At 57.3% G+C, this 56,432-nt stretch carries 54 protein-coding genes, 4 tRNA genes, 2 rRNA genes and 4 pseudogenes (2 of these 64 running past the window's edge); 54 read left to right on the plus strand and 10 right to left on the minus strand.

Translation table 11 applies throughout. The annotated features are described in order from the left end of the window. The 49 genes and pseudogenes from JN403_RS07105 to bfr all read left to right on the plus strand — a co-directional run. Positions 1–1,514 (plus strand): 23S ribosomal RNA (locus JN403_RS07105) (it extends 1,377 nt beyond the left edge of the window). 146 nt (positions 1,515–1,660) lie between these two features. Next, positions 1,661–1,776, plus strand: a 5S ribosomal RNA gene (gene rrf / locus JN403_RS07110). Positions 1,777–1,963: 187 nt separating this feature from the next. Further along, on the plus strand, positions 1,964–2,935 hold the full coding sequence (gene birA, locus JN403_RS07115; protein ID WP_205486521.1) for a bifunctional biotin--[acetyl-CoA-carboxylase] ligase/biotin operon repressor BirA: 972 nt from the start codon (positions 1,964–1,966) through the stop codon (positions 2,933–2,935). Between the two features lie 43 nt (positions 2,936–2,978). Continuing rightward, on the plus strand, positions 2,979–3,410 hold the full coding sequence (locus JN403_RS07120; RefSeq protein ID WP_205487249.1) for a hypothetical protein: 432 nt from the start codon (positions 2,979–2,981) through the stop codon (positions 3,408–3,410). A 147-nt stretch (positions 3,411–3,557) separates the two neighbouring features. Next, a tRNA-Tyr gene (locus JN403_RS07125) sits at positions 3,558–3,642 on the plus strand. Between the two features lie 27 nt (positions 3,643–3,669). Further along, positions 3,670–3,743: transfer RNA gene (locus JN403_RS07130), tRNA-Gly, on the plus strand. A gap of 26 nt (positions 3,744–3,769) precedes the next feature. Next, a tRNA-Thr gene (locus JN403_RS07135) sits at positions 3,770–3,845 on the plus strand. 175 nt (positions 3,846–4,020) lie between these two features. Next, positions 4,021–4,096: transfer RNA gene (locus tag JN403_RS07140), tRNA-Trp, on the plus strand. 44 nt (positions 4,097–4,140) lie between these two features. Continuing rightward, positions 4,141–4,509: a preprotein translocase subunit SecE gene (gene secE, locus JN403_RS07145; protein WP_122536821.1), complete on the plus strand. Its 369-nt coding sequence runs from the start codon at positions 4,141–4,143 to the stop codon at positions 4,507–4,509. 9 nt (positions 4,510–4,518) lie between these two features. Beyond that, positions 4,519–5,052, plus strand: coding sequence for a transcription termination/antitermination protein NusG (gene nusG, locus JN403_RS07150; RefSeq protein WP_205486523.1), 534 nt, complete (start codon positions 4,519–4,521; stop codon positions 5,050–5,052). A gap of 119 nt (positions 5,053–5,171) precedes the next feature. Beyond that, positions 5,172–5,603 carry a 50S ribosomal protein L11 gene (rplK, locus tag JN403_RS07155; RefSeq protein WP_037017696.1) on the plus strand — a complete coding sequence of 144 codons (432 nt, stop codon included), beginning with the start codon at positions 5,172–5,174 and terminating at the stop codon, positions 5,601–5,603. Next, entirely contained in the window at positions 5,604–6,299 is a 696-nt protein-coding gene (gene rplA, locus JN403_RS07160) for a 50S ribosomal protein L1 (protein WP_122536823.1), read from the plus strand. 197 nt (positions 6,300–6,496) lie between these two features. Next, positions 6,497–6,997, plus strand: a complete 501-nt coding sequence (gene rplJ, locus JN403_RS07165; protein WP_065988463.1) for a 50S ribosomal protein L10 — start codon at positions 6,497–6,499, stop codon at positions 6,995–6,997. Positions 6,998–7,075: 78 nt separating this feature from the next. Further along, on the plus strand, positions 7,076–7,441 hold the full coding sequence (gene rplL / locus JN403_RS07170) for a 50S ribosomal protein L7/L12 (protein ID WP_019409897.1): 366 nt from the start codon (positions 7,076–7,078) through the stop codon (positions 7,439–7,441). A 221-nt stretch (positions 7,442–7,662) separates the two neighbouring features. Next, positions 7,663–11,734, plus strand: a pseudogene (rpoB, locus tag JN403_RS07175) (DNA-directed RNA polymerase subunit beta). A gap of 63 nt (positions 11,735–11,797) precedes the next feature. Further along, on the plus strand, positions 11,798–15,997 hold the full coding sequence (gene rpoC, locus JN403_RS07180; protein ID WP_108121483.1) for a DNA-directed RNA polymerase subunit beta': 4,200 nt from the start codon (positions 11,798–11,800) through the stop codon (positions 15,995–15,997). Between the two features lie 202 nt (positions 15,998–16,199). Next, complete coding sequence (rpsL, locus tag JN403_RS07185; RefSeq protein WP_002555494.1) at positions 16,200–16,571, plus strand: 30S ribosomal protein S12; 372 nt, start codon at positions 16,200–16,202, stop codon at positions 16,569–16,571. Positions 16,572–16,687: 116 nt separating this feature from the next. Next, a complete protein-coding gene (gene rpsG, locus JN403_RS07190) occupies positions 16,688–17,158 on the plus strand; it encodes a 30S ribosomal protein S7 (RefSeq protein ID WP_002555493.1) in 471 nt (156 codons plus the stop codon). 30 nt (positions 17,159–17,188) lie between these two features. Next, positions 17,189–19,292 (plus strand): annotated as a pseudogene (gene fusA / locus JN403_RS07195) (elongation factor G). Between the two features lie 31 nt (positions 19,293–19,323). Beyond that, the gene (gene tuf, locus JN403_RS07200; protein ID WP_024646116.1) at positions 19,324–20,517 is read left to right on the plus strand and encodes an elongation factor Tu; all 1,194 of its coding nucleotides are present in this window, start codon (positions 19,324–19,326) and stop codon (positions 20,515–20,517) included. A gap of 138 nt (positions 20,518–20,655) precedes the next feature. Further along, entirely contained in the window at positions 20,656–20,967 is a 312-nt protein-coding gene (gene rpsJ, locus JN403_RS07205) for a 30S ribosomal protein S10 (RefSeq protein WP_003186070.1), read from the plus strand. An 81-nt stretch (positions 20,968–21,048) separates the two neighbouring features. Continuing rightward, entirely contained in the window at positions 21,049–21,684 is a 636-nt protein-coding gene (rplC, locus tag JN403_RS07210; RefSeq protein ID WP_065988459.1) for a 50S ribosomal protein L3, read from the plus strand. A gap of 12 nt (positions 21,685–21,696) precedes the next feature. Then, positions 21,697–22,299: a 50S ribosomal protein L4 gene (rplD, locus tag JN403_RS07215; protein ID WP_037017717.1), complete on the plus strand. Its 603-nt coding sequence runs from the start codon at positions 21,697–21,699 to the stop codon at positions 22,297–22,299. Then, positions 22,296–22,595: a 50S ribosomal protein L23 gene (rplW, locus tag JN403_RS07220; protein ID WP_065988457.1), complete on the plus strand. Its 300-nt coding sequence runs from the start codon at positions 22,296–22,298 to the stop codon at positions 22,593–22,595. Before rplD ends, rplW begins: the two co-directional genes overlap by 4 nt. A 14-nt stretch (positions 22,596–22,609) precedes the next feature. Beyond that, positions 22,610–23,433 (plus strand): annotated as a pseudogene (rplB, locus tag JN403_RS07225) (50S ribosomal protein L2). Further along, positions 23,434–23,724, plus strand: a complete 291-nt coding sequence (gene rpsS / locus JN403_RS07230; protein ID WP_141123155.1) for a 30S ribosomal protein S19 — start codon at positions 23,434–23,436, stop codon at positions 23,722–23,724. Positions 23,725–23,737: 13 nt separating this feature from the next. Further along, on the plus strand, positions 23,738–24,070 hold the full coding sequence (gene rplV, locus JN403_RS07235) for a 50S ribosomal protein L22 (RefSeq protein ID WP_003210077.1): 333 nt from the start codon (positions 23,738–23,740) through the stop codon (positions 24,068–24,070). A gap of 13 nt (positions 24,071–24,083) precedes the next feature. Continuing rightward, positions 24,084–24,770, plus strand: a complete 687-nt coding sequence (gene rpsC, locus JN403_RS07240) for a 30S ribosomal protein S3 (protein ID WP_003176422.1) — start codon at positions 24,084–24,086, stop codon at positions 24,768–24,770. A gap of 12 nt (positions 24,771–24,782) precedes the next feature. Next, the gene (gene rplP / locus JN403_RS07245) at positions 24,783–25,196 is read left to right on the plus strand and encodes a 50S ribosomal protein L16 (RefSeq protein ID WP_003186052.1); all 414 of its coding nucleotides are present in this window, start codon (positions 24,783–24,785) and stop codon (positions 25,194–25,196) included. Beyond that, on the plus strand, positions 25,196–25,387 hold the full coding sequence (gene rpmC, locus JN403_RS07250; protein ID WP_002555481.1) for a 50S ribosomal protein L29: 192 nt from the start codon (positions 25,196–25,198) through the stop codon (positions 25,385–25,387). Before rplP ends, rpmC begins: the two co-directional genes overlap by 1 nt. Positions 25,388–25,389: 2 nt before the next feature. Further along, positions 25,390–25,656, plus strand: coding sequence for a 30S ribosomal protein S17 (rpsQ, locus tag JN403_RS07255; RefSeq protein ID WP_003194644.1), 267 nt, complete (start codon positions 25,390–25,392; stop codon positions 25,654–25,656). A 23-nt stretch (positions 25,657–25,679) separates the two neighbouring features. Next, on the plus strand, positions 25,680–26,048 hold the full coding sequence (gene rplN, locus JN403_RS07260; protein ID WP_002555479.1) for a 50S ribosomal protein L14: 369 nt from the start codon (positions 25,680–25,682) through the stop codon (positions 26,046–26,048). An 11-nt stretch (positions 26,049–26,059) separates the two neighbouring features. Then, complete coding sequence (rplX, locus tag JN403_RS07265; protein WP_002555478.1) at positions 26,060–26,374, plus strand: 50S ribosomal protein L24; 315 nt, start codon at positions 26,060–26,062, stop codon at positions 26,372–26,374. Positions 26,375–26,394: 20 nt separating this feature from the next. Then, positions 26,395–26,934: a 50S ribosomal protein L5 gene (rplE, locus tag JN403_RS07270; protein ID WP_172609875.1), complete on the plus strand. Its 540-nt coding sequence runs from the start codon at positions 26,395–26,397 to the stop codon at positions 26,932–26,934. Between the two features lie 13 nt (positions 26,935–26,947). Next, on the plus strand, positions 26,948–27,253 hold the full coding sequence (gene rpsN / locus JN403_RS07275; protein ID WP_003186042.1) for a 30S ribosomal protein S14: 306 nt from the start codon (positions 26,948–26,950) through the stop codon (positions 27,251–27,253). Positions 27,254–27,466: 213 nt separating this feature from the next. Beyond that, a complete protein-coding gene (rpsH, locus tag JN403_RS07280) occupies positions 27,467–27,859 on the plus strand; it encodes a 30S ribosomal protein S8 (RefSeq protein WP_037017722.1) in 393 nt (130 codons plus the stop codon). 11 nt (positions 27,860–27,870) lie between these two features. Next, the gene (gene rplF / locus JN403_RS07285) at positions 27,871–28,404 is read left to right on the plus strand and encodes a 50S ribosomal protein L6 (protein ID WP_122536825.1); all 534 of its coding nucleotides are present in this window, start codon (positions 27,871–27,873) and stop codon (positions 28,402–28,404) included. 10 nt (positions 28,405–28,414) lie between these two features. Next, positions 28,415–28,765: a 50S ribosomal protein L18 gene (gene rplR / locus JN403_RS07290; RefSeq protein WP_037017727.1), complete on the plus strand. Its 351-nt coding sequence runs from the start codon at positions 28,415–28,417 to the stop codon at positions 28,763–28,765. Positions 28,766–28,768: 3 nt separating this feature from the next. Continuing rightward, positions 28,769–29,269 carry a 30S ribosomal protein S5 gene (rpsE, locus tag JN403_RS07295; protein WP_037017729.1) on the plus strand — a complete coding sequence of 167 codons (501 nt, stop codon included), beginning with the start codon at positions 28,769–28,771 and terminating at the stop codon, positions 29,267–29,269. 2 nt (positions 29,270–29,271) lie between these two features. Then, positions 29,272–29,448, plus strand: a complete 177-nt coding sequence (gene rpmD / locus JN403_RS07300; protein WP_028621547.1) for a 50S ribosomal protein L30 — start codon at positions 29,272–29,274, stop codon at positions 29,446–29,448. A 3-nt stretch (positions 29,449–29,451) separates the two neighbouring features. Then, a complete protein-coding gene (rplO, locus tag JN403_RS07305; protein ID WP_037017733.1) occupies positions 29,452–29,883 on the plus strand; it encodes a 50S ribosomal protein L15 in 432 nt (143 codons plus the stop codon). Then, the gene (gene secY / locus JN403_RS07310; RefSeq protein WP_065988454.1) at positions 29,884–31,215 is read left to right on the plus strand and encodes a preprotein translocase subunit SecY; all 1,332 of its coding nucleotides are present in this window, start codon (positions 29,884–29,886) and stop codon (positions 31,213–31,215) included. Positions 31,216–31,243: 28 nt separating this feature from the next. Then, positions 31,244–31,360 (plus strand): 50S ribosomal protein L36, encoded by a 117-nt coding sequence (gene rpmJ, locus JN403_RS07315; RefSeq protein ID WP_002555468.1) that lies wholly within the window; start codon positions 31,244–31,246, stop codon positions 31,358–31,360. Positions 31,361–31,491: 131 nt separating this feature from the next. After that, on the plus strand, positions 31,492–31,848 hold the full coding sequence (rpsM, locus tag JN403_RS07320) for a 30S ribosomal protein S13 (RefSeq protein WP_037017739.1): 357 nt from the start codon (positions 31,492–31,494) through the stop codon (positions 31,846–31,848). A 30-nt stretch (positions 31,849–31,878) separates the two neighbouring features. Further along, positions 31,879–32,268 (plus strand): 30S ribosomal protein S11, encoded by a 390-nt coding sequence (gene rpsK / locus JN403_RS07325; protein ID WP_002555466.1) that lies wholly within the window; start codon positions 31,879–31,881, stop codon positions 32,266–32,268. Positions 32,269–32,286: 18 nt separating this feature from the next. Further along, positions 32,287–32,907 carry a 30S ribosomal protein S4 gene (rpsD, locus tag JN403_RS07330; protein WP_037017742.1) on the plus strand — a complete coding sequence of 207 codons (621 nt, stop codon included), beginning with the start codon at positions 32,287–32,289 and terminating at the stop codon, positions 32,905–32,907. A 22-nt stretch (positions 32,908–32,929) separates the two neighbouring features. Beyond that, positions 32,930–33,931, plus strand: a complete 1,002-nt coding sequence (rpoA, locus tag JN403_RS07335) for a DNA-directed RNA polymerase subunit alpha (RefSeq protein WP_007970428.1) — start codon at positions 32,930–32,932, stop codon at positions 33,929–33,931. Between the two features lie 42 nt (positions 33,932–33,973). Next, positions 33,974–34,360, plus strand: a complete 387-nt coding sequence (rplQ, locus tag JN403_RS07340; protein WP_074891753.1) for a 50S ribosomal protein L17 — start codon at positions 33,974–33,976, stop codon at positions 34,358–34,360. A 252-nt stretch (positions 34,361–34,612) separates the two neighbouring features. Next, a complete protein-coding gene (gene bfr / locus JN403_RS07345) occupies positions 34,613–35,077 on the plus strand; it encodes a bacterioferritin (protein WP_122623962.1) in 465 nt (154 codons plus the stop codon). Between the two features lie 72 nt (positions 35,078–35,149). Here bfr and uvrA read toward each other — a convergent pair whose 3' ends face one another. Beyond that, complete coding sequence (uvrA, locus tag JN403_RS07350; RefSeq protein ID WP_205486533.1) at positions 35,150–37,984, minus strand: excinuclease ABC subunit UvrA; 2,835 nt, start codon at positions 37,982–37,984, stop codon at positions 35,150–35,152. A gap of 189 nt (positions 37,985–38,173) precedes the next feature. On the opposite strand from uvrA, the gene JN403_RS07355 reads away from it, so the two are divergent. Next, positions 38,174–39,568 carry an MFS transporter gene (locus JN403_RS07355; RefSeq protein WP_205486536.1) on the plus strand — a complete coding sequence of 465 codons (1,395 nt, stop codon included), beginning with the start codon at positions 38,174–38,176 and terminating at the stop codon, positions 39,566–39,568. Positions 39,569–39,577: 9 nt separating this feature from the next. Next, on the plus strand, positions 39,578–40,108 hold the full coding sequence (locus JN403_RS07360) for a single-stranded DNA-binding protein (protein WP_172609872.1): 531 nt from the start codon (positions 39,578–39,580) through the stop codon (positions 40,106–40,108). A 91-nt stretch (positions 40,109–40,199) separates the two neighbouring features. On the opposite strand, the gene JN403_RS07365 is transcribed toward JN403_RS07360, so the two are convergent. The 3 genes from JN403_RS07365 to JN403_RS07375 are packed head-to-tail and all read right to left on the minus strand — an operon-like array spanning position 40,200 to position 43,718. Further along, entirely contained in the window at positions 40,200–40,679 is a 480-nt protein-coding gene (locus JN403_RS07365; RefSeq protein WP_205486538.1) for a nuclear transport factor 2 family protein, read from the minus strand. 48 nt (positions 40,680–40,727) lie between these two features. Then, a complete protein-coding gene (locus JN403_RS07370) occupies positions 40,728–41,306 on the minus strand; it encodes a TetR family transcriptional regulator (RefSeq protein WP_205487250.1) in 579 nt (192 codons plus the stop codon). Positions 41,307–41,363: 57 nt separating this feature from the next. Continuing rightward, complete coding sequence (locus tag JN403_RS07375; protein WP_205486546.1) at positions 41,364–43,718, minus strand: FdhF/YdeP family oxidoreductase; 2,355 nt, start codon at positions 43,716–43,718, stop codon at positions 41,364–41,366. Between the two features lie 217 nt (positions 43,719–43,935). Here JN403_RS07375 and JN403_RS07380 point away from each other — a divergent pair, with 217 nt between their 5' ends. Beyond that, positions 43,936–46,089, plus strand: coding sequence for a mechanosensitive ion channel family protein (locus tag JN403_RS07380; protein ID WP_205486548.1), 2,154 nt, complete (start codon positions 43,936–43,938; stop codon positions 46,087–46,089). 3 nt (positions 46,090–46,092) lie between these two features. On the opposite strand, the gene JN403_RS07385 is transcribed toward JN403_RS07380, so the two are convergent. Beyond that, positions 46,093–50,406 carry a DEAD/DEAH box helicase gene (locus JN403_RS07385; protein ID WP_205486551.1) on the minus strand — a complete coding sequence of 1,438 codons (4,314 nt, stop codon included), beginning with the start codon at positions 50,404–50,406 and terminating at the stop codon, positions 46,093–46,095. Positions 50,407–50,597: 191 nt separating this feature from the next. On the opposite strand from JN403_RS07385, the gene JN403_RS07390 reads away from it, so the two are divergent. Both JN403_RS07390 and JN403_RS07395 read left to right on the plus strand, forming a co-directional pair. After that, positions 50,598–51,482, plus strand: a complete 885-nt coding sequence (locus tag JN403_RS07390) for a sugar nucleotide-binding protein (RefSeq protein ID WP_122536834.1) — start codon at positions 50,598–50,600, stop codon at positions 51,480–51,482. Continuing rightward, positions 51,475–52,403: pseudogene (locus tag JN403_RS07395) on the plus strand (NAD-dependent epimerase/dehydratase family protein). The gene JN403_RS07390 and the pseudogene JN403_RS07395 overlap by 8 nt, the downstream one beginning before the upstream one ends. An 81-nt stretch (positions 52,404–52,484) precedes the next feature. Here the strand turns inward: JN403_RS07395 and JN403_RS07400 are convergent. The 5 genes from JN403_RS07400 to JN403_RS07420 all read right to left on the minus strand — a co-directional run. Beyond that, the gene (locus tag JN403_RS07400) at positions 52,485–53,171 is read right to left on the minus strand and encodes an OmpW family outer membrane protein (RefSeq protein ID WP_122536836.1); all 687 of its coding nucleotides are present in this window, start codon (positions 53,169–53,171) and stop codon (positions 52,485–52,487) included. Positions 53,172–53,282: 111 nt separating this feature from the next. Further along, complete coding sequence (locus JN403_RS07405; protein WP_205487251.1) at positions 53,283–53,807, minus strand: DUF3299 domain-containing protein; 525 nt, start codon at positions 53,805–53,807, stop codon at positions 53,283–53,285. Positions 53,808–53,817: 10 nt separating this feature from the next. After that, complete coding sequence (locus tag JN403_RS07410) at positions 53,818–55,083, minus strand: ABC transporter permease (RefSeq protein ID WP_108121501.1); 1,266 nt, start codon at positions 55,081–55,083, stop codon at positions 53,818–53,820. Between the two features lies 1 nt (position 55,084). Next, positions 55,085–55,795 (minus strand): ABC transporter ATP-binding protein, encoded by a 711-nt coding sequence (locus tag JN403_RS07415; RefSeq protein ID WP_205486553.1) that lies wholly within the window; start codon positions 55,793–55,795, stop codon positions 55,085–55,087. 63 nt (positions 55,796–55,858) lie between these two features. After that, positions 55,859–56,432, minus strand: the 3' portion of a protein-coding gene (locus JN403_RS07420) for a DUF2796 domain-containing protein (RefSeq protein ID WP_172609863.1). 5 nt of this gene lie beyond the right edge of the window; the window shows 574 of its 579 coding nt (coding positions 6–579); its start codon lies off the right edge, out of view; it ends in the stop codon at positions 55,859–55,861.

Raw genomic sequence — 56,432 nt, forward strand, 5'->3', positions numbered from 1 at the left:
TTAATATTCCTGTACTTCTGGTTATTGCGATGGAGGGACGGAGAAGGCTAGGCCAGCCTGGCGTTGGTTGTCCAGGTTTAAGGTGGTAGGCTGAAATCTTAGGTAAATCCGGGATTTCAAGGCCGAGAGCTGATGACGAGTGTTCTTTAGAACACGAAGTGGTTGATGCCATGCTTCCAAGAAAAGCTTCTAAGCTTCAGGTAACCAGGAACCGTACCCCAAACCGACACAGGTGGTTGGGTAGAGAATACCAAGGCGCTTGAGAGAACTCGGGTGAAGGAACTAGGCAAAATGGCACCGTAACTTCGGGAGAAGGTGCGCCGGTGAGGGTGAAGGACTTGCTCCGTAAGCTCATGCCGGTCGAAGATACCAGGCCGCTGCGACTGTTTATTAAAAACACAGCACTCTGCAAACACGAAAGTGGACGTATAGGGTGTGACGCCTGCCCGGTGCCGGAAGGTTAATTGATGGGGTTAGCTAACGCGAAGCTCTTGATCGAAGCCCCGGTAAACGGCGGCCGTAACTATAACGGTCCTAAGGTAGCGAAATTCCTTGTCGGGTAAGTTCCGACCTGCACGAATGGCGTAACGATGGCGGCGCTGTCTCCACCCGAGACTCAGTGAAATTGAAATCGCTGTGAAGATGCAGTGTATCCGCGGCTAGACGGAAAGACCCCGTGAACCTTTACTATAGCTTTGCACTGGACTTTGAATTTGCTTGTGTAGGATAGGTGGGAGGCTTTGAAGCGTGGACGCCAGTCTGCGTGGAGCCAACCTTGAAATACCACCCTGGCAACTTTGAGGTTCTAACTCAGGTCCGTTATCCGGATCGAGGACAGTGTATGGTGGGTAGTTTGACTGGGGCGGTCTCCTCCTAAAGAGTAACGGAGGAGTACGAAGGTGCGCTCAGACCGGTCGGAAATCGGTCGTAGAGTATAAAGGCAAAAGCGCGCTTGACTGCGAGACAGACACGTCGAGCAGGTACGAAAGTAGGTCTTAGTGATCCGGTGGTTCTGTATGGAAGGGCCATCGCTCAACGGATAAAAGGTACTCCGGGGATAACAGGCTGATACCGCCCAAGAGTTCATATCGACGGCGGTGTTTGGCACCTCGATGTCGGCTCATCACATCCTGGGGCTGAAGCCGGTCCCAAGGGTATGGCTGTTCGCCATTTAAAGTGGTACGCGAGCTGGGTTTAGAACGTCGTGAGACAGTTCGGTCCCTATCTGCCGTGGACGTTTGAGATTTGAGAGGGGCTGCTCCTAGTACGAGAGGACCGGAGTGGACGAACCTCTGGTGTTCCGGTTGTCACGCCAGTGGCATTGCCGGGTAGCTATGTTCGGAAAAGATAACCGCTGAAAGCATCTAAGCGGGAAACTTGCCTCAAGATGAGATCTCACTGGAACCTTGAGTTCCCTGAAGGGCCGTCGAAGACTACGACGTTGATAGGTTGGGTGTGTAAGCGCTGTGAGGCGTTGAGCTAACCAATACTAATTGCCCGTGAGGCTTGACCATATAACACCCAAGCAATCTGCAGAGAGACAGCAGGTTGCGGTGTGTGAAGACGCATGAAGACGAAAGTTTGCGAACACACAAGCTGCACCTTGATCACATACCCGATTTGCTGAAGCGTTCGAGAGAACGAATCAGTACCCGAATTTCTTGACGACCATAGAGCGTTGGAACCACCTGATCCCATCCCGAACTCAGCAGTGAAACGATGCATCGCCGATGGTAGTGTGGGGTTTCCCCATGTGAGAGTAGGTCATCGTCAAGATTAAATTCCGAAACCCCATTTGCGAAAGCAGATGGGGTTTTGTTTTTGCGCGCGAAAACTGTCAACCACCTCTCACAATTAATCAGTCTTCTAGGTGCCTTGCCGGCGGCTTGGACCTTGAAACTTACGCTTGCGTAGGTCAGCTGTATGGCTATCATGCGCGTCTTACTGCCAGGCACTCTGACTCATGCATACATTGCTAAAGCTACTTGAAGACGGGGCGTTTCACTCCGGTGAGGATCTGGGGCTTGCGCTGGGTGTCAGCCGGAGTGCCGTCTGGAAGAAGCTACAGCAGGTCCAGGCTGACCTGGGCATAGAGATTTACAAGGTGCGTGGTCGTGGCTACCGGTTGGCCTCGCCGCTGTCATTGTTGGATGATAAGGCTCTGCGTCGTGAGCATATGGGGTTGGGTTGGGCGTGCAGGATTCACGAAACGATCGACTCAACTAATGCTGAAGCCATGCGAGTGGCCAATTCAGACGCTGAACTTCCTTGCTTGGTTCTCGCAGAGCAACAGACGGCTGGTCGCGGCAGGCGTGGCCGTCATTGGGTAAGTCCTTTCGCTGAAAATCTCTACTACAGCCTCGCTTTGCGTATGGATGGCGGGACGCGCCGCCTGGATGGCCTGAGTCTTCTAGTAGGACTTGCTGTGGTAAATACGCTGAGAGAGCTCGGTATCGATACTGCGGGGCTGAAATGGCCCAATGATATTCTGGTCGGCGGTAAGAAACTTGCTGGAGTGCTGCTTGAGATAACCGGCGATCCTGCCAATGTATGTCATGTGATAATTGGTATTGGCATCAACGTCAATATGCGTGAATCCATTAACGTAGACCAGGCTTGGACTTCATTGGCGCTGGAGCTGGGGCTTGTCCATGACCGCAACAAGGTTGCTTGTGCGTTGAGTCGGAATCTCAGCGTATATCTTGCTGGTCATCAGGAAAAGGGCTTCGCGGCCTACCGCAGAGATTGGGAGGAGAAGCACTTATGGCACGGGCTTGTGGTAACTCTCACTGCAGGCGCAACGACCACTCAGGGCGTTGTCCTGGGAGTTGGTGATGACGGGGCGCTAAGGCTGGAGGTAGGCGGCCGTGAGGAGCACTTCAGCGGGGGAGGTAAGTCTGAGGCTTCAGCAGAATTAGGTAGAAATCAGGGTTAATAGGTAGGCATGCATCCGAATGCATATCGATTATGAGGTGGGTATGCCTTGGGCATTTTTGTTGTTGCTCATGTTGAACGGTCTTTATTTTGTCTGGCATCAGCAGGATGCGCCGCTGCGCCCCAAAGAAGTCGAGCCGCTGCTGACTCATCGAGCATATGGCCAGGATATTCGGCTGCTTAGCGAGTCGGGATTGGATCGTGCTAACGCGCGCATCGCCGCAGACCAAGAGAAATGCCTCTACCTGGGCGGCACCCCCAAGCAGGCTGAAATTACGCTTCTTGAGCAGCGCCTTGTTGCATTGGATATTGACACTCACTTGAGTGAGCGCCTGGATCATCAAGGCGGCGGGTATTGGCTGAAGATTGCGCCTGCGAGTAGGCGGCTGGTGAGCGATGTGCTAATCGCCGAGCTCCGCAGGGATTTTCCCACGCTAAAAAATGAAATAATGTCATGTGAGGCATTGCAACCGTAGATTAGTTTGAATAGAATGGCGCCCGCTTCGCAGTGCAGATCAATTGATAGGTACTGATGTGGCGAAGGTCAATGCTCGTAACCTCAAGTTTTTATTGAGAAAAAGATTGACAGAAGGGTGGCATGATATAGAATGCTGCCTCGCTTAGGAGGGGTTCCCGAGCGGCCAAAGGGATCAGACTGTAAATCTGACGTCTACGACTTCGAAGGTTCGAATCCTTCCCCCTCCACCATATTTTGAGCGTAAGCAGCAAAGCTCAGCGGGTATAGTTTAGTGGTAGAACCTCAGCCTTCCAAGCTGATGATGCGGGTTCGATTCCCGCTACCCGCTCCAGGTTTTCTGGTTGTGCAATGTGTTTTGCTCTTGTAGCTCAGTTGGTAGAGCACACCCTTGGTAAGGGTGAGGTCAGCGGTTCAAATCCGCTCAAGAGCTCCATTACTAAGGCAGATATGTGAGTATCTGCCTTTGTTTTAGGCGCTACGAATGCCATGGTTTTCAAGCTCTTGGTGAGGTAGTGCTGCAGTGAATCGGCCTGCACGATAGCAGTAGTCGAGTTGCTGTTGAAATCTTCCTGTCAGGTCCGCATAATGGTCGGCCTGATTTTGCTTTTAGGTCAGTAGCTCAATTGGCAGAGCGACGGTCTCCAAAACCGTAGGTTGGGGGTTCGATTCCCTCCTGACCTGCCAGATTCTCCAAAGTATCTGGCTTTCTTTTGACAGGATTTTAGTAGATGAATCCAAAGGCTGAAGCCCAAGACTCCCGTTTTGATCTCGTGAAGTGGCTTGTCGTAGTGCTTCTGGTGGTCGTGGGTGTCGTTGGAAATCAATACTACTCCGCGCAACCAATCCTGTATCGCGTTCTTGCCCTGCTTGTGATCGCCGCCGTGGCAGCCTATGTGGCTCTGCAGACGGGGAGGGGCAAGGCTTTCTTTGTTTTGGCCAAAGAAGCTCGCGCTGAGATTCGTAAAGTCGTGTGGCCTACGCGTCAAGAGACTACCCAGACCACTTTGATCGTGGTTGCAGTGGTTCTCGTCATGGCGCTGCTGTTGTGGGGTTTAGATTCCCTGCTCGGCTGGCTTGTTTCCTTGATTGTCGGCTAAGGGTGTCCCGTGGCTAAGCGTTGGTACGTAGTGCATGCCTACTCGGGTTACGAGAAGCATGTCATGCGCTCACTGGTTGAGCGTGTAAAGCTTGCAGGCATGGAAGATGGCTTCGGCGAAATTCTGGTCCCTACTGAAGAAATAGTGGAAATGCGTAACGGCCAGAAACGCAAAAGCGAACGCAAATTCTTCCCTGGCTATGTGCTTGTTCAGATGGACATGAACGAGGGTACCTGGCACTTGGTCAAGGACACTCCTCGTGTCATGGGTTTCATTGGTGGTACGGCAGACAAGCCGGCCCCTATTACCGATAAAGAAGCTGAGGCAATTCTGCGTCGTGTTGCCGATGGCAGCGACAAGCCGAAGCCAAAGACTCTGTTCGAGCCGGGCGAAGTCGTCCGTGTTACAGATGGTCCGTTTGCTGATTTCAACGGTACTGTCGAAGAAGTCAATTACGAGAAGAGCCGGATCCAAGTGGCGGTGCTCATTTTCGGACGCTCCACTCCGGTGGAGCTGGAGTTCAGTCAGGTCGAAAAGGCGTAACTGAGCTCAGAATCCCATACCCCGCAGCCTTGGGCTGTGGGGTTTTTTCGTCACCGGGATAAACGCGCAAGTAACCGGGGAGCCTTTCGAGGCGCTAGAACCCGTAATTGGAGTGCCTCATGGCCAAGAAGATTACCGCTTACATCAAGCTTCAAGTGAAAGCCGCTCAGGCTAACCCAAGCCCGCCTGTTGGTCCTGCACTGGGTCAGCACGGCGTGAATATCATGGAATTCTGCAAAGCGTTCAACGCCCGTACTCAGGGTATTGAGCCAGGTCTGCCAACTCCTGTGATCATCACTGTTTACAGTGACCGCAGCTTCACCTTTGAAACCAAAAGCACCCCGGCTTCGGTACTGCTGAAAAAAGCGGCTGGCTTGACCAGCGGCTCGGCTCGTCCGAACACCGTAAAAGTTGGCACTGTAACCCGTGCCCAGCTGGAAGAAATCGCCAAGGCAAAAAATGCCGACTTGACCGCTGCTGATATGGACGCCGCCGTGCGCACCATCGCCGGTTCTGCTCGTAGCATGGGCCTTAACGTGGAGGGTGTGTAAATGGCTAAGCTGACTAAGCGCCAAAAAGCCATCGCTTCGAAAGTCGAAGCTGGCAAATCTTATAACTTCAACGAAGCGGCTGCTCTGCTGGCTGAGTTGTCGACTGTAAAGTTCAGTGAGTCTGTAGACGTTGCTGTGAACCTCGGTGTTGATCCTCGTAAATCCGACCAGGTCGTACGTAGCGCTACCGTGCTGCCGCACGGGACTGGCAAGACCGTTCGTGTCGCAGTATTTACTCAAGGTCCAGCTGCTGAAGCCGCTCTGGCTGCCGGCGCTGATCGCGTTGGTATGGACGACTTGGCTGCTGAAATGAAGGGCGGCGATCTGAACTATGACGTCGTTATTGCATCCCCGGATGCCATGCGTGTTGTTGGTCAGTTGGGTCAGATCCTCGGCCCGCGCGGCCTGATGCCTAACCCTAAAGTCGGTACCGTTACTCCAGACGTAGCCACTGCCGTGAAAAACGCCAAGGCTGGTCAGGTTCGTTATCGCACCGACAAAAACGGCATTATCCACACCTCCGTTGGCAAGGTCGGCTTTGATGCAGACAAGCTGCGTGAGAACGTTGAAGCGCTGATCGCCGATCTGAAGCGTATCAAGCCTGCTTCTTCGAAAGGTATCTACGTTAAGCGCGTAACACTGAGCACCACTATGGGCCCAGGCTTGGTCATCGACCAGGGTTCGTTGGACGCGTAAGACTGGCATGGCGCGGGCAACCGTGCCATTGCGAAAATTGGGGTCCCTGCCTGGCGGGGGCTATCCAAGACCGTAGGCGGCGAAAGCCTTAAACCTCAAGCCTACGCAGATGGTGCTCCCGGTTCTTTACCGAATCAGACACCAAAACGACATCCGACTCAGGTCAGATGAAACGGTAACAAGCAGGAGTTAAACCCGTGGCAATTAAACTCGAAGACAAGAAGGCCATCGTCGCTGAAGTCAACGAGGCTGCCAAAAACGCTCTGTCTGCTGTTGTGGCTGATGCCCGCGGTGTGACAGTAGGCGCGATGACCGGACTCCGTAAAGAGGCTCGTGAAGCTGGCGTATACGTGCGTGTCGTACGTAACACTCTGCTCAAGCGCGCCGTTGCTGACACTGAGTACAGTGTCCTCAACGACGTGTTCACTGGCCCGACCTTGATCGCGTTCTCCAATGAACACCCAGGCGCTGCTGCCCGTTTGTTCAAAGAGTTCGCTAAAGGTCAGGATAAGTTCGAGATCAAGGCAGCTGCGTTCGAGGGCAAGTTCCTCGCACCTAATCAGATCGACGTACTGGCAACATTGCCGACCCGCAACGAAGCGATTTCGCAGCTGATGAGCGTGATTCAAGGCGCTACCAGCAAGCTCGCTCGTACTCTGGCGGCCATCCGCGAACAGAAAGAAGCCGCTGCAGCCTAAGGGCAGGCACTTCCTCTCGCGTATTTTTGTTTATTTCGATGGTCGCGTAGGCCGTCCCCCAATTCAGGAATTAGAGTCATGTCTATCTCTCAAGACGATATCCTCAACGCCGTAGCTGAAATGTCCGTTCTGCAGGTTGTAGAGCTGATCAAAGCATTCGAAGAAAAATTCGGTGTTAGCGCTGCCGCTGCTTCCGCTGGCCCAGCCGCTGCTGCTGCCGTTGTTGAAGAGCAAACCGAATTCAACGTCATGCTGCTGGAAGCTGGCGAGAAGAAAGTTAACGTCATTAAAGCAGTTCGTGAATTGACCGGTCTGGGCCTGAAAGAAGCCAAGGCAGTCGTTGACGGCGCTCCAGCAATGGTCCTGGAAGCAGTAGCTAAAGACGCTGCTGACAAAGCCAAGGCTACTCTGGAAGAAGCAGGCGCTAAAGTCGAGCTGAAGTAAGCATCGACTTTGCGTTTCCAGCCCAAGCGTTAAGCGAAAGGCTGATGGCTGGTGGCTTCTGCCACCGGCCTTTTTCCGTTGTTGGCAGCTGATTCGGTTAGCGCTGATTACGTGATCTACCCACCTTGAACGGTGGCGCGAACCATGGGGTTCGCAAGATTTTTCTGGCTGCTCCCGTCGGGAGGAGCCAAACAAGCAGGTGACCAAGCTGGGGAACGCTGATGGCTTACTCATATACTGAGAAAAAACGTATCCGCAAGGACTTTAGCAAGTTGCCGGACGTCATGGATGTGCCTTACCTCCTGGCCATCCAGCTGGATTCGTATCGTGAATTCTTGCAAGCGGGAGCGACTAAAGATCAGTTCCGCGACGTGGGCCTGCATGCGGCCTTCAAATCTGTTTTCCCGATCATCAGCTACTCCGGCAATGCTGCTTTGGAGTATGTGGGTTATCGTCTGGGCGAACCGGCTTTTGATGTCAAGGAATGCGTGCTCCGCGGTGTGACGTACGCCGTACCTTTGCGGGTAAAAGTACGCCTGATCATTTTCGACAAAGAATCGTCGAATAAAGCGATCAAGGACATCAAAGAGCAAGAAGTCTACATGGGTGAAATCCCCTGATGACTGAGAACGGTACCTTCGTTATCAACGGTACCGAACGAGTGATCGTTTCCCAGCTGCACCGTTCTCCGGGCGTGTTCTTTGACCACGACCGCGGCAAGACGCACAGTTCTGGCAAACTGTTGTACTCGGCTCGCATCATTCCTTACCGTGGTTCGTGGCTGGACTTCGAATTCGATCCGAAGGATTGTGTCTTCGTACGTATCGACCGTCGCCGCAAACTCCCTGCATCGGTTCTGCTCCGTGCGCTGGGTTACACCACAGAAGAAGTGCTGGATGCCTTCTACACCACCAACGTATTCCACGTTCAGGGCGAGAACCTGAATCTGGAGTTGGTGCCTCAGCGCCTGCGTGGCGAAATTGCCGTTCTGGACATTCTGGACGACAAGGGCAAGGTGATTGTTGAGCAAGGCCGTCGTATCACGGCTCGCCACATCAACCAGCTCGAAAAAGCGAACATCAAGACCCTTGAAGTTCCGCTCGACTACGTCATCGGTCGCACCAGCGCCAAAGCGATTGTGCATCCTGCGACCGGGGAAATCATTGCCGAGTGCAATACCGAGCTGAACACCGAGATCCTGGCAAAAATTGCCAAGGCTCAGGTTGTCCGTATCGAGACGCTGTACACGAACGACATCGACTGCGGTCCTTTCATCTCCGACACCCTGAAGATCGACTCGACCGGCAATCAGCTTGAAGCCCTGGTCGAAATCTATCGGATGATGCGTCCTGGCGAGCCACCTACCAAGGATGCCGCCGAGACCTTGTTCAACAACCTATTCTTCAGCCCAGAGCGCTACGATCTGTCGGCTGTAGGTCGGATGAAGTTCAACCGTCGTATCGGTCGTACCGAGATCGAAGGTTCGGGCGTCCTGCACAAAGACGACATCGTTGCAGTGCTGAAGACCCTGGTCGACATCCGTAATGGTAAAGGCATCGTCGATGACATCGATCACCTCGGTAACCGTCGCGTTCGTTGCGTAGGCGAGATGGCCGAGAACCAGTTCCGTGTAGGTCTGGTGCGTGTTGAGCGTGCGGTTAAAGAGCGTCTGTCGATGGCGGAAAGCGAAGGCCTGATGCCTCAGGACCTGATCAACGCCAAGCCGGTTGCGGCAGCGGTGAAAGAGTTCTTCGGCTCCAGCCAGCTTTCCCAGTTCATGGACCAGAACAACCCGCTGTCCGAGATCACTCACAAGCGTCGCGTCTCTGCACTCGGCCCTGGTGGTCTGACGCGTGAGCGTGCTGGCTTTGAAGTTCGTGACGTACACCCGACTCACTACGGTCGTGTATGCCCGATTGAAACGCCGGAAGGTCCGAACATCGGTCTGATCAACTCCTTGGCTGCTTATGCGCGCACCAACCAGTACGGCTTCCTCGAGAGCCCGTATCGTGTGGTTAAAGACGCTCTGGTAACTGACGAAATCGTTTTCCTCTCGGCTATTGAGGAAGCGGATCACGTCATTGCCCAGGCTTCTGCTGCAATGAACGACAAGAAGATCCTGGTTGACGAGCTGGTCGCTGTTCGTCACTTGAACGAGTTCACCGTCAAGGCGCCGGAAGACGTCACCCTGATGGATGTTTCGCCGAAGCAGGTTGTATCGGTTGCAGCATCGCTGATCCCGTTCCTTGAGCACGACGACGCCAACCGTGCGTTGATGGGTTCGAACATGCAGCGTCAGGCTGTACCAACGCTGCGCGCTGACAAGCCGCTGGTAGGTACCGGCATGGAGCGCAACGTTGCGCGTGACTCCGGCGTTTGCGTCGTAGCCCGTCGTGGCGGTGTGATCGACTCAGTAGATGCCAGCCGTATTGTGGTTCGTGTTGCAGATGACGAAGTCGAGACAGGCGAAGCCGGTGTCGACATCTACAACCTGACCAAGTACACACGTTCGAACCAGAACACCTGCATCAACCAGCGTCCGCTGGTGAGCAAGGGTGATCGCGTTCAGCGCAGTGACATCATGGCTGACGGCCCGTCCACCGATATGGGTGAGCTGGCGCTGGGCCAGAACATGCGCATCGCGTTCATGGCGTGGAACGGCTTCAACTTCGAAGACTCCATCTGCCTGTCCGAGCGTGTTGTTCAGGAAGACCGCTTCACCACGATCCACATTCAGGAACTGACCTGTGTGGCGCGTGATACCAAGCTCGGGCCTGAAGAGATCACTGCTGACATCCCTAACGTGGGTGAAGCGGCACTGAACAAGCTGGACGAAGCCGGTATCGTTTATGTTGGCGCGGAAGTAGGCGCTGGCGACATTCTGGTAGGTAAGGTCACTCCCAAGGGCGAGACCCAGCTCACTCCAGAAGAGAAGCTGCTGCGCGCAATCTTCGGTGAGAAAGCCAGCGACGTTAAAGACACCTCCTTGCGCGTACCTACTGGTACCAAAGGCACCGTCATTGATGTTCAGGTCTTCACTCGTGATGGCGTTGAGCGTGATGCTCGTGCGCTGTCCATCGAGAAGAGCCAGCTCGACGAGATCCGCAAGGATCTGAACGAAGAGTTCCGCATTGTTGAAGGCGCAACCTTCGAGCGTCTGCGTTCTGCGCTGGTAGGTCGTACCGCTGAAGGTGGTGCCGGCCTGAAAAAGGGCAGGAAATCACCAACGAAGTTCTGGACGGTCTGGAACACGGTCAGTGGTTCAAGCTGCGCATGGTCGAAGATGCGCTGAACGAGCAGCTCGAGAAAGCTCAGGCGTACATTGTTGATCGCCGCCGTCTGCTGGACGACAAGTTCGAAGACAAGAAGCGCAAGCTGCAGCAGGGCGATGACCTTGCTCCAGGCGTGCTGAAGATCGTCAAGGTCTACCTTGCGATCCGCCGCCGCATCCAGCCGGGCGACAAGATGGCCGGTCGTCACGGTAACAAAGGTGTGGTCTCCGTGATCATGCCGGTTGAAGACATGCCTCACGATGCCAACGGTACGCCGGTAGATATCGTCCTCAACCCGTTGGGTGTACCTTCGCGTATGAACGTTGGTCAGATTCTCGAAACCCACCTGGGCCTCGCGGCTAAAGGGTTGGGCGAGAAGATCAACCGCATGCTTGAAGAGCAGCGTAAAGTTGTTGAGCTGCGCAAGTTTCTGAACGAGATCTACAACGAGATTGGCGGCCGTCAGGAAAATCTTGAAGACCTCTCTGATCAGGAAATTCTGGATCTGGCGAAGAACCTGCGTGGCGGCGTTCCGATGGCTACCCCGGTATTCGACGGGGCCAAGGAATCCGAAATCAAGGCAATGCTCCGCCTGGCGGACATGCCGGACAGTGGCCAGATGCAGCTGTTCGACGGCCGTACCGGTAACAAGTTTGAGCGTCCGGTCACCGTCGGCTACATGTACATGCTGAAGCTGAACCACTTGGTGGACGACAAGATGCACGCGCGTTCCACTGGTTCGTACAGCCTGGTTACCCAGCAGCCGCTGGGTGGTAAGGCTCAGTTCGGTGGTCAGCGTTTCGGGGAGATGGAAGTCTGGGCGCTGGAAGCATATGGCGCGGCGTACACTCTGCAAGAAATGCTCACAGTGAAGTCGGACGACGTGAACGGCCGTACCAAGATGTACAAGAACATCGTGGACGGCGATCACCGTATGGAGCCGGGCATGCCCGAGTCCTTCAACGTGTTGATCAAAGAAATCCGTTCGCTCGGTATCGATATCGATCTGGAAACCGAATAACACGTGACGCGAATCGAGGGTGGGTCGGTATGACTGCCCTCTGCTCCGCCAGGAGGAAAGGCCTTGAAAGACCTACTGAATTTGCTGAAAAACCAGGGTCAAGTCGAAGAGTTCGACGCCATCCGCATCGGATTGGCATCGCCTGAGATGATCCGCTCGTGGTCGTTCGGTGAAGTTAAAAAACCGGAAACCATCAACTACCGTACGTTCAAACCCGAGCGTGACGGCCTGTTCTGCGCCAAAATCTTTGGCCCGGTCAAGGATTACGAGTGCCTGTGCGGTAAGTACAAGCGCTTGAAGCATCGTGGCGTCATCTGCGAGAAGTGTGGCGTTGAAGTCGCACTGGCCAAAGTCCGTCGTGAGCGCATGGCTCACATCGAACTGGCATCGCCGGTCGCTCACATCTGGTTCCTGAAGTCGCTGCCGTCCCGTATCGGCTTGCTGATGGACATGACCCTGCGTGATATCGAACGCGTTCTCTACTTCGAGAGCTATGTCGTTATCGATCCGGGCATGACCACGCTCGAAAAAGGGCAACTGCTGAACGACGAGCAGTACTTCGAAGCCCTCGAAGAGTTCGGTGATGACTTCGACGCCCGTATGGGTGCCGAGGCTGTCCGTGAGCTGCTGCACGCTATTGATCTGGAACACGAGATTGGCCGTCTGCGCGAAGAGATTCCGCAAACCAACTCCGAAACCAAAATCAAGAAGCTGTCCAAGCGCCTGAAGCTGATGGAAGCCTTCCAGGGTTCCGGCAACCTTCCAGAGTGGATGGTGTTGACCGTTCTGCCGGTTCTGCCGCCAGACCTGCGTCCACTGGTTCCACTGGACGGTGGTCGTTTTGCGACCTCTGACCTCAACGATCTCTATCGTCGGGTGATTAACCGTAACAACCGTTTGAAGCGCCTCCTTGATCTGTCTGCTCCTGACATCATCGTGCGTAACGAAAAGCGCATGCTGCAGGAAGCTGTCGATGCGCTGCTCGATAACGGTCGTCGCGGTCGTGCCATTACTGGTTCGAACAAGCGTCCTCTGAAGTCCCTGGCTGACATGATCAAGGGTAAGCAGGGCCGTTTCCGTCAGAACTTGCTCGGTAAGCGTGTTGACTACTCTGGCCGTTCGGTGATTACCGTAGGTCCGACCCTGCGTCTGCACCAGTGCGGTCTGCCGAAGAAGATGGCACTGGAGCTGTTCAAGCCGTTCATTTTCGGCAAGCTCGAAATGCGTGGTCTCGCAACCACCATCAAAGCTGCCAAGAAAATGGTTGAGCGCGAGCTGCCAGAAGTCTGGGACGTTCTCGCCGAAGTGATTCGCGAACACCCAGTGCTTCTGAACCGTGCGCCGACGCTTCACCGTCTGGGCATTCAGGCGTTTGAGCCGGTTCTCATCGAAGGTAAAGCGATCCAGCTGCACCCGCTGGTCTGTGCGGCATACAACGCCGACTTCGACGGTGACCAGATGGCCGTTCACGTGCCGCTGACGCTGGAAGCTCAGCTCGAAGCCCGTGCGCTGATGATGTCGACCAACAACATTCTGTCCCCGGCTAACGGTGAACCAATCATCGTTCCTTCGCAGGACGTTGTATTGGGTCTGTACTACATGACCCGTGAAGCGATCAACGCCAAAGGCGAAGGTCGTGTGTTTGCGGATCTGCAGGAAGTTGACCGTGTGTTCCGTGCTGGCGAAGCCGCACTGCATGCGAAAGTAAAAGTGCGCATCAACGAAACGGTCAATGATCGTGACGGTGGCAGCGTCAAGAACACTCGTATCGTCGACACAACCGTTGGCCGTGCGTTGCTGTTTCAGGTGGTTCCGGCCGGCCTGTCATATGACGTCGTCAACCAGCCGATGAAGAAGAAGGCGATCTCCAAGCTGATCAACCAGTGCTATCGCGTGGTTGGCCTGAAAGAGACCGTTATCTTCGCTGACCAGTTGATGTACACCGGTTTTGCTTACTCGACGATCTCGGGTGTTTCCATCGGCGTTAACGACTTCGTTATCCCTGATGAAAAAGCTCGCATCATCGACGCAGCGACCGATGAAGTGAAAGAGATCGAAAGTCAGTACGCCTCAGGCCTGGTTACCCAGGGCGAGAAGTACAACAAGGTGATCGACCTCTGGTCCAAGGCCAACGACGAAGTCTCGAAAGCGATGATGTCGAACCTCTCCAAAGAGAAGGTTGTCGACCGTCATGGTGAGACCGTTGACCAGGAATCCTTCAACTCGATGTACATGATGGCCGACTCTGGTGCGCGGGGTTCCGCTGCACAGATTCGTCAGCTGGCAGGTATGCGTGGTCTGATGGCCAAGCCGGATGGCTCGATCATTGAGACGCCGATCACTGCGAACTTCCGTGAAGGTCTGAGCGTACTTCAGTACTTCATCTCGACTCACGGTGCTCGTAAGGGTCTTGCGGATACCGCGTTGAAAACCGCGAACTCCGGTTACCTGACTCGTCGTCTGGTAGACGTTGCACAAGATCTGGTCGTTACCGAGGTTGACTGCGGTACCGAGCACGGTCTGGTCATGACACCGCACATTGAAGGCGGTGATGTCGTCGAGCCGTTGGGCGAGCGCGTATTGGGTCGAGTGATCGCCCGTGACGTATTCAAGCCTGGCACTGAAGACGTCATCGTTCCAGGCGGCACGCTGGTTGACGAGAAGTGGGTTGAATTCATCGAGCTGAACAGCATCGACGAAGTCATCGTGCGTTCTCCAATCAGCTGCGAAACCCGTTTCGGTATCTGCGCCAAGTGTTATGGCCGAGATCTGGCGCGCGGTCACCAGGTGAATATCGGTGAAGCTGTCGGTGTTATCGCTGCACAGTCGATCGGTGAGCCGGGTACCCAGCTGACCATGCGTACATTCCACATCGGTGGTGCGGCAAGCCGTACTTCTGCTGCGGACAGTGTTCAGGTGAAGAACGGCGGTATCGTTCGTCTGCACAACCTGAAGCACGTTGAGCGCCTTGATGGCCACCTCGTCGCGGTTTCGCGTTCCGGTGAGCTGGCAATTGCCGACGAATTCGGGCGTGAGCGCGAGCGTTACAAGCTGCCGTATGGTGCCGTGATTCTGGTGAAGGAAGGTGACAAGGTCGACGCAGGGTCCATCGTGGCCAAGTGGGATCCGCACACTCACCCAATCGTCACCGAGATGAAAGGTACCGTGACCTACGTGGGCATGGAGGAAGGTATTACGATCAAGCGCCAGACCGATGAATTGACCGGTCTGACCAACATCGAAGTACTTGATGCCAAGGATCGTCCTGCAGCAGGCAAAGACATTCGTCCTGCGGTCAAGATGGTTGGTGTGGATGGCAAGGATCTGTTGCTGCCAGGTACTGACGTACCTGCTCAATACTTCCTGCCCGCTAACGCCCTCGTCGGTGTTGCGGATGGTGTGCAAGTGGGTGTCGGTGATGTTATCGCCCGTATCCCGCAAGAGACGTCCAAGACCCGTGACATCACCGGTGGTCTGCCGCGTGTTGCCGACTTGTTCGAAGCGCGTCGCCCTAAGGAAGCATCGATCCTGGCCGAGGTCAGCGGTACGATCGCGTTCGGTAAAGAGACCAAAGGCAAGCGCCGTCTGGTTATCACGCCAAACGATGGTACCGATCCGTACGAAGAGCTGATTCCAAAATGGCGTCACCTCAACGTCTTCGAAGGTGAGCAGGTCAGCCGTGGTGAGGTTATCTCCGACGGTCCTAGCGATCCGCACGATATCCTGCGTCTGCTGGGTGTCAGCGCTCTGGCGAAATACATCGTTAACGAGATTCAAGACGTTTACCGCCTGCAAGGCGTGAAGATCAACGACAAGCACATCGAGACGATCCTTCGTCAGATGCTGCGTAAAGTCGAGATTGCTGAGTCGGGCGACTCGAGCTTCATCAAGGGTGACCAGATGGAGTTGACGCACGTACTGGTTGAAAACGAGCGCCTGGCGGCCGACGAGAAATTTGTTTCGAAATTTACTCGTGTGTTGCTTGGTATCACCAAGGCCTCGCTGTCCACCGAATCGTTCATCTCGGCGGCCTCCTTCCAGGAGACCACTCGCGTACTGACCGAGGCGGCGGTTACCGGCAAGCGCGATTATCTGCGCGGCCTGAAGGAAAACGTGGTCGTGGGTCGTCTGATCCCAGCAGGTACCGGTCTGGCATATCACAGCGAGCGCAAGCGTCGTCGTGAAGCTGACAAGCCGATGCGTGTAAGTGCGAGCGAAGTTGAAGCCGCGCTGACCGAAGCGTTGAACTCAAGCAGTAATTGAGAGTAGGGCCCCGGTTTTCATGGTCATTGGTCACACCCGGTTTCGATGGGTTGGCGGTGGCTGTGGACATCGGGGCTTTGCCTTGACTGGGGGCAGGATCCTCTTTAGACTCTTGTACCCCTAAATCTGGCGGGACGTATGTCCTGCCATTTTGCTTTTCTTGTAAGACAATAGCGTCGCAAGACAACAGTGGAGCTAGTAGATGGCAACTATCAACCAGCTGGTACGTCAGCCGCGTAAGCGTATCGTCGAGAAATCCGACGTACCTGCGCTGCAGAACTGCCCGCAGCGTCGTGGTGTGTGCACTCGCGTGTATACAACTACGCCGAAAAAACCTAACTCGGCATTGCGTAAAGTCTGCCGTGTGCGTCTGACCAACGGTTTCGAGGTTTCCTCGTACATCGGCGGTGAAGGCCACAACCTGCAAGAGCACAGCGTCGTACTGATTCGCGGCGGCCGTGTAAAAGACTTGCCAGGTGTTCGTTACCACACCGTTCGCGGTTCGCTGGATACCTCCGGTGTCAAAGGTCGTAACCAGGGTCGTTCGAAGTACGGTACCAAGAAGCCTAAGTAGTAGCGGCTTTTTGTAAAAACTGAATCATCTTATTTTCTGAGTCGATAAGAGTAAGGTCGGAGGCGCCAGTAGGTGCTGATTCCGAGCGAACCTGAAGACCGTTTGAGGGCTTATCCATGCCAAGAAGACGCGTAGCAGCCAAGCGCGAAGTGCTTGACGATCCAAAATACGGCAGCCAGATTCTGGCTAAGTTCATGAACCACGTTATGGAAAGCGGCAAGAAAGCCGTTGCCGAGCGTATCGTTTATGGCGCGCTGGAAAAGGTTAAAGAACGCAAGAACTCCGATCCCCTGGAAATCTTCGAGAAAGCTCTCGACGCCATCGCTCCGCTGGTCGAAGTGAAGTCGCGCCGTGTAGGCGGTGCTACTTACCAGGTTCCGGTCGAAGTTCGCCCGTCCCGTCGTAATGCTCTGGCAATGCGTTGGCTGGTAGACTTCGCGCGCAAGCGCGGTGAGAAGTCTATGGCTCTGCGTTTGGCTGGCGAACTGTTGGACGCCGCCGAAGGTAAAGGTGCTGCGGTCAAGAAGCGTGAAGACGTGCACCGTATGGCTGAAGCCAACAAAGCTTTCTCGCACTACCGCTTCTAATTTCAGCGTCACTAATTTTGCGAGGGCTTTATGGCTCGTACTACACCGATCAACCGTTACCGTAACATTGGTATCGTTGCTCACGTGGATGCTGGTAAAACCACCACCACCGAGCGCGTCCTTTTTACACCGGTAAAAGCCACAAGATGGGCGAGGTGCATGATGGCGCCGCGACCACCGACTGGATGGTTCAGGAGCAGGAGCGTGGTATTACCATTACTTCTGCTGCTATTACTGCCTTTTGGCAGGGTTCCGAGAAGCAGCACAAAGACCAGTATCGTTTCAACGTGATTGACACTCCGGGCCACGTAGACTTCACCATTGAAGTTGAGCGTTCCCTGCGTGTACTCGACGGTGCGGTCGTGGTTTTCTGTGGTACCTCGGGCGTAGAACCTCAGTCCGAAACCGTATGGCGTCAGGCCAACAAGTACGGTGTTCCACGTATCGTTTACGTGAACAAAATGGACCGTGCCGGCGCAAACTTTCTGCGCGTAATTGCTCAGATCAAGCAGCGTCTGGGTCACACCCCGGTGCCGATTCAGTTGGCTATCGGTGCTGAAGACAACTTCCAGGGTCAGATCGATCTGATGTCCATGGAAGCGGTCTACTGGAACGATGCTGACAAGGGCATGGTCCCTGTTCGCAAGCCTATCCCTGCTGAATTGCAGGAACTGGCTAACGAATGGCGCAGCAACATGGTCGAGGCTGCTGCCGAAGCCAACGAAGAACTGATGAACAAGTACCTTGAGGGTGAAGAGCTCACCAACGAGGAAATCAAGGCTGCTCTGCGTCAGCGTACTATTGCTGGTGAGATCGTCCTTGCTGTCTGCGGTTCTTCCTTCAAGAACAAGGGTGTTCCCCTGGTTCTCGACGCTGTGATCGACTACCTGCCGGCTCCAGTCGACATTCCTGCTATCAAGGGTTCCAATCCTGATAACGAGGAAGAAGAAATGGAGCGTCATGCGGACGACAACGAGCCGTTCTCGGCTCTGGCGTTCAAGATCGCTACAGACCCATTCGTGGGTACCTTGACGTTCGTCCGTGTTTACTCGGGCGTGTTGGCATCCGGCGACGGCGTGATCAACTCGGTCAAGGGCAAGAAAGAGCGCGTGGGTCGTATGGTGCAAATGCACGCAAACGCTCGCGAAGAGATCAAGGAAGTGCGCGCTGGCGACATCGCGGCCCTGATCGGCATGAAGGACGTCACCACCGGTGAAACCTTGTGCAACGCTGACAAGCCAATCATCCTGGTTCGGATGGACTTCCCGGAGCCGGTTATCTCGGTTGCCGTTGAGCCTAAAACCAAGGATGACCAGGAAAAAATGGGTATCGCACTGGGCAAGCTCGCTCAGGAAGACCCGTCTTTCCGCGTCAAAACTGATGAAGAGACTGGTCAAACGATCATCTCTGGCATGGGCGAGCTGCACCTGGACATCCTGGTTGACCGGATGCGCCGTGAGTTCAACGTCGAAGCCAACATCGGTAAGCCTCAGGTTTCGTATCGTGAGCGCATCACGAAGAACTGTGAAATCGAAGGCAAGTTCGTTCGCCAGTCCGGCGGTCGTGGTCAGTTCGGCCACTGCTGGATCCGTTTTGCACCTGCTGACGAAGGTCAGGAAGGTCTGCAATTCGTGAACGAAGTAGTGGGTGGTGTGGTTCCTAAGGAATACATCCCGGCTATCCAGAAGGGCATTGAAGAGCAGATGAAGAACGGCGTTGTTGCCGGCTATCCGCTGATCGGCCTGAAGGCTACCGTGTTTGATGGTTCTTACCACGACGTCGACTCGAACGAGATGGCGTTTAAGGTGGCTGCATCCATGGCGACCAAGCAGCTGGCCCAAAAGGGCGGCGGTGAGTTGCTTGAGCCGATCATGGCTGTAGAGGTTGTTACGCCTGAAGACTATATGGGTGATGTCATGGGCGACCTTAACCGTCGTCGCGGCATGATTCTGGGTATGGAAGATACGGTCTCCGGTAAAGTAATTCGTGCCGAGGTTCCGTTGGGTGAGATGTTCGGTTATGCGACCGACGTTCGCTCCATGTCTCAGGGTCGCGCAAGCTACTCTATGGAATTCAAAAATACAATACAGCTCCGTCGCACATCGTCGAAACTGTAACCAAAAAACAAGGCTGATTCAGCGCCTTTAGGCTAGGAGTTATTTGTCGTGGCTAAAGAAAAATTTGATCGTTCCCTTCCTCACGTCAACGTTGGCACCATCGGTCACGTTGACCACGGTAAAACCACGCTGACCGCTGCTCTGACTCGTGTTTGCTCCGAAGTTTTCGGTTCGGCTCGTGTTGACTTCGACAAGATCGACAGCGCACCAGAAGAGAAGGCTCGCGGTATCACCATCAACACTGCTCACGTTGAGTACAACTCGTCTGTGCGTCACTACGCACACGTTGACTGCCCAGGTCACGCCGACTACGTGAAGAACATGATCACTGGTGCTGCGCAGATGGACGGCGCTATCCTGGTTTGTTCGGCTGCTGATGGTCCGATGCCACAAACTCGTGAGCACATCCTGCTGTCCCGTCAGGTAGGCGTTCCGTACATCGTGGTCTTCCTGAACAAGGCTGACCTGGTAGACGACGCTGAGCTGCTGGAACTGGTTGAGATGGAAGTGCGCGATCTGCTGAGCACTTACGACTTCCCGGGCGACGACACTCCAATCATCATCGGCTCCGCCCGTATGGCGTTGGAAGGCAAAGACGACAACGAGATGGGCACCACTGCCGTCAAGAAGTTGGTTGAAACTCTGGACAGCTACATTCCTCAGCCAGAGCGTGCTGTCGACAAGCCGTTCCTGATGCCAATCGAAGACGTATTCTCGATCTCCGGTCGCGGTACTGTTGTGACTGGTCGTGTTGAGCGCGGTATCGTCAAGGTTCAAGATCCACTGGAAATCGTTGGTCTGCGTGACACTACCGTCACCACCTGCACCGGTGTTGAAATGTTCCGTAAGCTGCTCGACGAAGGTCGTGCTGGCGAGAACTGTGGCGTTCTGTTGCGCGGCACCAAGCGTGACGACGTTGAGCGTGGCCAGGTTCTGGTCAAGCCAGGTACCGTCAAGCCGCACACTCAGTTCGAAGCTGAAATCTACGTTCTGAGCAAAGAAGAAGGCGGTCGTCACACTCCTTTCTTCAAAGGCTACCGTCCGCAGTTCTATTTCCGTACTACCGACGTAACTGGTAGCTGCGAACTGCCGGAAGGCGTTGAGATGGTTATGCCAGGTGATAACGTTAAAGTTTCCGTTACCCTGATCAAGCCAATCGCAATGGAAGACGGTCTGCGTTTCGCTATCCGTGAAGGCGGTCGTACCGTCGGCGCTGGCGTCGTAGCCAAAATCATCGCGTAAGCGATGATCTTCAAAAGAGCCCCCGCTTGCGGGGGCTTTTTTATTGGGTTGACACTCTGTTAGCTCGTCTATAGAATTGCGCCTCCTTTAAACGGGCGTATTGCGCTCGGTGGGAAGTAGCCTGGAGTCTGAAATCCAATGCAAAATCAGCAAATCCGTATCAGGTTGAAGGCTTTTGACCATCGCCTGATCGACCAATCCACCCAGGAAATCGTGGAAACCGCGAAACGTACTGGTGCTCAAGTGCGTGGTCCGATTCCACTCCCTACCCGTAAAGAGCGGTTCACTGTTCTGGTTTCTCCGCACGTCAACAAAGACGCGCGCGACCAGTACGAGATCCGTACTCATAAGCGTGTTCTGGACATCGTCCAGCCAACGGATAAAACCGTTGATGCGCTGATGAAGCTTGATCTTGCGGCAGGTGTGGAAGTACAGATCAGCCTCGGCTAAGACTCGGGTCTTAGTCGTGTAACGCTCTGAAATGGGCGGCCATAGCGGGTGAAAGCCCCGTACACTCATGAGGTTTACAACATGACTATTGGTGTAGTCGGTCGTAAATGCGGTATGACCCGTATTTTCACCGAAGAAGGTGTCTCCATTCCGGTCACGGTCATTGAGATCGAGCCGAATCGCGTCACCCAGTTCAAAACCGAAGAAGTCGATGGCTATCGTGCAGTGCAAGTCACTGTCGGCGTGCGTCGTGCTTCCCGTGTGACTGCTGCTCAGGCAGGTCACTTCGCTAAAGCGAACGTTGCCGCTGGTCGTACCGTCTTGGAATTCCGTCTTGAAGAAGGCGAATACAAGGCTGGCGACCTGATCAATGCAGAAATCTTTGCTGCTGGCCAGATGGTAGATGTTACCGGTCAGTCCAAGGGTAAAGGCTTCCAAGGTACTATCAAGCGCCACAATTTCCGTGGTCAAGATAATACTCACGGTAACTCCGTGTCCCACCGCGTCCCGGGCTCTATCGGCCAGTGCCAGACTCCTGGTCGTGTATTCAAGGGCAAAAAAATGTCCGGTCATATGGGCGCTGAGCGCGTGACCGTGCAGTCCCTGGAAGTAGTGCGCGTGGACGCTGAACGCAATCTGTTGTTGGTCAAGGGTGCTGTTCCTGGCGCTACTGGCGGCAATGTGGTTGTACGTCCAGCAGCCAAGGCTCGCGGTTAAGGGGAAGCTGACATGCAATTAAATGTAAATGACGCTCAAGCGATCGAAGTTTCCGAACTGACATTTGGCGGCGAATTCAACGAGACGCTGGTTCACCAGGCAGTCGTGGCCTACATGGCTGGCGGTCGTCAGGGCAGCAAGCAGCAAAAGACCCGTTCTGACGTATCCGGTGGCGGTAAACGCCCTTGGCGTCAAAAGGGTACTGGTCGTGCTCGTGCCGGTACTATCCGTAGCCCGATCTGGCGCGGCGGCGGTACCACTTTCGCAGCACGCCCTCAGGATCACTCTCAGAAGCTCAACAAGAAGATGTACCGCGCTGCACTGCGCTCCATCCTTGCTGAACTGGTTCGTACTGATCGTCTGGTCGTGGTTCAGGATTTCGCTGTTGAATCGCCGAAAACCAAAGATCTGCTGGGCAAACTGAACGACATGAGCCTGACCGACGTTTTGATCGTGTCGGACGCTGTTGATCAGAACCTGTACCTGGCTGCTCGTAACCTGCCGCACGTTGACGTGCGTGATGTTCAAGGTTCCGATCCAGTTAGTCTGATCGCATACGACAAGGTGTTGATCACTGTGTCGGCCGTGAAGAAATTCGAGGAGCTGCTGGGATGAACCAGGAACGCGTATTTAAAGTTCTGCTTGGCCCGCACGTTTCCGAGAAGGCTACGGTTCTGGCAGACAAAAAAGGTCAGTTCGTTTTCAAGGTTGCTACTGATGCAACCAAGCTGGAAATCAAGAAGGCCGTCGAAAGCCTGTTCAGCGTGAAAGTAGAGCGTGTCACTACCCTGAATGTCATGGGTAAGACCAAGCGCACTGCTCGCGGTCTGGGCAAGCGTAATGACTGGAAGAAGGCGGTTATCTCCCTTCAGCCAGGCCAAGATCTCGATTTCAGCAGCAGTGCTGAGTAAGGAAGGGGTGCATCATGGCAATCGTTAAATGCAAACCGACTTCCCTGGCCGCCGTTTTGTGGTCAAGGTGGTCAACCAGGAGCTGCATAAAGGCGCTCCTCACGCACCGCTGCTCGAGAAAAAATCGAAGACTGGTGGTCGTAACAACAATGGCCGCATCACTACTCGTCACATCGGTGGTGGTCATAAGCAGCATTATCGTTTGGTCGATTTCCGTCGTAACGACAAGGATGGCATCTCTGCCACTGTCGAGCGCATTGAATACGATCCAAACCGTACTGCTCATATCGCACTGCTGCTGTACGCAGACGGCGAGCGTCGTTACATCATCGCGCCTAAAGGCGTGAGTGCTGGCGACCAGCTGATCGCGGGCGCTTTGGCTCCAATCAAGCCAGGCAACGCTCTGCAGCTGCGTAACATCCCAGTAGGTTCCACCGTTCACGGCATCGAACTGAAGCCGGGTAAAGGTGCTCAGATCGCTCGTTCTGCTGGTGCGTCTGCACAGCTGATCGCTCGTGAAGGTGTCTACGTGACTCTGCGTCTTCGCTCCGGTGAGATGCGTAAAGTTCTGGCTGAATGCCGTGCAACTCTGGGTGAGGTCTCGAACTCCGAGCACAGCCTGCGTTCGCTGGGTAAAGCTGGTGCCAAACGCTGGCGTGGCGTTCGCCCAACCGTTCGTGGTGTTGCCATGAACCCGGTTGACCACCCACATGGTGGTGGTGAAGGTCGTACCTCTGGTGGTCGTCATCCGGTATCGCCGTGGGGCTTCCCGACTAAGGGCGCGAAGACTCGTGGTAATAAGCGTACCGACAAAATGATCGTCCGTCGTCGCAAGTAAATAGAGGGATACGACAGTGCCACGTTCTCTGAAAAAGGTCCTTTTATTGATCTTCACCTACTGAAGAAGATCGAAGTGGCGGCGGAAAAGAACGATCGCAAACCAGTTAAGACCTGGTCGCGCCGTTCTATGATCCTGCCACAAATGGTCGGTTTGACCATTGCTGTGCATAACGGTCGTCAGCATGTTCCTGTTCTCGTGAACGAAGACATGGTCGGCCACAAACTAGGCGAGTTTGCCGGTACCCGCACTTATCGTGGGCACGTGGCAGACAAGAAAGCCAAGCGTTAAGGGGTAAGGAACGATGGAAGTAGCCGCTAAGTTGTCGGGCGCTCGAATCTCCGCCCAGAAAGCCCGCTTGGTCGCCGACCAGATCCGCGGGAAGAAGGTGGGCGAAGCGCTCAACCTGTTGGCTTTCAGCAGTAAGAAAGCCGCCGAGATCATCAAGAAAGTGCTGGAGTCGGCCGTAGCCAACGCCGAGCATAACGAAGGCGCAGACGTTGATGACCTCAAGGTCTCCACCGTTTTCGTCAACGAAGGGCGTTCGCTGAAGCGCATCATGCCACGTGCCAAAGGCCGTGCTGATCGCATCGTCAAGCGGTCTTGCCATATCACTGTCAAGGTTGCTGACAAGTAACGGAGTCGAAGAGATGGGTCAGAAAGTACATCCCATTGGCATTCGCCTGGGAATCGTCAAGGAGCACACCTCCGTCTGGTACGCAGACGGTCGGACTTATGCGGACTATTTGTTCGCTGATCTGAAGGTGCGAGAGTATCTCCAAGACAAACTAAAAAGCGCGTCCGTAAGCCGTATCGATATCCATCGTCCGGCGCAGACTGCACGCATCACCATCCACACCGCTCGTCCAGGTATCGTTATCGGGAAGAAAGGTGAAGATGTTGAGAAGCTGCGTCAGGACCTGACCAAGCAAATGGGTGTGCCTGTGCACATCAATATCGAAGAGATCCGTAAGCCGGAGCTCGACGGTATGCTGGTTGCGCAGAGCGTAGCTCAGCAGCTGGAGCGTCGCGTAATGTTCCGTCGCGCTATGAAGCGCGCAGTGCAGAACGCCATGCGCATTGGTGCCAAAGGCATCAAAATCCAAGTGAGCGGTCGTCTCGGCGGTGCTGAAATTGCACGTACTGAATGGTATCGCGAAGGTCGTGTGCCTTTGCACACCCTGCGTGCCGACATCGACTATGCCAACTACGAAGCTCACACCACTTACGGTGTGATCGGTGTAAAGGTTTGGATCTTCAAAGGCGAAGTAATTGGTGGTCGCCAAGAAGAGCTGAAACCGCAAGCACCAGCGCCTCGTAAAAAAGCTGCTAAGTAAGGGGTACGCCAAATGTTGCAACCTAAGCGTACGAAGTTCCGCAAGCAGATGACCGGCCACAACCGTGGTCTGGCATTGCGCGGTAGCAAAGTCAGCTTCGGCGAGTTCGCGCTGAAGTCTGTTGCTCGTGGTCGTCTCACCGCTCGTCAGATCGAGTCAGCGCGTCGTGCACTGACCCGTCACGTTAAACGTGGCGGCAAGATCTGGATCCGTGTATTCCCGGACAAGCCTGTCACCAAAAAGCCTCTCGAAGTTCGGATGGGTAAAGGTAAGGGTAACGTGGAGTACTGGGTTGCCCAGATTCAGCCAGGCAAAGTCCTGTATGAAATCGAGGGTGTTTCCGAAGAGTTGGCGCGTGAGGCTTTCGCCCTGGCTGCTGCAAAGCTGCCGCTCGCCACCTCCTTTGTTAAGCGGACGGTGATGTGATGAAAGCGAATGAACTTCGTGAAAAATCAGCACAGCAACTGAACGAGCAACTGCTCGGCTTGCTGCGCGACCAGTTCAATCTGCGCATGCAGAAAGCAACTGGCCAGTTGGGGCAGTCTCACCTGCTCTCGCAAGTTAAGCGTGACATCGCTCGCGTGAAGACTGTGCTCAACCAGCAGGCAGGTAAGTAATCATGGCTGAAGCCGAAAAAACCGTCCGTACGCTGACTGGCCGTGTCGTCAGCGACAAGATGGACAAGACCATCACCGTACTGATCGAGCGTCGCGTCAAGCACCCAATCTACGGTAAATACGTTAAGCGTTCGACTAAGCTGCACGCGCACGACGAAACCAATCAGTGCCACATCGGCGACAAGGTCACTATTCGTGAAACTCGTCCGATGGCCAAGACCAAATCTTGGGCGCTGGTTGATGTTCTCGAACGCGCTGTGGAAGTCTAAGGGCTAGGGGTCGGAGAAATTATATGATTCAGACTCAATCCATGCTCGATGTGGCCGATAACAGCGGCGCACGCCGCGTTATGTGCATCAAGGTGCTTGGTGGCTCTCATCGTCGTTACGCTGGTATCGGTGACATCATCAAAGTGACCGTCAAGGAAGCAATTCCGCGCGGTAAGGTGAAAAAAGGCCAAGTGATGACTGCAGTAGTAGTCCGCACTCGCCACGGTGTTCGTCGCGCTGACGGCTCCATCATCCGCTTTGACGGCAACGCTGCTGTTCTGTTGAACAACAAGCAAGAGCCGATCGGCACCCGTATCTTTGGGCCAGTGACCCGTGAACTTCGTACTGAGAAGTTCATGAAGATCGTCTCGCTCGCCCCAGAAGTGCTGTAAGGAGATCCGACATGCAAAAGATTCGTCGTGACGACGAGATCATCGTGATCGCCGGCAAAGACAAAGGTAAGCGCGGTAAGGTGCTCAAGGTTCTCGCTGACGACCGTTTGGTCGTTGGTGGGATCAACCTGGTGAAGCGTCATACCAAGCCAAACCCGATGTCGGGCGTACAGGGCGGTATCGTCGAGAAAGAAGCGCCACTGCACGCTTCTAACGTCGCCATTTTCAACGGCGCAACCAACAAAGCTGATCGCGTTGGTTTCAAAGTTGAAGACGGCAAGAAAATTCGTGTCTTCAAGTCGACCCAAAAAGCGGTTGATGCTTGAACACTGCTAGGTAGAAGACCATGGCACGACTAAAAGAGATTTACTGGAAAGAAATCGCACCGAAGCTTAAGGAAGAACTTAAGCTTGCGAACGTGATGGAAGTTCCACGCGTTACCAAGATCACCCTGAACATGGGTCTGGGCGAAGCGATCGGTGACAAGAAAGTCATCGAGCACGCTGTTGCAGACCTGGAAAAAATCACCGGCCAAAAAGTCGTTGTGACGTACGCTCGCAAATCTATCGCAGGCTTTAAAGTCCGTGAAGGTTGGCCGATCGGTGTCAAAGTGACTCTGCGCCGTGAGCGTATGTATGAATTCCTGGATCGTCTGCTGTCGATCTCCCTGCCTCGGGTTCGCGACTTTCGCGGCCTGAATGCCAAGTCCTTCGATGGTCGTGGTAACTACAGCATGGGCGTTAAAGAGCAGATTATTTTCCCGGAAATCGATTACGACAAGATCGATGCCCTGCGCGGTCTGGACATTACCCTGACCACCACTGCTCGTACGGACGAAGAAGGTCGCGCATTGCTGCGTGCTTTCAAGTTCCCGTTCCGCAACTGATTGGAGTAGGACCATGGCCAAGAAGAGCATGAAAAACCGTGAGCTGAAGCGTCAGCTCACCGTTGCCAAGTACGCTACCAAGCGTGCTGCGCTGAAAGCGATCATCGTGGATCTGAACGCAAGTCCAGAAGCACGCTGGGAAGCTACGGTCGCCCTGCAGAAGCAGCCACGTGACGCAAGTGCCTCGCGCATGCGTAACCGTTGCCGCCTGACAGGTCGTCCGCACGGCGTGTACCGCAAGTTCGGCCTCGGCCGTAACATGCTGCGTCAAGCAGCAATGCGTGGCGACGTACCAGGTCTGGTTAAAGCCAGCTGGTAAGCTGTTATTCGCGCACTGCGTCCATTGGGTTCACCTTGAATCCATGGGCGTAGAGCCTGAATTTGAATCAAGCCCCTTTTGGGGCTTGATTCATTTCTGGGGTGCGCCTAGAATTGCCGGCTCGCCAGAGCCCGTGCTTGCACGTGCCCGAAATTTTGAGGCGATAGGTTGCAGCCGTAAGGCTCATTTTTTTGTATCAGGAGCGTCTAGCCCATGAGTATGCAGGACCCGTTAGCGGACATGCTAACTCGTATCCGTAATGCCCAGATGGCTGAAAAGCCCGTCGTAAGCATGCCATCCTCCACGTTGAAAGTGGCTGTAGCCAAAGTCCTGAAGGACGAAGGTTACATTGCGGGTTATCAGATCAGCAGCGAAACCAAGCCGTTGCTATCCATCGAGCTGAAGTACTTCGAAGGCCGTCCGGTCATCGAAGAAGTGAAGCGCGTTAGCCGTCCAGGCCTGCGTCAGTACAAGTCCGTCGATGAGTTGCCAAAAGTTCGTGGCGGCCTCGGTGTGTCTATCGTCTCCACCAACAAGGGTGTGATGACGGATCGTGCTGCGCGCGCTGCCGGTGTCGGCGGCGAAGTGCTTTGCACTGTGTTCTAAGGGGGATAAGCATGTCACGCGTAGCTAAGAACCCCGTTAAGTTGCCAGCAGGCGTCGAAGTTAAACTCGTCGGCCAGCAGCTTTCGGTGAAGGGTGCCAAGGGCACTCTAGACCTGAACATTCATTCGGCCGTTGAAATTGTTGAAGAGGCTGGTGAGCTGCGTTTCGCTGCTCGCAATGGCGATCAACAAACTCGCGCAATGGCTGGTACCACTCGTGCGTTGGTAAACAACATGGTCCAAGGCGTAAGCCAAGGCTTCGAGCGCAAGCTCCAGCTGGTCGGTGTTGGTTACAAAGCGCAAGCAAAAGGCACGGTGCTGAACCTGGCCCTTGGCTTCTCGCACCCAGTGGACTACGAATTGCCGGAAGGCATCACCGCTGAGACTCCCAACCAAACCGATATCGTGATCCGCGGTATCGACAAGCAGTTGGTTGGTCAAGTGGCCGCTGAGATCCGCGACTTCCGCCGTCCAGAGCCGTACAAAGGCAAAGGCGTGCGTTACGCGGACGAAGTCGTCCGTCGTAAAGAAGCCAAGAAGAAGTAGGGCATAGCAAATGACCGTCAAAAAAGTTACCCGACTGCGTCGCGCTCGCAAAGCACGCCTGAAAATGCACGAACTCGAAGTCGTGCGTCTCTGCGTGTACCGCTCTTCGCAGCACATTTATGCCCAGGTCATCTCGGCCGACGGCAGCAAAGTCCTGGCAAACGCCTCGACTTTGGACAAAGAACTGCGTGATGGCGCCACTGGCAACATCGACGCGGCCACTAAAGTTGGCCAGCTGATCGCTGAGCGTGCGAAAGCCGCCGGTGTATCGCAAGTGGCTTTTGATCGTTCTGGCTTCAAGTACCACGGTCGCGTTAAGGCGCTGGCTGATGCTGCTCGTGAAGGCGGGCTGGAGTTCTAAGTTATGTCAAATAACGACCAAAAACGCGACGAAGGCTACATCGAGAAGCTGGTACAAGTTAATCGCGTAGCAAAAACCGTTAAAGGCGGCCGTATCTTCACCTTCACCGCGTTGACCGTGGTTGGTGATGGTAAAGGGCGCGTTGGCTTCGGCCGTGGCAAGTCACGTGAAGTGCCTGCCGCGATCCAGAAGGCAATGGAAGCTGCTCGCCGCAACATGATCCAGGTTGATCTGAACGGCACTACGCTGCAGTACGCCATCAAGTCCGCTCATGGGGCTTCGAAGGTTTACATGCAGCCTGCGTCGGAAGGTACTGGCATCATCGCTGGCGGTGCAATGCGCGCCGTCCTCGAAGTTGCTGGCGTCCACAACGTTCTGGCCAAGTGCTACGGTTCGACTAACCCGGTAAACGTTGTTCACGCAACGTTCAAGGGTTTGAAAACCATGCAGTCCCCTGAGTCCATCGCTGCTAAACGCGGCCTGAACGTCCAGGAGATCTTCTGATCATGGCTACCGTTAAAGTAACGCTGATCAAAAGCATGACCGGCCGCATCCCTAACCACAAATTGTGCGTTAAGGGTTTGGGTCTGCGTCGCATCGGTCACACTGTAGAAGTCGTTGATACCCCGGAAAACCGTGGGATGATCAACAAGGCTTACTACATGCTGCGCGTCGAGGGTTAATCGATGAAACTCAATGATCTGAGTCCAGCGCCGGGTTCCCGTCGCGAAAAGCATCGTCCGGGCCGTGGTATCGGTAGCGGTTTGGGTAAGACCGGTGGCCGTGGCCACAAAGGTCAGACCTCCCGCTCCGGTGGCACCATTGCTCCGGGCTTCGAAGGCGGCCAACAGCCGTTGCATCGTCGTCTGCCTAAGTTCGGCTTCGTCTCTTTGAAAGCTATGGATCGTGCTGAAGTTCGCACCTCCGAGCTGGCTAAAGTAGAAGGCGTCGTCACTGTGCAGTCCCTGAAGGATGCCAACGTGATCAACCAAAACGTGCAGCGTGTGAAAATCATGCTGTCCGGTGAGGTTACTCGCGCAGTCACCCTCAAAGGTATCGCAGCCACCAAAGGTGCGCGTGCGGCTATCGAAGCAGCTGGCGGCAAGTTCGAGGAATAAATGGCTAAGCAAGGTGCTCTCTCAGCGCTAGGCAAAAGCGGCGGGTTGTCCGAACTCTGGGCTCGTCTGCGTTTCCTGTTCCTGGCGATTATCGTCTATCGGATCGGTGCGCATATCCCAGTTCCGGGTATCAACCCCGACCGACTGGCGGACCTGTTTCGACAGAATGAGGGGACCATTCTTAGCTTGTTCAACATGTTTTCCGGCGGTGCGCTGGAGCGCATGAGCATCTTTGCACTGGGGATCATGCCGTATATCTCGGCATCGATCATCATGCAGCTCATGACCGCAGTCAGCCCACAGCTGGAGCAGTTGAAGAAGGAAGGTGAGGCTGGTCGTCGTAAGATCAGCCAGTACACCCGCTATGGCACCGTCGTCCTGGCCTTGGTTCAAGCCATTGGCATGTCCATTGGTTTGGCCGGTCAGGGCGTTGCGTTCTCAGCAGATATCGGCTTCCACTTCGTTGCAGTTACCACGTTTGTTGCTGGTGCACTGTTCATGATGTGGCTGGGCGAGCAGATCACTGAGCGCGGTGTTGGCAACGGTATCTCGATGTTGATTTTTTCGGGTATCGTCGCCGGTCTTCCGAGGGCGATCGGGCAGTCTTTCGAGTCTGCGCGTCAAGGTGATATCAATATCTTCGCTTTGGTCGCCATCGGTTTGCTGGCAGTAGCGATCATCGGTTTCGTGGTATTCATCGAGCGTGGTCAGCGTCGTATTGCTGTTCACTACGCCAAGCGTCAGCAGGGCCGCAAGGTCTTCGCAGCGCAGACGAGCCACTTGCCCTTGAAAGTGAACATGGCGGGCGTAATTCCTGCCATCTTCGCGAGCAGCATCTTGCTGTTTCCGGCTTCGCTGGGTGCCTGGTTCGGTCAGTCTGAGGGTATGGGCTGGTTGCAGGACATCTCGCAGTCGATCGCACCTGGTCAGCCGTTGAATATTCTGCTGTTTAGTGCAGGGATTATTTTCTTCTGCTTCTTCTATACGGCGTTGATGTTCAATCCGAAAGACGTAGCGGAAAACCTGAAGAAGTCCGGTGCCTTTATTCCGGGCATTCGTCCTGGTGAGCAGTCTGCACGCTATATTGATGGCGTTCTGACTCGTCTGACCATGTTCGGTGCTCTCTACATGATGGCCGTATGCCTGCTTCCACAGTTTCTCGTGGTTGCTGCAAACGTGCCGTTTTACCTTGGCGGGACCTCGTTGCTGATCGTGGTCGTGGTTGTGATGGACTTTATGTCTCAAGTGCAATCGCACCTCGTTTCGCACCAGTATGAATCCCTGATGAAGAAAGCCAACCTGAAGGGCTACGGCAGCGGCATGCTGCGCTGAAGCACCCATAAGGTTCGAGGAGTTGGTGATGAAAGTTCGTGCATCGGTGAAAAAGCTGTGCCGCAACTGCAAGATTATTCGCCGCGAAGGTGTTGTTCGAGTAATTTGCAGCGCGGAACCACGTCACAAGCAGCGCCAAGGCTAAATGTGATCTGTGCTAAAAGCCCAGCAGCTAGTGCGCTGCTGGGTTGATTATTTGTTATTACAGCGATATTATCTCGCGCCCTATTTCTTGGCTTCCGGGGCGTAGGTAGCTGTCAATTGGAGTCCCACTGAATGGCCCGTATTGCAGGCGTTAACATTCCAGATAACAAGCATACTGTTATCTCGCTGACCTACATCTATGGTGTTGGTCGCACAACTGCACATAAAATCTGTGCTACTACCGGGGTTAACCCGGCGGTAAAGATCAAAGATCTGAGCGACGAGCAGATTGAACAGCTGCGTGGCGAAGTCGCGAAGTTCACCACTGAAGGTGATCTGCGTCGCGAAATCAACATGAAAATCAAGCGCTTGATGGACCTCGGTTGCTATCGCGGTCTGCGTCATCGTCGTGGTCTTCCAGTGCGCGGTCAGCGTACCAAGACTAACGCGCGTACCCGTAAAGGTCCGCGTAAGCCGATCCGCAAGTAATCGCCCCAGCGAATCGACAGGAATTAAATCATGGCAAAACCTGCTGCTCGTCCTCGTAAAAAAGTTAAAAAGACAGTGGTTGATGGCATCGCCCACATCCATGCATCTTTTAACAACACAATCGTGACCATCACCGACCGTCAAGGTAACGCTCTTTCCTGGGCTACCTCCGGTGGTTCGGGTTTCCGCGGTTCTCGCAAGTCCACGCCGTTTGCTGCTCAAGTAGCTGCTGAACGTGCTGGTCAAGCTGCGCTGGAATACGGCCTGAAAAACCTCGACGTCAACGTCAAAGGTCCAGGTCCAGGTCGTGAATCTGCTGTCCGTGCTTTGAACGGCTGCGGCTACAAGATCGCCAGCATCACCGACGTGACGCCAATCCCGCATAACGGGTGCCGTCCGCCGAAGAAGCGCCGCGTGTAATCCAGGAGATTGTAAAGAATGGCTCGTTACATTGGTCCAAAATGCAAACTCGCTCGTCGTGAAGGCACCGATCTCTTTCTGAAGAGCGGCGTGCGCGCGATCGAATCGAAGTGCAACATCGAAGCAGCACCTGGTATCCACGGCCAGCGCCGCGGTCGCCAGTCCGACTACGGCACCCAACTGCGTGAAAAGCAGAAAGTCCGTCGTATTTATGGCGTTCTCGAGCGTCAGTTCAGCGGTTACTACAAAGAAGCTGCTGGCAAGAAAGGCGCAACTGGTGAGAACCTGCTGCAACTGCTCGAATGCCGTCTGGACAACGTTGTATACCGCATGGGCTTCGGTTCGACTCGTGCCGAATCGCGTCAGCTGGTATCGCACAAGTCGGTAAGCGTAAACGGCAAAACCGTGAACGTTCCGTCCTACCAGGTCCGTGCTGGTGACGTAGTGGCAATTCGCGAAAAAGCGAAGAACCAACTGCGTATTGTCCAGGCTCTCGATCTGTGTGCCCAACGTGGCCGCGTAGAATGGGTAGAAGTAGACACTGAGAAAAAATCTGGCGTCTTCAAAAGCGTCCCAGCCCGCAGTGATCTGTCCGCCGACATCAACGAAAGCCTGATTGTCGAGCTCTACTCCAAGTAAGGGCTAGAAAATAGGTGCATCCATGCAGATTTCGGTAAATGAGTTCCTGACACCCCGCCACATTGATGTGCAGGTTGTCAGTCCGACCCGCGCCAAAATCACTCTCGAGCCTCTCGAGCGTGGTTTCGGCCATACCCTGGGCAACGCGCTGCGCCGCATCCTGTTGTCCTCCATGCCCGGCTGTGCAGTAGTCGAGGCCGAGATTGACGGTGTACTCCATGAGTACAGCGCCATCGAAGGCGTACAGGAAGATGTCATTGAAATCCTGTTGAACCTCAAAGGTCTGGCTATCAAGCTGCACGGTCGAGACGAAGTTACGCTGACCTTGTCGAAGAAGGGTTCGGGGGTGGTTACCGCTGCCGATATTCAGCTGGATCATGATGTCGAGATCGTTAACCCCGATCACGTAATCGCTAACCTGGCGTCTAACGGCGCCCTGAACATGAAGCTCGTTGTAGCTCGTGGTCGCGGTTATGAACCAGCAGACTCGCGTCAGAGCGATGAAGACGAAAGCCGCAGCATTGGTCGCTTGCAGCTCGATTCTTCGTTCAGCCCGGTTCGTCGCATTGCATACGTGGTGGAAAACGCCCGTGTCGAGCAACGTACCAACCTGGACAAGCTGGTTATCGATCTGGAAACCAACGGTACTCTGGATCCTGAAGAGGCTATCCGTCGTGCAGCAACCATCCTGCAACAGCAGTTGGCTGCGTTCGTCGACCTTAAAGGTGACAGCGAACCCGTTGTAGTCGAACAGGAAGACGAGATCGATCCGATCCTGCTTCGTCCGGTTGACGATTTGGAACTGACCGTACGTTCGGCCAACTGCCTTAAGGCGGAGAACATTTACTACATCGGCGACCTGATTCAGCGCACCGAAGTAGAACTGTTGAAGACTCCGAACCTGGGCAAGAAATCCTTGACCGAGATCAAGGACGTTCTGGCTTCTCGTGGTCTCTCCCTCGGCATGCGCCTCGACAACTGGCCGCCTGCAAGTCTTAAGAAGGACGACAAGGCGACTGCCTGATCGTCGTAATCACCGAACGTAGTGTTTGGTAAGGAATGAACCATGCGTCATCGTAAAAGTGGACGTCACCTGAGCCGTACCAGCTCTCACCGTAAGGCTATGTTCCAAAACATGGCGGTGTCGCTGTTCGAGCACGAGCTGATCAAAACTACCCTGCCGAAAGCCAAAGAACTGCGTCGCGTTGCTGAGCCGCTGATCACCTTGGCCAAGATTGACAGCGTTGCTAACCGTCGTCTGGCATTTGACCGTACCCGTTCGAAAGAAATGGTCGGCAAACTGTTCAACGATCTGGGCAAGCGTTACGCAACTCGTGAGGGTGGCTACCTGCGCATCCTCAAGTGTGGCTTCCGCGCTGGCGACAACGCGCCAATGGCGTACGTCGAACTGGTTGATCGTCCTGTCGGTGGCTCTGTAGAAGCCGCTGAATAAGACATCAGTCACTACAAAAAACCGGGCCTAGTGCCCGGTTTTTTGTTGTCTGCAACAAAGCCTCTTGGATGGCCGGACTTTGCTCAACCAGCGGTGATTCTAAGTGATAAACGGAACCCTCCTCATTTACCTGCGTTTTCGATACCAAATGTCCGAATTTCGCCGGGTTTCCACGTTTATTTGCTAACCCCTGGGGTGACCAACCAGGCTGGTTGGTTCAAACTAACGCCTTTCACCAAGAGATGGACGGCGATGCAAGGCCACCCGGATGTAATTGATTACCTCAACACGCTGCTGACAGGCGAACTCGCTGCGCGCGACCAGTATTTTGTCCACTCGCGGATGTACGAAGATTGGGGTTTCAGCAAGCTGTACGAACGCATCAATCACGAGATGGAAGAAGAGGCTCAACACGCTGATGCGTTGATGCGCCGGATTCTGATGCTCGAAGGCACCCCACGCATGCGTCCTGACGACTTGGATGTGGGTACTACGGTCCCCGAGATGCTCGCCAGCGACCTTCGCCTGGAGTACAAGGTGCGAGCCGCACTGTGCAAAGGCATCGCGCTCTGTGAGCAGCACAGGGATTACGTAAGCCGTGACATCCTCCGCATTCAGCTCGCCGACACGGAAGAAGATCACACCTATTGGCTTGAAAAACAGCTGGGCCTGATCAAATCCATCGGCCTCGAGAATTATCTCCAGTCGCAGTTCTGAGAACTGAAACCGCCGCTACAAAAAAGCCCCTGCCGCAGATCGCGACAGGGGCTTTTTATTAGGACGATGCAATCAAGCGCGATCGCGCTCCAGAAGCGGCTTCAGATAGTGGCCGGTGTAGGACTGTTTCATGTCCGCTACCTGCTCTGGCGTACCGGTCGCGATGATCTGTCCGCCTTTCGAACCCCCTTCGGGGCCTAGGTCGACCAGCCAGTCGGCTGTCTTGATCACATCCAGGTTGTGCTCGATAACAACAACCGTGTTGCCGTGGTCGCGAAGTCGATGCAAGACGTCCAGCAGTTGCTGAATATCCGCGAAGTGCAGGCCGGTGGTGGGCTCATCGAGGATGTACAGGGTTTTGCCGGTGTCTCGCTTGGACAGCTCGCGCGACAGCTTCACCCGCTGCGCTTCACCACCCGAAAGCGTAGTCGCTGACTGGCCCAGCTTGATATAGGACAGACCCACATCCATCAGCGTCTGCAATTTCCGGGCGAGGGCAGGCACGGCGTCGAAAAATGCCCTCGCTTCCTCAATCGTCATCTCCAGGACCTCGTGGACGTTTTTGCCCTTGTACTTAACCTCGAGCGTCTCACGGTTGTATCGCTTGCTCTTGCACACATCGCAAGGCACATAGATATCAGGCAGGAAATGCATCTCGACCTTGATCAGGCCGTCACCCTGGCACGCCTCGCAACGACCGCCCTTGACGTTGAAGGAGAATCGGCCAGGTCCGTAACCCCGGGATCTTGATTCAGGCACGCCCGCGAACAGCTCACGGATTGGCGTAAACAGCCCGGTGTACGTCGCAGGGTTGGATCGCGGCGTACGTCCAATAGGGCTCTGGTCAATATCAACGACTTTGTCCAGGTGCTGCAGGCCGTCAATGCTGTCGTGTGCCGACGCCTCGAGCGTTGTTGCTCCATTGAGTGCAGTGGCACTGAGCGGGAACAGGGTGTTGTTGATCAGCGTCGACTTGCCCGAGCCCGACACGCCTGTCACGCAGGTCAGCAAGCCAATCGGTATTTCCAGATCGACATTGCGCAGATTGTTGCCCCGCGCGCCTTTGAGTTTGAGCGACAGCTTTTTATTACGAGGCGTTCGCTTGGCAGGCACAGCGATCTTCACCCGGCCCGACAGGTATTTACCCGTCAGAGAGTCCGGATGATCCATCACTTCCTGTGGCGTGCCTTCCGCGACAATATTGCCGCCATGCACGCCTGCACCCGGACCGATGTCGACCACATAGTCAGCCAGTCGAATTGCGTCTTCGTCGTGCTCGACCACGATGACCGTATTACCAATGTCTCGCAGGTGCCGCAACGTATCCAGCAGCCGATCGTTATCGCGCTGATGCAAGCCGATTGAAGGCTCATCGAGGATGTACATCACGCCGACGAGGCCTGCGCCGATTTGGCTGGCCAGACGGATTCGCTGCGCCTCGCCACCGGAGAGCGTGTCGGCGCTCCGGTCCAGTGTCAGATAGTCCAACCCAACGTTGACGAGGAACTGCAGGCGTTCGCGAATTTCCTTGAGAATCTTGTCGGCAATCTCGCCGCGGCGGCCCGTGAGCTTCAACTCACCAAAATAGTGGGTAGCGTCGCCAATTGGCATGTTGGTAACGGCTGGAAGTGTCTTCTCACCAACCCATACGTGACGTGCCTCTCGGCGCAACCGCGTGCCACGGCACTCGGGGCACGGCTGCGTGCTGAGAAACTTCGCCAACTCCTCGCGAACCGTGGTCGATTCGGTTTCGCGATAGCGCCGCTCGAGGTTGGGAACGATGCCCTCGAATGGATGCGCACGTTTAACGATGTCGCCGCGGTCATTAAGGTAGCGGAAATCAACGCTGTCCTTACCGCTGCCGCCGAGCAGGACCTTCTGTAGATCGGCGGGCAGTTCCTTGAACGGCACCTCAAGGCTGAAGCGGTAATGTTTTGCCAGCGAGCCGAGCATCTGGAAGTAATAGACGTTTCGCCTGTCCCAGCCACGAATCGCGCCTTCTGCCAGCGTGAGTTCGCCATTGACCAGGCGTTTGGTGTCGAAGAATTGCTTCACGCCCAGCCCGTCGCAGGTCGGACATGCGCCTGCAGGGTTGTTGAACGAGAACAGCTTTGGTTCCAGCTCGCTGATCGCATGGCCACAGATCGGGCAGGCGAAGCGTGCGGAAAAAATGATCTCTTCGCCGGGCTCGTCGTCCATCGGCGCCACCAGCGCGATGCCGTCAGCCAGCTTCAGCGCGGTCTCAAAAGATTCGGCCAAACGCTGTTGCAGGTCCGACCGCACCTTGAAGCGGTCAACGACGACATCGATCGAGTGCTTCTTCTGTTTATCGAGCTTGGGAAGTTCGTCCAGCTCGCACAGCCGACCGTTCACCCGAGCCCGGACGAAACCCTGAGCGCGAAGCTCTTCGAAGACTGCCAGGTGCTCGCCTTTTCGCTCCCGTACTACGGGGGCAAGCAGCATCAGTTTGGCGCCTTCCGGCTGGGCCAGGACCAGGTCGACCATCTGGCTGACAGTTTGCGCCTCCAGAGGAATGTCGTGATCCGGGCAACGCGGCTGACCGACACGCGCATACAGCAGACGCAGGTAGTCGTAAATCTCGGTGATGGTGCCCACGGTCGAGCGTGGGTTGTGGGACGTGGACTTCTGCTCGATGGAAATGGCGGGCGACAAACCTTCGATCGTGTCGACGTCCGGCTTCTCCATCATCGACAGGAACTGACGCGCGTAGGCGGACAGCGATTCGACGTAGCGACGCTGGCCCTCGGCATAGAGCGTATCGAACGCGAGGGACGATTTTCCTGAGCCGGACAATCCGGTGATAACGATCAGCTTGTCGCGTGGAAGGGTCAGGTCGATGTTCTTCAGGTTGTGGGTTCGAGCCCCACGAATCAAGATCTTGTCCAAAGCTGGCCTCGCACGGCGGGCGTGTAAAACGTGGAAGTATACGGGCAAATACTGGATGGATACACACTATTGAAGATGGGGCTGCCTCACCCGGAAAAAAGAAACTTCCTGCGATGCGCGGCAAACCGTCGTATGTGCTCTCAACGATGGGACTGGTAGAATCGCCGCCGGTTCATACGAGGTTCCTTCATGCACGATTCTCACAGCGAGCGCATGAGCGGCAGCGAAACCCGCGCCGCGGGCGGTCTGGCGCTGGTGTTCGCCTTCCGTATGCTTGGCATGTTCATGGTGCTGCCCGTACTTGCCACTTACGGAATGGACCTGGCCGGCGCAAGCCCGGCACTCATCGGTCTGGCCATCGGCGCGTACGGCCTGACACAAGCGGTGTTGCAGATTCCGTTTGGCATCATCTCTGATCGCATCGGCCGTCGCCCCGTCATTTATCTGGGCCTGATCGTGTTTGCGCTCGGCAGCGTGCTGGCGGCCCAATCCACCTCCATCTGGGGCGTAATCGCCGGTCGCGTCTTGCAAGGGGCGGGTGCTATTTCCGCTGCGGTCATGGCGTTGCTTTCCGATTTGACCCGCGAGCAGCACCGCACCAAGGCCATGGCCATGATTGGCATGACGATTGGCGTGTCCTTCGCCATTGCGATGGTGGTCGGCCCCATTCTGACCAGTGCATTCGGCTTGTCAGGTCTGTTTCTGGCGACGGGCGCGATGGCGCTGGTCGGCGTGGCGATCGTTGCCTTCGTCGTGCCCAAGTCCACGGTTACCCTGCAGCACCGCGAATCCGGTCTGGCGCGACAGGCGTTGGGGGCGACGCTTCGTCATCCTGACCTGTTGCGTCTGGATCTGGGTATCTTCGCGTTGCACGCCATGCTGATGTCCAGTTTCGTGGCGTTGCCATTGGCGCTGGTCGAAAAAGCCGGCCTGCCCAAAGAGCAGCACTGGTGGGTCTATCTGACTGCGCTGCTGATTTCTTTCTTCGCGATGATCCCTTTCATCATCTACGGCGAAAAGAAGCGTCAGATGAAGCGTGTTTTGCTCGGCGCCGTGCTGGTGCTGATGCTCACTGAGCTATTCTTCTGGGAGTTCGGCGACACGCTGCGAGCGCTGGTCATCGGCACGGTGGTCTTCTTTACCGCATTCAATTTGCTCGAAGCGTCGTTGCCGTCGCTGATCAGCAAAGTGTCACCGGCGGGCGGGAAGGGCACGGCGATGGGGATTTATTCCACCAGTCAGTTCCTGGGTTCTGCTGCCGGGGGCATCTTGGGAGGATGGCTTTTCCAGCACGGCGGACTGAATGTGGTGTTCCTGGGAGGCGCCGGGCTGGCCGCCATCTGGCTAGCGTTTGCTGTTACCATGCGCGAACCTCCCTACGTAACCAGCCTTCGCTTGCCGTTGTCGCCCGAGGCTCAACGCGACACAGGCCTTGCCGATCGCGTGTTGGCCGTACGTGGAGTAACAGATGCAGTAGTGGTTGCCGACGAGGCTGCCATCTATATCAAATTTGACAAAGAACTGTTGGATCGGGCGTCTTTCGACGAAGTGGTCAATCCAGCGTCGGAAACGTGTGAAGCCTAGGAGAACGTTATGGCCCGTGGGGTTAACAAAGTCATATTGGTCGGCACATGCGGCCAGGATCCCGAAGTCCGCTACATGCCTAACGGTAATGCCGTGACCAACCTGAGTCTGGCAACGAGCGAACAGTGGACCGACAAGCAAACCGGTCAGAAGGTCGAGAAGACCGAATGGCACCGTGTTTCGATGTTCGGCAAGGTCGCCGAGATCGCTGGCGAATACCTGCGCAAGGGTTCGCAGGTCTACATCGAAGGCAAGCTGCAGACCCGCGAGTGGGAGAAAGACGGCATCAAGCGTTACACGACCGAAATCGTCGTCGACATGCAAGGCACCATGCAGTTGCTGGGTGGCCGTCCTCAAGGCGACGGTGCTCCTCAGGGTCAGGGTGGTGGCGGTTATCAGAACTCCGCGCCGCGTCCGCAGCAGCAGGCCCGTCCGCAGCAGTCCGCTCCTCAGCCACAGCGTGAATCACGTCCTGCGCCTCAACAAGCGCCGCAGCCAGCGCCTGATTTCGACAGCTTCGATGACGATATTCCGTTCTAAGCTGCGCATGACCCAATCGCGATAACGCTGCAAACAAAAGCCCCCGTACAGCTCAGCTGTCGGGGGCTTTGTTTTGAGTATCGTTCGGGGACTACAGACCCAGATCCGACAACCCGGGATGGTCATCAGGGCGGCGGCCCAGCGGCCAGTGAAACTTGCGATCCGCTTCTTTGATGGGCATGTCATTGATGCAAGCGAAGCGTCTCGCCATTAGGCCGTCTTCATTGAATTCCCAGTTTTCATTGCCATACGAGCGGAACCAGTTGCCTGAGTCATCGTGCCATTCGTAGGCGTAACGGACCGCAATGCGGTTGTCGGTAAATGCCCAGAGCTCTTTGATCAGGCGGTAGTCGAGCTCTTTATTCCACTTGCGGATCAGGAATTGCTTAGCCTCTTCACGGTTCCTGGCGAAATCGGCGCGATTGCGCCATTGGGTGCCGAGTGTGTAGGCCAGCGACACCTTTTCAGCGTCCCGGCTGTTCCAGCCATCTTCCGCCAGGCGGACCTTTTCGATGGCGGATTCTCGAGTGAAAGGGGGAAGTGGCGGGCGAGTTTGGGCATTGGACGACATGATGGACCTCCAGGCGGGGATGATCGGCGGTGAGTGGGACGTGTGTGGCTAGGAACTGGAACGCAAGCGCTCTTCAAGTATCAACTGCGCAACAGCCTTGGCGCTTTCTGCAGCGCTGTAGTCGCCCATGACGCGGGCAACGGTGATTGCGCCTTCCATGAGGATGAGTAACTGGTTGGCCAAGGCCTGCGGATCTGCAATCCCAAGCTGCTCGCAGAGCCCCAGCGTGTAGTCCAGCAGCTTCTGTTTGTGCAGCTTGGCGATCAGACGGATAGGGTCCTCTGAGTCGCCGACTTCGCCTGCCGTGTTGATAAATGCGCAGCCGCGAAAGCCTTCGGACTCGAACCAGCCTTTGAGCACGTCAAACATATTCAGGATGCGCGCTTCAGGGGTGTCGGCCTTGTTTGATTCACTCTGAAACCAGTCCATCCAGCGCACGTCACGGGCGTTGAGCGCAGCGGCCGCGACCTCGTCTTTGGTAGCGAAATAGCGATAGATGCTTTTCCTCGCGACGCCCGATGTCTTCACCAAAAGGTCCATGCCGGTGGCCTGGATGCCGTTCTGGTAAATAAGCTGTTCGGCAGTCGCGAGGATTTTCTCGCGGGTGTTGGTCGCTGATGTATTCATGATGCAGAAGGTAGAACGTACGTTCTCCCACGTCAAGCCGCTCATTCAAAAACAGGCTCAACGCACTTGGTCGGACTCCGGCAGCGCACGTTTCAAATCCTCTGCGCTGGGTGAAGCCTTGGCCAGCGTAACCGGAATCGATTTGGCTGCAGGCACCTTGCTGCGTTCAGCGTGGTGCCACAGCGGAACCAGTGGATTGCATTCAGGGTAATACGCCGCGCAGCAGTTTTCGGGGATGTCGTAGGCGATGATCTGCAGAGGCCCAACCGAACGCGAGACCTGTGGCTCGATGGCTGTAGTCACGTTGACCCAGTCTCCCGGTGTGAAGCCCAGTCGGAGGACATCGTTGCGGTTCATGAAAATGACCGCACGAGTGCCGCTAACGCCCCGGAAGCGATCTTCGTAGCCATAGATCGTGGTGTTGAACTGGTCATTGCTGCGCAGCGTCATCAACTGCAGCACGTCGCGACGCGTGTGGTTCGGGTACACATCATCGTTTTCTTCCAGCAGCTCGGGCGTGATGAACATCGCGCGGCCGCTCTCGGTTTTCCATTCGCGCTTAGCCGCCGCAAGGGGTCGGTGGAAGCCGCCGGGTTCCCACATGCGGGTTTCCATGTCGTGGAAAATCTCGGGGTAGACCTGAGCGATGCCTTGGCGAATCAGCGCGTAATCGCGGCGCCAGGCGCTCCAATCGATTCGGGTGGCACCGGGTAATGTTGCCTCGGCGATGCCAGCGAGAATGGCGACCTCGGCACGGGCATGGGCGCTGGCCGGTTCGCTATTACCCTGCCAGGCTCGCACGCAGCCGGTGCTGTCTTCGGTGGTATAAACCTGCTCGACACCGTCTTGCACATCCTTTTCGATGCGCCCGAGGCAGGGCAGTATCCACGCGTTTTTCCCCGGAACCAGATGCGTGCGGTTCAGCTTCGTGGCGATCTGAACGTTCAGGTCCAATGTATTCCAGGCCGGCTCCATGCGCGACGTGTCGGGGACTGCGCGCAGAAAATTTCCGCCGAGCCCGATGAATCCGCGCACGCTCCCGTCCAGAAGTCCTTCGCAGGTCTCGACGGTGTTCAGGCCTTTTTTCGACGGGACCGTGAAACCGTACAAATCCTCAATCTTATCCACAGGAATCTTTTTCGGGTCTTCGGTAATGCCGACCGTGCGCTGCCCCTGCACGTTGGAGTGACCGCGCACCGGGCAGATCCCGGCACCGCGCTTGCCGATGTTGCCCCGTAGCAGGAGCAGGTTCACCAGCATCTGCACGTTGGTCACGCCGCGCCGGTGTTGGGTGATGCCCATGCCGTAAACCAGCATCACGCGCTCGTGTCTGGCGTACACCGTCGCCACTGCCTCCAGCGCGCTACGGCTGAGTCCTGCCTGACGCTCAATCGTTTCCCACGGTGTTCCGAGCACGCAGTTGCAGAACTCGGCGAACCCTTCAGTGTGCTGCGCGATGAACGCCTGATCGATGATCCCGGGCTGCCCCTGAGCCAGCGCCGCCTCGTCCATCTCGAGCAGCGATTTGGCGATCCCCAGTACAACCGCCGTGTCGCCACCGATCGCCAGCTGGTGATATTGCGTACTGATAACGGTCGACTTCGGTCCGAGCATCTCCACTGGGGATTGCGGATTGACGAAGCGTTCGAGGCCGCGCTCGCGGATCGGGTTGAACGTGATGATCGGCACGTCACGCTGCCGGGCTTCACGCAACTGATGCAGCATCCTCGGGCTGTTGCTGCCCACGTTCTGGCCAAAAAACAGGATGCAATCGGTGTGCTCGAAATCATCCAGCGTCACGGTTCCTACTGGTACGCCGATGCTTTCCTGCAAACCCACCGACGTGCTCTCGTGGCACATGTTCGAGCTGTCGGGCAAATTGTTGTTGCCGTAGGCACGGGCGATGAGCTGGTACATGAACGACGTTTCCAGGGAGGCCCGGCCCGACGCATAAAAGACCACGCTCTCCGGCGTCATGCTTTTCAGCTGCGCGCCAATGTCACGGTAGGCTTGCTCCCACGTGGTTTCCTGGTAGCGATCGGTTGCGGCGTCGTACCGCATGGGGTGCGTGAGGCGACCCTGTTGCTCAAGGTCGTAATCGGGCCACTGGCGCAATTCGGCGAGCGTGTGACGGGCGAAAAAGGCAGGATCGGTTTTCCGCGACGTCAGCTCCCAGGCCGTGGCCTTCGCGCCGTTTTCACAGAACTCGAGGCTGTGGGGTTTGCCGGGCTTGGCCCATGCGCAGCTGACACAGGCAAACCCGCCGGGCTTATTTTGCTTGATCAGCGGCAGGCCAGCACGAATCGGCGCCTGCTCGCGCCAGAGGATCTCCATCACCGACTTCGCCGAGCCCCAACCGCCGGCGGCCGAGGTGTACGGGCGGAAGTGGGCTTTTGGGTGGATGAGCGTCATGAAGGGGGTCCTCGGCGGAGCGGGGCACTGGAGACAGTCGCCCTCGTTAAGGCTACGACGAAGCAGCTCGGCAAAGGTTCGTTACATTTGCCGGCGGGTGGACCGCCAACGGCCAACATGACGATTGCGTGTCGGAGCGAACTTGCCGGGTGAAATCCGATCAGTTCCTGAGGGCCGATTTTTCCACGGTTCCCTGACCGAAGGAGTGACTCGCGTTTTGCCGAATTTCAAACCCTTTCTGTTGCTTTGCCTGTTGTTGAGCGTCTGCAGCGCCAATGTTCAAGCCGCCGACGCCCCCGCTGCGACGACTGCTACCGCTTCCGAACCCGCCGACCCGGCGCCGGAGGATCCCGCCAAAGCGGAGATTCTGGTCAAAGGCGGCTTACTGGGCGCCATCAGCACCAGCATCGACAGCGTGCAGGACAAACTCGACGTGGATGGCCACCTGCTCGATTCATGGCGTCTGCGCGCAGACCGCGCCGCCGACGAGATCGACGCGTTGGTTAATAAACCGCAATCGCGCTCAGCGTGGCGGATCGCCGGCGATTTCGTGATGCTGTCCCTGGTGTGGGCAGGTGCGTTCCTGCTGCTCAACCGCATAGGAGCGTTCCTCGTCACCCGGTTATCACGGCATCGGCTTTTGGTCCGGCGCGAACGCGTGGTCGGGGTGCTTGGCTACGTGCTGCCATACATGGTGCCCGCGCTCATCTGTCTGCCGCTGACGCTGTACGTCAGCCACTTCCTGCCGACCTCGGTGGGGCGCGCGCTGGCGCTGTGTCTGGCGTACTCGACCAGCAGCGGGATTTTCTCCACCTCGGTGCTGTTGTCGCTGATTGTGCTGTTCAACTCGGGCCATAAACGGCCAGCGGTGCGCATCATTCGTCACTACGCGCCGCACCCGTTGTTCATCATCGGATTTCTCGCGGCGTTGAGCGACGCGCTGACCAGTCCGCAGATTGCCCGGCTGTTCGGCGGCAACGTGACCACCACCATCGCCGCGTTCACCGGGCTGATGGCGTCGGTCATCTTTGGCATGGTCGTCATCCGCATGCGCCGGCCGATCGCGCATTTGATCCGCAACCGTTCCCTTGGGGCCCGGCTGGCGCGGCCAGCGGTGCAACAGACGCTGAAGATCTTCTCCAGCCTGTGGCATTTGCCGATTCTGCTGATGATTCTGGTCTCGGCCGTGAATCTCATCGGCGCCGGCGAAGGCAGTCAGGAAGCCCTGCGTTGCGCGTTGCTGACGACGGTGTTGTTAATTGGTGCGGTTTTTCTCAGCACCTTGTTTCAGCACATGTTCAAGCCCACCGAGGTGCGGACGAACAGTGTTTACAAGGAGCGTTTGCTGAGCCTGATGCACGCGGTCATGCGGATTGCGCTGGCGATCGGCTTCATCGAGCTTCTGGGGCGGATCTGGGGTTTTTCGCTGCTCGAATTCGCCCAACGCAATGCGCTGGGCAAAGTGATCAGCGACTCCCTGAGCAGCATCGGTCTGATTCTGCTGGTGACCTGGCTGCTGTGGGTGGTGATGGACACGGCCATTCAGGAAGCCCTGAAGCCTCCGGCCAACGGACGTTCCGGGCGTCAGCCGAGCACGCGGGTAAAGACCATTCTGCCGCTGCTGCGCAACGCGATGAAGATCATCCTGGTGGTGATCTGCACCATCACGACCATGGCCAATCTGGGCATCAACGTCGCGCCGCTGCTGGCCGGTGCCGGGGTGGTCGGTCTGGCGATCGGTTTCGGTTCGCAGCAGTTGGTGCAGGACGTCATTACCGGGCTGTTCATCATCATCGAGGACACCATCTCCATCGGCGACTGGGTAGTGCTGGATTCAGGCCACGCCGGTACGGTCGAGAGCCTGACCATCCGCACCCTGCGTCTGCGCGACGGCAAGGGCTTCGTGCATTCGGTGCCGTTCGGGCAGATCAAGGCCGTCACCAACCAGTCCCGGCAATTCGCCTACGCGTTCTTCTCGTTCCAGTTCACCTATGACACGGACGTTGACGCGGCGACCTCGCTGATTCGTGAAGCGGGCCAGTCGATCAGCGATGATCTGCTGCTGGCGAGCAAACTGCAGGGGCCGCTGGAAGTGTTCGGGCTGGACCGCATGGACATGAACGGCATTGTGATCACGGCGCAGTTCCGTACGTCATCAGGTGGGCAGTACGCGGTGAGCCGTGCATTCAACGACCGGCTCAAGCGGCTTGTGGATAAGTCAGCTGATGTGCGCTTCGCGCAAACTTATCCACAACTGGTAATGAGCCCGCACAATCGTCAGGCACCTGAGGGGGAAGAAGGCGCAGAGCAACAAGCGCTGCCCGGCAAGACATCGGTGGTGAACAAGGACGGGTCCGAAAGCCCGGCTTGATATCTACCGGAACAGCCGATCACGCACCTGCAACATCAGCGCCTCATCCACCTCGCCCCAGTACTGCGGCTTGCCGGCGATGATGGCGGCGATGGGGATGCCGTCGCGGTAGACCAGTTTGTTGCCGACAATCGCCGGGACTTTCGCGCCGGGCAGCAGCGTCCCGGCGAGGTTGAGCGGGTCGACCCCGCTGACGGCAATCAAGCTGCCGTCCAGCGGGCGGTTGCGGACTTCGCGTAACAACGGGATGGCTTCGGGCAACGCGAACTGCTCACCGGCCAAGCCGGCAACGAAGCGCCCGCCGCGAATCTCTCCGCGAGCTTCAAGCCGATGGAACGTGCGCAGCAACTCGCGCCAGGTCGGCAGCCAGTCCGCCTCGCGCTCCAGCAGGCGCCAGAACACCACGCCGTATCGGCGCAGCAAGGTCATGGCGACATGCTCCAGTGTGTCGCTGTCGATCCGTTGCGACGCGCCTTCTTCCTTCGCCGGCGCGCGACGCAACAACGCCCAGCGCCCGGCATCGTCCATGCCGCCAATGAAGGCTCCACGGTTGCGTCGACTGGTGTGGCTGCTGCGTTTGCTCGTCGGGGTGATCAGCGCCCGCAGCCCGGCGAAGCTGTCGGCATTGACCAGCCCTGCGCCGACCAATTCCTGCAGCGCCGTTTCCAGTTCAGCCCGCAGCAAGTGAGCTTCGGAGGTCAGCTCATCGAAAAACATCGCGCCCTGGCTCGACAACACTTCATGAACCTTCTGCGCGCGCAGTGATAACTCGGTCGGCGCCGGCTGTTCGGTCAGCCCGGTCCACAGGCGAACCTGCGGTCGCGGCAGCAGCACAATCGGCGTACTGCGCAACGCAGCGCTGCCGACCTTGTTGCGGCTGGTCAGGCGCATCCACACCACCTTGCCGGACCGACACAGGTCATCCAGCCAGATCGATGAATAGTCTTTCAAGCGCGCCGGAAGCAGATCACTGTCCCACGCGCCTGCGGCTGACGAAAAACCCTCCAGTTGTGCGACGACTTCCGGCAGCGCGGCTTTGCCCTGGCTTTGGGTCGTGGCAGACAGATGCTGCCAGTCGAACAGGAATCGAGTGAAGTCTTGCAGCGACACAGGCTCGATTTCCCGGCGCAGGCGCTTGACCGTGTAACGGTGGATGCGCGACAGCAGATGCCGCTCGCACCATTGTTCCTCGCGGGCGTCAGGGTTGAACTGGCCGCGCAACACGTAACCTTCGTTCTCCAGCTGCGCCAGCGCCTGAGCGACCTCGTTCTGTGTCAGCGCCAACGGCTCGGCAATGGCCGGGACGGTGAGCGGGCCGAAACCGCTCAGCCGCGCACGCACGATTTCAACCCGCGCTTCGTCCTCGTTCCACGCTTCGTCGAACCCGGCCAGTGCCGCCAACGGCGGGTGCATTTCCGCAGCGGGGTAGAGCGCCTGCAAACAGGTCAGCCGCTCCAGCGGAATCCACAACGCCTGTTCCGGGGTGACCTGCAAGCGCGTGCCACGACCCGAGCGGGCCAGGCTTTCCAGCCATTTCATCCAGTCGCCGTGCTCGCGGGCCTCCACGCCGGTGATGCAGCCCAGGCTCATGAGCGCCTCGTGCATCTCATCCACGTTTTGCGGCTGCGGCCAGGCTTCATCAGCGACCGCTTTGATCGCCTCGACATCCAGTGCGCCGAGATCGTCGGTGGATTCCGGGTCGCTCCAGCGCCGATTGAGCACCGCCTGGGTGCGACGTTCTTCCAGCGGCGCGTTGTCGAGAAACGCATACGGCTTGGCGTTGAGGATTTCCGCCGCCAGCGGCGAGGGCGCGGGCAGATCGCGACTGACCAGACGCACTTCGCCGTTCTCCATGCGCCGCAGCAGTTTCAGCCAGCTCTCGGCGTCCATGGCTTCGTGCAGGCAATCGTCCAAGGTCTGCTCGATCAGCGGATGCTCCGGCACTTCCCGCTCGCCCACCAGATTTTCCAGGCAGGCGATCTGGTCCGGAAACACCGTGGCAATCAAGTCGTCGCTCTTGATCCGTTGCAACTGAGGCGCCACTTTTCGTCCGCCGGTGTAACGCGGCAGGGCCAGTGCGACACCGGCATTCCAGCGCCAGCGCACGCCGAACAACGGCGCGTCCAGCACTGCCTGGATCAGTAAATGTTCGGCAGTGGCGGCGTTGAGATAACGCCAGACTTCATCAAGCGCAAAACTATGCGTCGTGGACAGCGACAGCACGATGGCGTCCTCGCTGGCGGCGGCCTGTAATTCGAAATTGAAGGTGCGGCAGAAGCGCTTGCGCAGCGCCAAGCCCCACGCGCGATTGACCCGGCTGCCGAACGGGGAATGAATCACCAGTTGCGTGCCGCCGGACTGATCGAAAAAGCGCTCGATGACCAGCGTGTCCTGTGACGGCAGCGCGCCCAGGGCCGAGTGCGCGCGGGCGAGGTATTCAATGATCTGTTCGGCGCTGGCCAGATCCAGCCCCAGGCTTTTCATCAGCCAGTCCGTGCAGGCCTGAAGATTGCCGGGGTGGGCGCTGAGCTGCTGGTCGATGTCGGCCTGCAGGCGTGCGACGGCAAAAGACAACTCGTCGCTGCGCCCCGGGGCCTCGCCCATCCAGAACGGAATGTTCGGCGGCATGCCGTGGGCGTCCTCGACCCGCACGCGCCCGGACTCGACCCGCAGAATCCGGTAAGACGTGTTGCCCAGCTGGAAGATGTCCCCCGCCACGCTTTCCACAGCGAAGTCTTCGTTGACGGTGCCGATGTTCAGCGCCTGAGGTTCGAGGACCACGCTGTAATCGGCATTGTCCGGAATCGTGCCGCCGCTGGTGACTGCCGTGAGTTTGCTGCCGCGCCGGCCACGCAACGTGCGAGTCACCGCGTCGCGATGCAGGTACGCCGCGCGCACGCCCTGACGCCCGCTGTAACCCTCGGCGAGCATGCTCAGCAGCGCCTGATAATGAGTTTCGTCGACCTCGGCGTAGGGCGAAGCCTTGCGGAACAGCGCCAGCAGGTCCTGCTCCTGCCACTCCTGACAGCTCACCTCGGCGATGATCTGCTGCGCCAGCACATCCAGCGGCGCCTTGGGAATGACCAGCGTGTCGAGCTCGCCGCGCCGCACGCAATCCAGCAGCGCCGCGCACTCGATCAGATCATCCCGAGACACCGCAAACAGCCGCCCCTTGGGTGTGCCGCCGACGTGGTGACCGGAACGGCCGACCCGTTGCAAAAAAGACGCGATGGAGCGGGGCGAGCTGATCTGGCAAACCAGATCGACGTCACCGATATCAATCCCAAGCTCCAGCGAAGCGGTGGCGATCAGGATTTGGAGCTCACCGCGTTTCAGGCGCTGCTCGGCGTCGAGCCGCTGTTCCTTTGCCATGCTGCCGTGGTGGGCGGCGACTGCCTCTTTGCCCAGCCGCTCGCTCAGATGCCGCGCCATGCGCTCGGCCAGCCGCCGGGTGTTGACGAAAATCAGTGTGGTGCGATGCTCACGCGCCAGCACGGCGAGCCGGTCGTAGACCAGTTGCCAGACGTCACTGGACATCACGGCGCTCAAGGCAACCGGCGGCACTTCGATGGCCAGGTCGCGAGGTCGCGCATGGCCGATGTCGACGATGGCGCACGGTCGGCTGACCGGATCGCTGCCGACCAGAAAGCGCGAGACTCGCTCGATGGGTTTCTGCGTCGCCGACAGCCCGATGCGCAGCAGCGGTTTTGCGCACAGCGCCTGCAAACGCTCCAGCGTCAGGGCGAGATGACTGCCACGCTTGCCGGCGGCGATGGCGTGAATTTCGTCGACGATGACCGTCTGCGTGCTCGACAACATGCGCCGGCCGGAATCGGAGCCCAGCAGCACGTACAGCGATTCCGGCGTCGTCACCAAAATGTTCGGCGCGGTTTTACGCATCGCCGTGCGTTCTTTCTGCGGCGTGTCGCCGGTGCGCACAGCGGTGGTGATTCGCAGCCCGGGCAGACCTTGCTGAACCAATTGATCGGTGATGCCCGCCAGCGGGTTTTGCAGATTGATCTGGATGTCGTTGGACAGCGCTTTCAGGGGCGAAACGTAAACCACAAACGTCTCATTGGGCAGCTCGCCGCCTCTCTCCAGCCCTTGATGCACCAGATCATCGATGACTGCCAGAAACGCCGTCAGGGTTTTCCCGGAGCCGGTGGGCGCGGCGATCAACGTGGACTCGCGGCGTTTGATCAGCGGCCACGCCTGGGCCTGGGCCGCGGTAATGGCCGGGAACGTGGAGCGAAACCACGCGCTGACCGCCGGATGAAAGGCGTCGAGCACCGGGTCGGGTGTCTGGAGAAGGTTCATCGCTAATTAATGAGGGCGCAGGAAGCCAGATGCAAGAGGCAGATACCGGGCCGAGTGATTGGCGGCGCGCCTCAGCAGCTTCACGCAGTCCGGCGCGCCCGCGGCTGTTGGGACTTGCCCGTCGACGTGTTATGTTTGCGGACGTTTTTCACCTATTTTTAATCGACCTGAAGACTGAGCCTGCTGACTCTATGCGAATGCGCCTTATGCTACTGGGCGGCGGGAATGCCCTCGGGCAGGCGTTGATTCGTCTGGGTGCCGAGGAGAACATTGGATTCCTCGCGCCGCGTCCACCGCAAGACGGTTGGGATGCGGCAAGCCTGACGCAACTGCTCGATGACACCCGTCCGGATGCCTTGATCAATCTCGCTTATTACTTCGACTGGTTTCAGGCGGAGCGGGTAAGCGCTGACAGGCTGGATAATCAGGAACGCTCCGTCGAGCGTCTCGCCGAACTGTGCCAGCACCACAATATTGTCCTCGTTCAACCGTCCAGCTACCGCGTGTTCGACGGTTCGCGGGCGACGGCGTACAGCGAAAAAGACGAGCCCGTGCCGCTGGGTTCCCGAGGTCAGGCCTTGTGGCGCATCGAGCAAAGTGTGCGCGCCACCTGCCCGCAGCATGTGCTGCTGCGGTTCGGCTGGTTGCTCGACGACAGCGCCGAAGGCGTACTCGGGCGCTTTCTCAGCCGCGCCGAATCCCCCGGTGAATTGCTGCTGGCGGACGACCGCCGTGGCAATCCGACCCCGGTCGATGACGCCGCAAGGGTCATCATTTCGGTGCTCAAACAGCTCGATTGCGCCGCGCCGCTGTGGGGCACTTACCACTACGCCGGCCACGAAGCGACCACGCCACTGGCGTTTGGTCAGGCCGTGTTGACCGAAGCCCGTCTGCTGCGCCCGCTGGCGATCGAAACGCCGACTGCGCAAGCCCACGCCGCGCGTCCGGATGCCAGCGAAGAGCCGCAGAACGCCGTGCTCGCCTGCAAGAAAATCCTCCACACTTTCGGTATCAAGCCACGCGCCTGGCGTGCTGGCTTGCCCAACCTACTGGACCGCTATTACCGCCATGTCTGATGCTCCTGTCCTCATCACCGGCGGCGCCGGTTTCATCGGTTCGCACCTCACCGACGCGCTGCTCGCCAAAGGCTACGCGGTGCGCATTCTCGACGATCTTTCCACCGGCAAACGCAGCAATCTGCCGCTGGACAACCCGCGCGTGGAGTTGATCGAAGGTGATGTCGCCGATGCCGCGCTGGTGGCGCGGGCGGCGGTGGGTTGTCAGGCCGTTGCGCACCTGGCTGCCGTCGCGTCGGTGCAGGCCTCGGTGGATGATCCGGTGAAGACGCACCAGAGCAATTTCATCGGCACGCTGAATGTCTGCGAAGCCATGCGCCAGGCCGGTATCAAACGCGTGGTGTTTGCTTCAAGCGCTGCGGTGTACGGCAACAACGGGGAAGGCGAGGCCATCACCGAAGACACCCCCAAAGCACCGCTGACCCCTACGCGTCAGACAAACTGGCCGGTGAGCATTACTTCGATTTCTATCGCCGTCAGCACGGCTTCGAGCCTGTCGTATTCCGCTTCTTCAACATCTTCGGCCCGCGCCAGGATCCTTCATCGCCGTACTCGGGCGTGATCAGCATCTTCGCGGAGCGTGCGGTAAACGGCCTGCCGATTGCCGTCTTCGGTGACGGCGAGCAGACCCGCGACTTCTTCTACGTCGAGGACCTGGTTGATCTGGTCGTGCAGGGGATCGAGATGCCGACGGTGGCAGAGGGCGCGGTCAATGTCGGCCTGAACGCCACCACCTCGCTGAATGAGTTGCTGGGAGCCCTTGCCGAGGTGGTCGGCGATCTGCCGCCGGTGAGTTACCTGCCGGCGCGCTCGGGTGACATCAAGCATTCCCGGGCGAGCAATCAGCGTTTGCTTGAGCGCTTTGAAGTGCCTGAGCCGACGCCGCTGAAGGTCGGGCTGGCGCGACTGCTGGGGCGCTGAATCCCGCGCAGCAAAAAGGCACCGAGGAGGTGCCTTTTTGTGCTTGCTCGTTCGGGCGCAAGCGCTTAGAACTTCAAGCGCTTAGAACTTGTAGCCCACGCCGACCATGTACACCCACGGATCGACGTCCACGTTCACTTTGGTCCGGCCGACCCCCAATGCAGACGGGCCGTCCAGCGTGGCTTGGGTGTCGATGTCCACGTACCAGACGGCGGCGTTGACCATAATCTTGTCCGTCAGCATGTAGTCCGCGCCGATCTGTCCGGCCCAGCCCCAGGAGTTCTTGATGTGCAGGTTGTTCATGCCCTGGCCCTTGCGTTCGCTGCTCAGGTTTTCGTCGTAGAACCAGGTGTAGTTCACGCCGACACCGGCATAGGGCTGGAATTTCGAGGTCGCGTCCATCGGGTAGTACTGCAGCGACAGGGTAGGCGGCAGCTGTTTCACGTCCGCCAGCTTGCCATCGAGCCCCGGCCCAAGACCTTTGACGGCGACTGTGTGCTGGAAGGGCGTTGCCGCCAGCAGCTCAAGGCCCACGTGATCGGTGAGCATGTAGGCGAAGGCCAAGCCCAGTTGAGTGTCGCTGTCCAGCGTTGCTTTGGTGCCCGGGACTTTGGTGCCGTCCAGCTTCAGGTTCCCGCTTTCTTCGTTGGGCGCCGTGGTGGCGGCACCGGCGCGAATAATAAAATCACCGGCCTGGTGGGCGTGAGCAGCGAGGGGGACACCGAGTGCAAGCGCGAGCAGGGGCACGCTGAGCAGGGACTTGTGCATGGGGGCTCCGTAAGGGCATAAAAAGTTATGCCCTATGTTACGAAGCGTCTAGCTCGCGGTTTTTGACCTGGCTCAATGAAAGTGCAATTAGGGTGTGCCTGCTAACGACCCTCACTGCTCATCTGGCATTTCGTACACCAGAATCTTGTCCGCTTCCATCTGGTAACCCGCGTCGGCCAGTTCGGTGGTCGAGGATTTGACCTGCATCGGGCCTTCGATCCAGTAGGGCTGGTACAGCTCGTCCACCTTGACGCCCAGTTCGCTGGTCACGTGGACGATCTGATTCGGCGGCGGTGGAGGCACATGAATGCAGGCGCCGAAATACGGGACCAACAGAAACTCCGTCACCCGGCCTTCCTCGCTGACTTCCAGCGGCACGATGTAACCCGGCAGACGCACTCGCTCGCCGTCCAGCGACTTGACCACCGGCGCATGGGGCGCCAGTTGATGGGCGGCCGGCGCGGACTCGACGGACAGGGTGTCTGCCATGCTCGACAGGTTATGGATCGGCGCGGTGATCAGCTTCACGGGCGGCGCGTCGGGCGGGATCATTTCCTGCCACGTCAGCACGCGCAGGTCCTGCGCCCACAACGGCGTCGCGACGATCATCAAACACAGCAGCCAACCCATCCGCATCACAACGACCTCATAAACGAATCGACAACCCGTCTGCCAGCGACTGGCGATAGGCTCGCCACGCGGGCACAGTGCCCATCAACACGGCAGCGCCGAGAATGCCTGCCAGCAGCGTCCACTCGTATGTGCTGGGCAGGGACAGCGGCAGGTACAAACCGTAATTGGCCTGCACGTAACCCTGCGCGGAGGCGATGCCGATGTAAAGCAGCGCCAGCCCGCAGACCGAACCTCCCAGCGCCAGGGCAAACGCTTCCAGCACCAACAGACTGGCGATGTGCCAAGGGCGTGCGCCCACCGAGCGCAGAATCGCCATCTCCCGACGCCGCTCGTTGAGGCTGGTGAGAATCGCCGTCAGCATGCCGATCAGCCCGGTCAGCACCACAAACAGCGAAATCACGAACAGCGCTTTTTCAGCCGTACCCATGAGGCTCCACAGCTCCTGCAACGCCACCCCCGGCAGAATCGCCAGCATCGGCTCGCCCCGGAACTCGTTGATGTCGCGCTGCACGGCGAAGGTCGCGATCTTGCTGTTCAGCCCAAGCATGAAGGCGGTGATGGCGGTGGGCGTGAGGTCCATGTTGCGTGCCTGGTCGGCGCTGATACGCCCGGCGCCTTGGGCGGGCACGCCGTTGTGCCAGTCGATGTGAATCGCTTCCATACCGCCGAGGCTAATGTGCAACGTGCGGTCCACCGGCGTGCCGGTGCGTTTGAGAATGCCAACGACGGTGAACGGCTTGTCGTCATGCTTGACCAGACTCACCGTCGCCACGCCATGGGCCAGCACCAGTTTGTCACCCAGCTTGTAATGCAGCGCGTCGGCCACTTCCGCGCCGAGCACCACTTCGAACGGGTCGGTGGCGAACGGCCGGCCGTCGGCCAGCTCCAGGTGTTGCTGACGACCGTACTGGTAATGCTCGAAATACGATTCGTTGGTGCCCATCACGCGATAGCCGCGATGGCTGTCGCCGAGGGAAATCGGGATCGCCCACTTCACCTGTTTGCTGTTGGCGAAGTGTTCGAAGCTGTCCCAGCGAATGTTGTTGGTGGCGTTGCCGATGCGAAACACCGAATACAGCAGCAGGTTGACCGAGCCCGAGCGCGCGCCGACGATCAGGTCCGTCCCGCTGATGGTGCTGGCGAAACTGGCGCGCGCTTCGGTGCGCACCCGTTCGACCGCCAGCAGCAGGCAGACGGAGAGGGCGATGGCGAATGCGGTGAGGAAGGCAGTAAAGCGGCGGTTGGCGAGGCTGGCCAGCGCCAGACGAAGAAGATACATCTCAAACCTCTGCGGCGACGGCGGCGCGATTGAGTTCGGCCAGCGACAGGTTGCGATCGAACAGCGGCGCCAGGCTCTGATCATGACTGACGAACAACAGGCTGGCGCCGGCCTCGCGGCATTCGGTGAACAGCAACTGGATGAACGCTTCCCGGGCGTCGGCATCCAGCGCCGACGTCGGTTCGTCGGCGATGACCAGTTCCGGCTGGCCGATCAGGGCGCGAGCGGCAGCGACGCGCTGCTGCTGACCGATGGATAGCGAATCAGCGCGGCGGCTGAGCATTTCGGGGTCTTTCAAGCCCAGGTGAGCGAGCAGGCTTTCAGCCGCTCTGTCGACGCTGCCGTGGCGTTGCGTTGCCCGCTGCGTGCGTAATCTGGAAAAGCGGCATGGCAGCTCGACGTTCTCGCGCACCGACAAAAACGGCAGCAGGTTGAACTGCTGAAAGATGTAGCCCGTGTGATCGACACGAAAGCGGTCCCGCGCCCCGGCCGAGAGCTGCGTCAGCTCCTGACCGAGCAGGCGAACGCTGCCCCGACTGGGGCGCTGCACACCGCCCAGCAGACCCAGCAGCGTAGTCTTGCCACTGCCGCTGGGGCCTTTGAGGAACAGGGTTTCGCCGGCATCGAGGCGAAACGCCGGAATGTCCAGCAGCTGCGGATGCCCCGGCCAGCTGAAGCCGAGTTCGGACAGTTCAATGAGCGCTTGAGTCATGACCACACGTGCGTCTGAAAAGTGATCGACCGGGAAGCCCGGCCGTTGAAGAAACGGTGCTGATTAAAACTTGACCACCGGATTGCTCGGACGCACTTCAGCGCCCATCTGGCGTTTCGGTGTCACCAGCTGCACCTGAATGGTCTGGGTGGCCGGGAAGCTTTTGAACAGTTGAGTCAGGTCGAGCTTGTTGAGCACGTTCGGCGCGCTGCAGGTGAATTGATAGTGGCCATGAATTTCGCTGTGCTCGTGTTCAGCCGCGTCGCCATCGGCGTGGTCATGATCGTCGTCATCCTTGTCGCCGAACAGCGTGCTTTCCACACGCTGTTTGGTGGCGGTGCACCCGGCCCCTTCCGGAAGACTGAACAGCGCGTGGGGCTTGAGCAGAGTTTCCTTCGCCAGGGCCAGGGTCATCTTGTCAGCGGCGGTGGTTGCCGGGTGCTCGAAGCCGACGATGTTCATCGCCGGGGTGTCGAGTTCCAGTTCCAGCGTGCGACCGTCCAGCGCCATATCCAGCCGCGCGACACCGTGCACATGCGCGCCGAGACTGCCGTGCTCATGATCGTGGTCATGTTCATCGGCCGCTTGAGCAGCGGCGAGGGGCATCAAGGCGAAGGGCAGGGCGAGCAGCAAACGA

Origin of the sequence: Pseudomonas sp. 15A4 (assembly GCF_016925575.1) — a bacterium.
GTDB lineage: Bacteria > Pseudomonadota > Gammaproteobacteria > Pseudomonadales > Pseudomonadaceae > Aquipseudomonas.

What these genes read in the sequence shown, in the direction of transcription:
- rplN (WP_002555479.1), top strand. Translation starts at nt 25,680, where the DNA reads ATGATTCAGACTCAATCCATGCTCGATGTGGCCGATAACAGCGGCGCA.
- JN403_RS07410 (WP_108121501.1), bottom strand. Translation starts at nt 55,083, where the DNA reads ATGTATCTTCTTCGTCTGGCGCTGGCCAGCCTCGCCAACCGCCGCTTT.
- rpsL (WP_002555494.1), top strand. Translation starts at nt 16,200, where the DNA reads ATGGCAACTATCAACCAGCTGGTACGTCAGCCGCGTAAGCGTATCGTC.
- rplR (WP_037017727.1), top strand. Translation starts at nt 28,415, where the DNA reads ATGACCGTCAAAAAAGTTACCCGACTGCGTCGCGCTCGCAAAGCACGC.
- JN403_RS07355 (WP_205486536.1), top strand. Translation starts at nt 38,174, where the DNA reads ATGCACGATTCTCACAGCGAGCGCATGAGCGGCAGCGAAACCCGCGCC.
- rpsN (WP_003186042.1), top strand. Translation starts at nt 26,948, where the DNA reads ATGGCCAAGAAGAGCATGAAAAACCGTGAGCTGAAGCGTCAGCTCACC.
- JN403_RS07400 (WP_122536836.1), bottom strand. Translation starts at nt 53,171, where the DNA reads ATGCACAAGTCCCTGCTCAGCGTGCCCCTGCTCGCGCTTGCACTCGGT.
- rplP (WP_003186052.1), top strand. Translation starts at nt 24,783, where the DNA reads ATGTTGCAACCTAAGCGTACGAAGTTCCGCAAGCAGATGACCGGCCAC.
- rplO (WP_037017733.1), top strand. Translation starts at nt 29,452, where the DNA reads ATGAAACTCAATGATCTGAGTCCAGCGCCGGGTTCCCGTCGCGAAAAG.
- JN403_RS07120 (WP_205487249.1), top strand. Translation starts at nt 2,979, where the DNA reads ATGCCTTGGGCATTTTTGTTGTTGCTCATGTTGAACGGTCTTTATTTT.
- rpoA (WP_007970428.1), top strand. Translation starts at nt 32,930, where the DNA reads ATGCAGATTTCGGTAAATGAGTTCCTGACACCCCGCCACATTGATGTG.
- rpsM (WP_037017739.1), top strand. Translation starts at nt 31,492, where the DNA reads ATGGCCCGTATTGCAGGCGTTAACATTCCAGATAACAAGCATACTGTT.
- rplV (WP_003210077.1), top strand. Translation starts at nt 23,738, where the DNA reads ATGGAAGTAGCCGCTAAGTTGTCGGGCGCTCGAATCTCCGCCCAGAAA.
- rpsC (WP_003176422.1), top strand. Translation starts at nt 24,084, where the DNA reads ATGGGTCAGAAAGTACATCCCATTGGCATTCGCCTGGGAATCGTCAAG.
- JN403_RS07365 (WP_205486538.1), bottom strand. Translation starts at nt 40,679, where the DNA reads ATGTCGTCCAATGCCCAAACTCGCCCGCCACTTCCCCCTTTCACTCGA.
- rplC (WP_065988459.1), top strand. Translation starts at nt 21,049, where the DNA reads ATGACTATTGGTGTAGTCGGTCGTAAATGCGGTATGACCCGTATTTTC.
- JN403_RS07375 (WP_205486546.1), bottom strand. Translation starts at nt 43,718, where the DNA reads ATGACGCTCATCCACCCAAAAGCCCACTTCCGCCCGTACACCTCGGCC.
- rpmD (WP_028621547.1), top strand. Translation starts at nt 29,272, where the DNA reads ATGGCTACCGTTAAAGTAACGCTGATCAAAAGCATGACCGGCCGCATC.
- rpmJ (WP_002555468.1), top strand. Translation starts at nt 31,244, where the DNA reads ATGAAAGTTCGTGCATCGGTGAAAAAGCTGTGCCGCAACTGCAAGATT.
- rpsG (WP_002555493.1), top strand. Translation starts at nt 16,688, where the DNA reads ATGCCAAGAAGACGCGTAGCAGCCAAGCGCGAAGTGCTTGACGATCCA.
- rpsE (WP_037017729.1), top strand. Translation starts at nt 28,769, where the DNA reads ATGTCAAATAACGACCAAAAACGCGACGAAGGCTACATCGAGAAGCTG.
- rplD (WP_037017717.1), top strand. Translation starts at nt 21,697, where the DNA reads ATGCAATTAAATGTAAATGACGCTCAAGCGATCGAAGTTTCCGAACTG.
- JN403_RS07390 (WP_122536834.1), top strand. Translation starts at nt 50,598, where the DNA reads ATGCGAATGCGCCTTATGCTACTGGGCGGCGGGAATGCCCTCGGGCAG.
- rplF (WP_122536825.1), top strand. Translation starts at nt 27,871, where the DNA reads ATGTCACGCGTAGCTAAGAACCCCGTTAAGTTGCCAGCAGGCGTCGAA.
- secY (WP_065988454.1), top strand. Translation starts at nt 29,884, where the DNA reads ATGGCTAAGCAAGGTGCTCTCTCAGCGCTAGGCAAAAGCGGCGGGTTG.
- rpsJ (WP_003186070.1), top strand. Translation starts at nt 20,656, where the DNA reads ATGCAAAATCAGCAAATCCGTATCAGGTTGAAGGCTTTTGACCATCGC.
- rplL (WP_019409897.1), top strand. Translation starts at nt 7,076, where the DNA reads ATGTCTATCTCTCAAGACGATATCCTCAACGCCGTAGCTGAAATGTCC.
- rpsD (WP_037017742.1), top strand. Translation starts at nt 32,287, where the DNA reads ATGGCTCGTTACATTGGTCCAAAATGCAAACTCGCTCGTCGTGAAGGC.
- rpmC (WP_002555481.1), top strand. Translation starts at nt 25,196, where the DNA reads ATGAAAGCGAATGAACTTCGTGAAAAATCAGCACAGCAACTGAACGAG.
- birA (WP_205486521.1), top strand. Translation starts at nt 1,964, where the DNA reads ATGCATACATTGCTAAAGCTACTTGAAGACGGGGCGTTTCACTCCGGT.
- rplE (WP_172609875.1), top strand. Translation starts at nt 26,395, where the DNA reads ATGGCACGACTAAAAGAGATTTACTGGAAAGAAATCGCACCGAAGCTT.
- rplX (WP_002555478.1), top strand. Translation starts at nt 26,060, where the DNA reads ATGCAAAAGATTCGTCGTGACGACGAGATCATCGTGATCGCCGGCAAA.
- JN403_RS07415 (WP_205486553.1), bottom strand. Translation starts at nt 55,795, where the DNA reads ATGACTCAAGCGCTCATTGAACTGTCCGAACTCGGCTTCAGCTGGCCG.
- secE (WP_122536821.1), top strand. Translation starts at nt 4,141, where the DNA reads ATGAATCCAAAGGCTGAAGCCCAAGACTCCCGTTTTGATCTCGTGAAG.
- rpsK (WP_002555466.1), top strand. Translation starts at nt 31,879, where the DNA reads ATGGCAAAACCTGCTGCTCGTCCTCGTAAAAAAGTTAAAAAGACAGTG.
- rpsH (WP_037017722.1), top strand. Translation starts at nt 27,467, where the DNA reads ATGAGTATGCAGGACCCGTTAGCGGACATGCTAACTCGTATCCGTAAT.
- JN403_RS07405 (WP_205487251.1), bottom strand. Translation starts at nt 53,807, where the DNA reads ATGCGGATGGGTTGGCTGCTGTGTTTGATGATCGTCGCGACGCCGTTG.
- bfr (WP_122623962.1), top strand. Translation starts at nt 34,613, where the DNA reads ATGCAAGGCCACCCGGATGTAATTGATTACCTCAACACGCTGCTGACA.
- rplQ (WP_074891753.1), top strand. Translation starts at nt 33,974, where the DNA reads ATGCGTCATCGTAAAAGTGGACGTCACCTGAGCCGTACCAGCTCTCAC.
- rplA (WP_122536823.1), top strand. Translation starts at nt 5,604, where the DNA reads ATGGCTAAGCTGACTAAGCGCCAAAAAGCCATCGCTTCGAAAGTCGAA.
- JN403_RS07370 (WP_205487250.1), bottom strand. Translation starts at nt 41,306, where the DNA reads ATGAATACATCAGCGACCAACACCCGCGAGAAAATCCTCGCGACTGCC.
- rplW (WP_065988457.1), top strand. Translation starts at nt 22,296, where the DNA reads ATGAACCAGGAACGCGTATTTAAAGTTCTGCTTGGCCCGCACGTTTCC.
- JN403_RS07385 (WP_205486551.1), bottom strand. Translation starts at nt 50,406, where the DNA reads ATGAACCTTCTCCAGACACCCGACCCGGTGCTCGACGCCTTTCATCCG.
- rplK (WP_037017696.1), top strand. Translation starts at nt 5,172, where the DNA reads ATGGCCAAGAAGATTACCGCTTACATCAAGCTTCAAGTGAAAGCCGCT.
- JN403_RS07360 (WP_172609872.1), top strand. Translation starts at nt 39,578, where the DNA reads ATGGCCCGTGGGGTTAACAAAGTCATATTGGTCGGCACATGCGGCCAG.
- rpsQ (WP_003194644.1), top strand. Translation starts at nt 25,390, where the DNA reads ATGGCTGAAGCCGAAAAAACCGTCCGTACGCTGACTGGCCGTGTCGTC.